This window comes from Bacteroides sp. AF29-11, from assembly GCF_003602895.1.
Classification (GTDB): domain Bacteria; phylum Bacteroidota; class Bacteroidia; order Bacteroidales; family Bacteroidaceae; genus Bacteroides; species Bacteroides uniformis.
Genome location: NZ_QTLY01000011.1, coordinates 115,343 through 173,013, shown reverse-complemented (window position 1 = coordinate 173,013; position 57,671 = coordinate 115,343). Strand labels below are relative to the sequence as shown.

At 46.2% G+C, this 57,671-nt stretch carries 42 protein-coding genes (1 of these 42 cut by a window edge); 25 read left to right on the top strand and 17 right to left on the bottom strand.

The window, feature by feature from the left end:
- The 7 genes from DWZ03_RS18430 to DWZ03_RS18400 all read left to right on the top strand — a co-directional run.
- A protein-coding gene (locus DWZ03_RS18430) for a triple tyrosine motif-containing protein (protein ID WP_120130517.1) crosses the window boundary here: on the top strand, positions 1-2,458 show its 3' portion. The gene continues 434 nt to the left of window position 1, outside the view; only the last 2,458 of its 2,892 coding nucleotides appear in the window; its start codon lies off the left edge, out of view; the stop codon is at positions 2,456-2,458.
- A gap of 290 nt (positions 2,459-2,748) precedes the next feature.
- The gene (locus DWZ03_RS18425) at positions 2,749-5,943 is read left to right on the top strand and encodes a SusC/RagA family TonB-linked outer membrane protein (RefSeq protein WP_016273345.1); all 3,195 of its coding nucleotides are present in this window, start codon (positions 2,749-2,751) and stop codon (positions 5,941-5,943) included.
- A gap of 20 nt (positions 5,944-5,963) precedes the next feature.
- Complete coding sequence (locus DWZ03_RS18420; protein ID WP_016273346.1) at positions 5,964-7,571, top strand: RagB/SusD family nutrient uptake outer membrane protein; 1,608 nt, start codon at positions 5,964-5,966, stop codon at positions 7,569-7,571.
- A 17-nt stretch (positions 7,572-7,588) separates the two neighbouring features.
- On the top strand, positions 7,589-9,040 hold the full coding sequence (locus DWZ03_RS18415) for a PKD domain-containing protein (RefSeq protein ID WP_057281779.1): 1,452 nt from the start codon (positions 7,589-7,591) through the stop codon (positions 9,038-9,040).
- 68 nt (positions 9,041-9,108) lie between these two features.
- The gene (locus DWZ03_RS18410) at positions 9,109-10,227 is read left to right on the top strand and encodes a family 16 glycosylhydrolase (RefSeq protein WP_016273349.1); all 1,119 of its coding nucleotides are present in this window, start codon (positions 9,109-9,111) and stop codon (positions 10,225-10,227) included.
- Between the two features lie 26 nt (positions 10,228-10,253).
- Positions 10,254-11,624, top strand: coding sequence for a M57 family metalloprotease (locus tag DWZ03_RS18405; protein ID WP_016273350.1), 1,371 nt, complete (start codon positions 10,254-10,256; stop codon positions 11,622-11,624).
- Between the two features lie 17 nt (positions 11,625-11,641).
- The gene (locus DWZ03_RS18400) at positions 11,642-13,888 is read left to right on the top strand and encodes a glycoside hydrolase family 3 N-terminal domain-containing protein (RefSeq protein WP_120130511.1); all 2,247 of its coding nucleotides are present in this window, start codon (positions 11,642-11,644) and stop codon (positions 13,886-13,888) included.
- Positions 13,889-13,991: 103 nt separating this feature from the next.
- Here DWZ03_RS18400 and eno read toward each other — a convergent pair whose 3' ends face one another.
- From eno to crcB, 3 genes are all read right to left on the bottom strand, one after another.
- Entirely contained in the window at positions 13,992-15,281 is a 1,290-nt protein-coding gene (gene eno / locus DWZ03_RS18395; protein WP_120130510.1) for a phosphopyruvate hydratase, read from the bottom strand.
- A 65-nt stretch (positions 15,282-15,346) separates the two neighbouring features.
- On the bottom strand, positions 15,347-16,015 hold the full coding sequence (locus DWZ03_RS18390; RefSeq protein ID WP_044467303.1) for a pentapeptide repeat-containing protein: 669 nt from the start codon (positions 16,013-16,015) through the stop codon (positions 15,347-15,349).
- Between the two features lie 13 nt (positions 16,016-16,028).
- Complete coding sequence (crcB, locus tag DWZ03_RS18385) at positions 16,029-16,406, bottom strand: fluoride efflux transporter CrcB (RefSeq protein WP_005826820.1); 378 nt, start codon at positions 16,404-16,406, stop codon at positions 16,029-16,031.
- Between the two features lie 725 nt (positions 16,407-17,131).
- Between crcB and DWZ03_RS18380 the strand changes: the two genes are divergently transcribed.
- The 3 genes from DWZ03_RS18380 to DWZ03_RS18370 all read left to right on the top strand — a co-directional run bounded on the left by DWZ03_RS18380 (position 17,132) and on the right by DWZ03_RS18370 (position 21,145).
- Entirely contained in the window at positions 17,132-17,617 is a 486-nt protein-coding gene (locus DWZ03_RS18380; protein ID WP_022402053.1) for a DsbA family protein, read from the top strand.
- A gap of 218 nt (positions 17,618-17,835) precedes the next feature.
- Positions 17,836-19,998, top strand: coding sequence for a glycoside hydrolase family 97 protein (locus tag DWZ03_RS18375; protein WP_057088054.1), 2,163 nt, complete (start codon positions 17,836-17,838; stop codon positions 19,996-19,998).
- A 205-nt stretch (positions 19,999-20,203) separates the two neighbouring features.
- Positions 20,204-21,145 (top strand): EFR1 family ferrodoxin, encoded by a 942-nt coding sequence (locus DWZ03_RS18370; protein ID WP_120130509.1) that lies wholly within the window; start codon positions 20,204-20,206, stop codon positions 21,143-21,145.
- 3 nt (positions 21,146-21,148) lie between these two features.
- Here the strand turns inward: DWZ03_RS18370 and DWZ03_RS18365 are convergent, their stop codons facing one another.
- Positions 21,149-21,955 carry a helix-turn-helix domain-containing protein gene (locus DWZ03_RS18365; RefSeq protein ID WP_005826809.1) on the bottom strand — a complete coding sequence of 269 codons (807 nt, stop codon included), beginning with the start codon at positions 21,953-21,955 and terminating at the stop codon, positions 21,149-21,151.
- A 171-nt stretch (positions 21,956-22,126) separates the two neighbouring features.
- Here DWZ03_RS18365 and DWZ03_RS18360 point away from each other — a divergent pair, with 171 nt between their 5' ends.
- From DWZ03_RS18360 to gcvT, 3 genes are all read left to right on the top strand, one after another.
- Entirely contained in the window at positions 22,127-23,539 is a 1,413-nt protein-coding gene (locus DWZ03_RS18360; RefSeq protein ID WP_044467727.1) for an amidophosphoribosyltransferase, read from the top strand.
- Positions 23,540-23,735: 196 nt separating this feature from the next.
- Positions 23,736-24,959, top strand: coding sequence for a peptidase T (pepT, locus tag DWZ03_RS18355; protein ID WP_005835942.1), 1,224 nt, complete (start codon positions 23,736-23,738; stop codon positions 24,957-24,959).
- A gap of 38 nt (positions 24,960-24,997) precedes the next feature.
- Positions 24,998-26,086, top strand: a complete 1,089-nt coding sequence (gene gcvT / locus DWZ03_RS18350) for a glycine cleavage system aminomethyltransferase GcvT (RefSeq protein WP_035449409.1) — start codon at positions 24,998-25,000, stop codon at positions 26,084-26,086.
- Between the two features lie 91 nt (positions 26,087-26,177).
- On the opposite strand, the gene DWZ03_RS18345 is transcribed toward gcvT, so the two are convergent.
- Complete coding sequence (locus DWZ03_RS18345; RefSeq protein ID WP_044467724.1) at positions 26,178-27,704, bottom strand: M48 family metallopeptidase; 1,527 nt, start codon at positions 27,702-27,704, stop codon at positions 26,178-26,180.
- 181 nt (positions 27,705-27,885) lie between these two features.
- Positions 27,886-28,137: a type B 50S ribosomal protein L31 gene (locus DWZ03_RS18340; protein ID WP_005835945.1), complete on the bottom strand. Its 252-nt coding sequence runs from the start codon at positions 28,135-28,137 to the stop codon at positions 27,886-27,888.
- 188 nt (positions 28,138-28,325) lie between these two features.
- Between DWZ03_RS18340 and DWZ03_RS18335 the strand changes: the two genes are divergently transcribed.
- On the top strand, positions 28,326-29,333 hold the full coding sequence (locus tag DWZ03_RS18335; protein WP_061411187.1) for an endonuclease: 1,008 nt from the start codon (positions 28,326-28,328) through the stop codon (positions 29,331-29,333).
- Positions 29,334-29,615: 282 nt separating this feature from the next.
- Positions 29,616-30,626: a class II fructose-bisphosphate aldolase gene (locus tag DWZ03_RS18330; RefSeq protein WP_005826798.1), complete on the top strand. Its 1,011-nt coding sequence runs from the start codon at positions 29,616-29,618 to the stop codon at positions 30,624-30,626.
- Between the two features lie 470 nt (positions 30,627-31,096).
- On the opposite strand, the gene DWZ03_RS18325 is transcribed toward DWZ03_RS18330, so the two are convergent.
- The 7 genes from DWZ03_RS18325 to mce all read right to left on the bottom strand — a co-directional run bounded on the left by DWZ03_RS18325 (position 31,097) and on the right by mce (position 39,194).
- Positions 31,097-32,947 carry a glycoside hydrolase family 13 protein gene (locus tag DWZ03_RS18325; protein ID WP_120130508.1) on the bottom strand — a complete coding sequence of 617 codons (1,851 nt, stop codon included), beginning with the start codon at positions 32,945-32,947 and terminating at the stop codon, positions 31,097-31,099.
- Positions 32,948-33,056: 109 nt separating this feature from the next.
- Complete coding sequence (locus tag DWZ03_RS18320; RefSeq protein WP_119958014.1) at positions 33,057-34,409, bottom strand: tetratricopeptide repeat protein; 1,353 nt, start codon at positions 34,407-34,409, stop codon at positions 33,057-33,059.
- A 172-nt stretch (positions 34,410-34,581) separates the two neighbouring features.
- Positions 34,582-35,742 carry a sodium ion-translocating decarboxylase subunit beta gene (locus DWZ03_RS18315; protein ID WP_005826789.1) on the bottom strand — a complete coding sequence of 387 codons (1,161 nt, stop codon included), beginning with the start codon at positions 35,740-35,742 and terminating at the stop codon, positions 34,582-34,584.
- A gap of 1 nt (position 35,743) precedes the next feature.
- Positions 35,744-36,178: a biotin/lipoyl-containing protein gene (locus DWZ03_RS18310; protein ID WP_005826788.1), complete on the bottom strand. Its 435-nt coding sequence runs from the start codon at positions 36,176-36,178 to the stop codon at positions 35,744-35,746.
- A 23-nt stretch (positions 36,179-36,201) separates the two neighbouring features.
- Positions 36,202-37,134 (bottom strand): OadG family transporter subunit, encoded by a 933-nt coding sequence (locus tag DWZ03_RS18305; protein WP_008663742.1) that lies wholly within the window; start codon positions 37,132-37,134, stop codon positions 36,202-36,204.
- A gap of 31 nt (positions 37,135-37,165) precedes the next feature.
- Complete coding sequence (locus DWZ03_RS18300) at positions 37,166-38,719, bottom strand: acyl-CoA carboxylase subunit beta (RefSeq protein WP_005826784.1); 1,554 nt, start codon at positions 38,717-38,719, stop codon at positions 37,166-37,168.
- 58 nt (positions 38,720-38,777) lie between these two features.
- Entirely contained in the window at positions 38,778-39,194 is a 417-nt protein-coding gene (gene mce, locus DWZ03_RS18295) for a methylmalonyl-CoA epimerase (RefSeq protein ID WP_009036790.1), read from the bottom strand.
- A 288-nt stretch (positions 39,195-39,482) separates the two neighbouring features.
- Here mce and DWZ03_RS18290 point away from each other — a divergent pair, with 288 nt between their 5' ends.
- The 3 genes from DWZ03_RS18290 to DWZ03_RS18280 all read left to right on the top strand — a co-directional run bounded on the left by DWZ03_RS18290 (position 39,483) and on the right by DWZ03_RS18280 (position 43,779).
- A complete protein-coding gene (locus tag DWZ03_RS18290; RefSeq protein WP_005826781.1) occupies positions 39,483-40,970 on the top strand; it encodes a TolC family protein in 1,488 nt (495 codons plus the stop codon).
- A 143-nt stretch (positions 40,971-41,113) separates the two neighbouring features.
- Positions 41,114-42,475 carry a sigma-54-dependent transcriptional regulator gene (locus DWZ03_RS18285; RefSeq protein ID WP_120130507.1) on the top strand — a complete coding sequence of 454 codons (1,362 nt, stop codon included), beginning with the start codon at positions 41,114-41,116 and terminating at the stop codon, positions 42,473-42,475.
- Positions 42,466-43,779 (top strand): sensor histidine kinase, encoded by a 1,314-nt coding sequence (locus tag DWZ03_RS18280; RefSeq protein ID WP_120130506.1) that lies wholly within the window; start codon positions 42,466-42,468, stop codon positions 43,777-43,779. The genes DWZ03_RS18285 and DWZ03_RS18280 overlap by 10 nt, the downstream gene beginning before the upstream one ends.
- 26 nt (positions 43,780-43,805) lie before the next feature.
- Here the strand turns inward: DWZ03_RS18280 and aspD are convergent, their stop codons facing one another.
- On the bottom strand, positions 43,806-45,440 hold the full coding sequence (gene aspD, locus DWZ03_RS18275) for an aspartate 4-decarboxylase (RefSeq protein ID WP_120046693.1): 1,635 nt from the start codon (positions 45,438-45,440) through the stop codon (positions 43,806-43,808).
- A 276-nt stretch (positions 45,441-45,716) separates the two neighbouring features.
- The gene (gene aspT, locus DWZ03_RS18270; protein WP_120130505.1) at positions 45,717-47,411 is read right to left on the bottom strand and encodes an aspartate-alanine antiporter; all 1,695 of its coding nucleotides are present in this window, start codon (positions 47,409-47,411) and stop codon (positions 45,717-45,719) included.
- Positions 47,412-47,599: 188 nt separating this feature from the next.
- Between aspT and DWZ03_RS18265 the strand changes: the two genes are divergently transcribed.
- From DWZ03_RS18265 to DWZ03_RS18235, 7 genes are all read left to right on the top strand, one after another.
- Positions 47,600-50,137: a DUF5686 and carboxypeptidase-like regulatory domain-containing protein gene (locus tag DWZ03_RS18265; protein ID WP_120130504.1), complete on the top strand. Its 2,538-nt coding sequence runs from the start codon at positions 47,600-47,602 to the stop codon at positions 50,135-50,137.
- Positions 50,138-50,244: 107 nt separating this feature from the next.
- Positions 50,245-51,534 carry an inositol-3-phosphate synthase gene (locus tag DWZ03_RS18260; RefSeq protein WP_005835961.1) on the top strand — a complete coding sequence of 430 codons (1,290 nt, stop codon included), beginning with the start codon at positions 50,245-50,247 and terminating at the stop codon, positions 51,532-51,534.
- A gap of 138 nt (positions 51,535-51,672) precedes the next feature.
- Positions 51,673-52,146 (top strand): phosphatidylglycerophosphatase A, encoded by a 474-nt coding sequence (locus DWZ03_RS18255; RefSeq protein WP_034523126.1) that lies wholly within the window; start codon positions 51,673-51,675, stop codon positions 52,144-52,146.
- Entirely contained in the window at positions 52,131-52,658 is a 528-nt protein-coding gene (locus tag DWZ03_RS18250; RefSeq protein WP_005826761.1) for a GtrA family protein, read from the top strand. The genes DWZ03_RS18255 and DWZ03_RS18250 overlap by 16 nt, the downstream gene beginning before the upstream one ends.
- The gene (locus tag DWZ03_RS18245; RefSeq protein WP_005826758.1) at positions 52,648-53,301 is read left to right on the top strand and encodes a CDP-alcohol phosphatidyltransferase family protein; all 654 of its coding nucleotides are present in this window, start codon (positions 52,648-52,650) and stop codon (positions 53,299-53,301) included. The genes DWZ03_RS18250 and DWZ03_RS18245 overlap by 11 nt, the downstream gene beginning before the upstream one ends.
- Complete coding sequence (locus DWZ03_RS18240) at positions 53,298-54,230, top strand: phosphatase PAP2 family protein (protein WP_120130503.1); 933 nt, start codon at positions 53,298-53,300, stop codon at positions 54,228-54,230. The genes DWZ03_RS18245 and DWZ03_RS18240 overlap by 4 nt, the downstream gene beginning before the upstream one ends.
- A gap of 8 nt (positions 54,231-54,238) precedes the next feature.
- Positions 54,239-55,411, top strand: a complete 1,173-nt coding sequence (locus tag DWZ03_RS18235; protein WP_117680499.1) for an iron-containing alcohol dehydrogenase — start codon at positions 54,239-54,241, stop codon at positions 55,409-55,411.
- An 80-nt stretch (positions 55,412-55,491) separates the two neighbouring features.
- On the opposite strand, the gene DWZ03_RS18230 is transcribed toward DWZ03_RS18235, so the two are convergent.
- Both DWZ03_RS18230 and DWZ03_RS18225 read right to left on the bottom strand, forming a co-directional pair.
- The gene (locus DWZ03_RS18230; RefSeq protein ID WP_005826752.1) at positions 55,492-57,066 is read right to left on the bottom strand and encodes a ribonuclease E/G; all 1,575 of its coding nucleotides are present in this window, start codon (positions 57,064-57,066) and stop codon (positions 55,492-55,494) included.
- A 235-nt stretch (positions 57,067-57,301) separates the two neighbouring features.
- On the bottom strand, positions 57,302-57,577 hold the full coding sequence (locus DWZ03_RS18225; RefSeq protein ID WP_005826750.1) for an HU family DNA-binding protein: 276 nt from the start codon (positions 57,575-57,577) through the stop codon (positions 57,302-57,304).
- Between the last annotated feature and the right edge of the window lie 94 nt (positions 57,578-57,671).

Here is a 57,671-nt window from a genome sequence, read left to right as displayed (position 1 = left end):
CCAAGGAGACGGGTGCGTGGTGAAGTACCTGAACGGAAAATATACCGCCATTGAAATGAATGCCAAGATAGACTGTTCCAATATGGTCAATGGTATTCTTTATATCGGTACGGACAGGGGCGTATGGCTTTTGGTTGGAAACACTTTTTTTCCTCTTCAGGGTGCTGATGCGTTGGCTTCCAAACGTATTCGTGGCATTATACCTTATAAGAAAGGTGTTCTGGTGGTGACTGCATACAACGGACTTTACTATTGTGACGGGCGTACGATGGAACCGTTTATCACCGGTGCCGAAGAGTTTATGCGTGAGAATGAAGTCTTTTGCGTGGCCAAAAAGGATGATAAGATTGCCTTGGGAACCATTCATAAAGGATTGGTACTGGTGGATTGCAGCACCATGCAACTAAAATATTTCAATGAGAACAACGGCTTGCGTAACAATACGGTGCTTTCTGTCTCCTTCGATACGACCGGAAACCTCTGGGCCGGTCTGGATAGCGGCATTGACTACGTCTGTCTGAGTTCTCCTTTTACGAATCTCTATTCCTATCCCTATTCCTACGGCACGGGATATACGGCGGCTGTAGAAGGCGGCTATCTTTATTTAGGTACCAATCGGGGTTTGTATTACACCTCTTATCCGGTACAGATGAACGGTGATTTGCCGGATATCCGTCCGATGCCCCAATCCAGCGGACAGGTCTGGAACCTTTGCCGTATAGGTGATGAACTCTTCTGTCTGCACGACCGTGGTATTTTCCTTATCAATGGCACTTCCGTAAAACGCGTGACGGATATTGCCGGCGCCTGGTGTTGCCAACTTGTGGCAGGACGTACGGACCTTATGTATGTCGGGGTATATAACGGTATTTATTTGGTTGGGAAAAAGAATGGAGAATGGCAGGTGGTTGGCAAGATTGAGGGTATGAACGATTCTTGCCGTCTTTTTGAGCAGGAAAGCGATAAGGTGATTTGGGTGTACAATACAGATCATGTTACCCGTGTGGATTTGGATAATGATTTGACAAAAGCTGTCCGTATAAAGGAATATAGCGCGAAGGATGGTTTTCCGGTAGGACGTGATATGTATATAGCGAAGATAGAAGACCGGGTGTATTTTGCCACTCCCCGGGGAATCTATAAGCATAATCCTCATAAAGATGTCATGGAGCCTTGTCCGGATATGAACAACCTTTTGAATGGCACCGCGGCCTATTCGCGTATCTTGGAGTATCACGATAAGTTGATTAGTTTGAGCCCTCACGAAATCTGTATTGCCAATCTGGGTACCTATAAGCGGGGGGCGAATACAAGCATTAACCCTATCCAGCAATCGTTGATAGAGCTGGTTCCCGGTTTTGAGACTATTATTCCTCTTTCGGATTCGCTGATGGTGGTTCCTAATGAAGGAGGGTTTGCCTTGTTCAGTATTCCGGCCATAAGAGAGCGTCAGGATCGTAGCCATTCCTTGTATATAAGGAATATGTATTTGTCTTACCCCAAAGATTCATTGGCGTATACTGCCAACTTTTTAGGAGAGAAGCCGGTTCCGGTGATAGCTTATTCCATGAATTCTGTTCGTTTTGACTATGCTCTTTCTTTCTTTGCGGTAGGAGACGATATCCGCTTTCAGTATCGCTTGAATAAGGGGAGTTGGTCCGACTTTACCACGGTACGTACCAAAGAGTATAGCAACCTGTCGGAAGGCGAATATACGTTTGAAGTCAAGGCGGTCTTTCCTGACGGTACAACATCATTGGATACAATTGCCTTTCGTATACTTCCACCGTGGTATCGCAGTGCTGCCGCATATGTTTGTTATATTGTCTTGGCTTTGTTCGCCTTGTGGTATGTTTATCGTTGGGATGATGTCCGTGTGAAGCGGAAAAAACAGCAGGCGGTGGTCGAAAAGGACAAAGAGTTGCACGATATGGAAAGGGAGTACGAAGAGGAGAAGGCTCGTCAGGAAAAGCAGATTATGCAGTTGGAGAAAGAAAAACTGGAATACGATTTGCAGCATAAGAGTCAGGAAATGGCCAATCTGATGATAAATTTTGTCCGCAAGAATGAAATGCTGACCGAAATCAAGTCGGAGATACTTAAAGTATCCGCACTGCTGAAAGGTGAGGGAGCCCGTGAAGGGAAACAACAACTTATACTTATCAATAATAAAATAGACGGTAATATACAGAGTGATGAAGTCTTGAAGCGTATTGAAGACCAGTTTGACTTGATACATAACAATTTCATGAAACGTCTTCATACCAAGCATCCGGAGCTTTCTCACAACGAACGTATGATGTGCGCTTATTTGAAGATGAACCTTTCCACCAAAGAAATAGCACCTCTGCTGAACATTTCAGTCCGTGGAGTTGAAACAATCCGTTACCGTCTCCGCAAAAAGTTCGCTTTAGAGAGAGAGGATAGTTTGACGGATTATCTAAGCAATAAACTGTAGCCTTTAGATATTAACTTCCTTTAGAAATAGGAAGCGTATGAGAGGGAGGAATGTTAAATTCCTCCCTCTTGTGCTATATAACATATTGTGACGTAATGGTTAAAAGTATATATTATTGATTGATTATTAATGATTTGTTTTCTTATGACGTATTAATAACGTATTCTGAAATTTGATTTGACGTATTAAAGAATGGTTGTTCCTTATTCGTTTTACCTACTTTTATCTATGTTTGCATTGTTCGATTGAGAACAAAAATGAGAAACGTTAATCTTAATTTAGTAAAACTTATGAAAAAGTTATTATCAGTTTTATTTCTGTTAAGCTTTACCTTGGCTTCTGTATATGCCCAAAATATACAGGTAAAAGGTACAGTGGTCAGTGGTACGGACAATGAACCGCTGCCCGGAGTAAATGTGGTAGTTAAAGGTACTACCAATGGTGGAATTACTGACCTGGATGGCAATTTCACATTGTCGGCTCCTGCCGATGCAACGCTTTCCTTTACTTATATAGGATTTAAGCCACAAGAAGTGGCTATAAATGGAAGAACTTCTCTTAAAGTAGCATTGATAGAGGATGCAGAGGCGTTGGACGAAGTGGTGGTTGTAGGTTACGGTGTTCAGAAAAAAAGTGTAGTGACAGCGGCTATCAGCAAAGTAAATGCGGATGAATTGAACCTGATGAAGCCTTCCCGTGTGGAAGATGCTTTGAAAGGTAAAGTTTCCGGCGTACAGATTACACAGTCTTCCGGTCAGCCTAATTCTGATTCTAAGGTTCGTATTCGTGGTATCGGTTCTGTAAATGGTTCCGACCCCTTGTACATTGTCGATGGTATGCCGGTGGGCGGTGGTATCAACTATTTGAACCCGACGGATATTGCTTCTATTGAAATCCTGAAAGATGCTGCTTCGGCTGCTATTTATGGTGCCCGTGCAGCCAACGGTGTGGTTTTGGTGACTACCAAGGCGGGCAGCAAGGGAAAAACGACTGTAAACTATGATTTCAGTTATGGTTGGCAGAATCCTTGGAAGAAGAAAGCTGTTTTGAATGCCAAGGAATATATGACAATCATGAATGAAATGCAGATTAATGATGGCAATGCTCCTCGTTATTCTGCAGAAGAAATTGCCAATAATACGATTGATACAGACTGGCAGGATGAAGTCTTTAATTATGATGCACCAGTTCAGCAACATCAGTTGAGCATTAATGGCGGTAATGATAAAATGACTTATTTCCTTTCTTTGGGCTATTTCAATCAGGAAGGTATCGTTGGTGGTAATTATGGACGTTCCAATTATGAACGTTTGTCTGTTCGTAGTAATTCTACTTATAAAGTGTTTGAAGTAGAGAATCGAAAGTTCTTGAATGCAGTCACGGTAGGAGTAAACTTGGGCTATACTCGTGATCATTCTACCGGTATTGAAACAAACTCTGAGTATGGTTCTATTCTTGGTAGTGCTATTGCGTTCTCACCGTTGGTTCCGGTGTATGCTTCTGAACAAGAAGGTGCCGCAATCCTGGCCGAGCATCCTAATGCTATCGTAAAGGATGGTAAAGTGCTTTCTTTGCCTCCTTCCGGTTTCCAGGAATTGACAAATCCGGTGGCACAGCTGAACAGACCGACATTGGGACGTAACAATTCCGATAAAATTGTAGGTACGTTCTATGCTGAATTGAATATCTTGCCTGGTTTGAAGTTCCGTTCCAGTTATGGTGTGGACTTGGCTTTCTGGGGATATGATGGCTATGGTTATGCTGATTATCTGGGTACAATGACACATACGGATGCCAGCTGGGTTCAAAGCGAGATGAATCGCGGTATGCGTTGGCAAACTGAAAATTATTTCTCTTATAACCAGACTTTTGCAGAAAGGCATAATCTTTCTGTAGTGTTGGGGCAATCGGCAGCTCGTTATCGTTCACGCAATATTGGCGGTAAGGACTTCGATTTGTTTGACTTGAATCCTATTCATGCCAATTTTGGCTCTGCTACAGCTGCCGAGACAGAATCTGTTTTGTGGGGTGGAATCGGTGATGCAACCCATACTTCCATTGCTTCCTATTTCGGTCGTCTCGACTATAACTTTGCAGAACGTTACATGGTGCAGTTCACGGTTCGCCGCGATGGCTCTTCACATTTTGGTGCCAATAATAAGTGGGGCGTATTCCCTTCGTTCTCTTTGGGTTGGAATGTCTGGAATGAACCTTATCTGGAAAAAATCAAACCGAGCTGGTTTGACGTATTAAAATTCCGTTTCTCATGGGGACAGAATGGTAACGAGTCTATCGGAGATTTCCGTTATCTTGCCTTGATGAATGGTGGTCAGAATTATTACTTTGGCGGCAGTTACAAGCCCAACCTGAATGATTATACAAAACCTGGTGAAAATGGTGGCTCCATGATTTACGGTACTTCTCCCGCAGCAGCCGCCAATCCTGATATTAAGTGGGAAACTTCCACTCAAACTGACCTTGGTGTGGATATGCGTTTCTTTAACCAACGTTTGAGTTTCACATTTGACTATTATTATAAGAAGACAACAGATATGCTGGCCGAAATGCCTGTGCCTACTTATATCGGACAAAGCAAACCTTGGGGTAATCTCGGTTCTATGGAAAACTGGGGACTTGAGTTTGAACTTGGCTGGAAAGATAGCATTGAAGATTTCTCTTATTGGTTCAACACCAACTGGTCTTATTCCCAAAACAAACTCTTGGACTTGGGCAACGCTTCCGGTGAACAGAATTATGAAAGCGCAGGTGCTTCCGGTGTAGGTGACTATGTACATGCCAAGAATGGCGAGGTCTGGCCTTATTTTTATGGACGTAAGACTAACGGCATCTTCCAGAATTGGGATGAAGTGAACAATTACGTAAATGAGAAGGGTGAACTTTTGCAACCCAATGCTCAACCGGGCGATGTTCGTTTTGTAGATGTTACTAGTGATGGTGTAATCAATGACCAAGACCGTACCAAAATTGGTAAGGGTATGCCCGACTGGACTTTCGGTTTCTCTCTTGGTGCCGAGTGGAAAGGCTTCGATTTGAGTTTGTCTTTCCAAGGTACATTGGGCAACGACGTGTTTGACTTTGCGCAACGCGGTGACATCCCGGCCATGAACCGTCCTTCTTGGATTTTGGATCGTTGGGTAGGTGAAGGTACTTCTAACCGTATTCCTCGTATGACTTCTGCCAACCCCAACGGTAACTGGACTTCTTCAGACCTTTACATTCACGATGGTTCTTACCTTCGCTTGAAGAATGCACAGCTTGGTTATACACTGCCGGCCACTCTTACTCGCAAGATTTCCATTCAACGTTTGCGTTTCTATGTAGGTGCAGAGAATCTGATAACCATTACTGGTTACGAAGGATTTGATCCGGAACTGGCGTCCGGTGGTTATACGACATTGGGTGTTGATAAGGGTATCTATCCGCAATCCCGTACCATTACTCTGGGTGCTAACATCACATTCTAAACTTTAAAATCAATCAGACAATGAATAAATTTAAATTTTATACAGTGGCAGCCGTTTTGGCATCAAGCATGGCTTTGTCCTCTTGCGGCGATAGTTTCTTGAATTCGGACCCTGCTTCAAAAGGTGCTGCTGGAGCAGCGGGCGACCCCATGAATATTAACTCCGGTTTGGCTGCAGCCTACCAGATTCTTTTACTTGATTCGTATGCAGGTGGTTCTTATGAGTCTTCTGTTTATATCGGTGACATCCAGAGTGATGACTTGTGGAAAGGTGGTGGTGATGCTCAAGATGGCATGGCTGGCATGAACTTGAATGTGGCAATGTTTTCCACGACAGGAAATAGTACGCTGAATGGGACTTGGAATATCTATACTTCCGGGATTACGCGCGTAAATAGTGCATTGGGGCTTTGTGCCACCGCTGTAACCGCCAATCCGGCAGAGCTGAAACTCATTGCACAGTATCGTGGTGAAGGGCATTTCTTGCGTGCTTATTTCCTTTATATGTTGTGGAGAAGTTTTGGATCAGTTCCATTTCAAGAAACATTGTATGAGCCTCCTTACGTTGGACCACAGTTGAGTCCGGATGAGATATATGCCCAGATTATCAAGGATGTCGATGCTTCTATAGCCAGCTTTAAGGATGCTAAGTCGAAGTATTCTACCAATGATGGTGTGAACAACGGACGCGCAAGCCTTGCTGCTGCTCTGATGCTGAAAGCACGTACAGTAATGTATCAGAAAGATAAGGCTAAATATACGGAAGCTGCTGAAGGGTTGGCTGAGATTATTGCCAGTGGAGAGTTTGTATTGACTCCTAAATTTGCTGATATTTGGGTGGATGAAGGTGAATTCAACAAGGAGTCCATTTTTGAGGCAAACCATATTGGTGAAGGAAAAACTTGGGGAAATTCATGGGCTACAGGTGGTACTAATCTTCCCGCATACGTTTCACCGAGTACCTTAAGCGATCCTACCAATACTTATGAAGACGGTTGGGGATTCGGCCCGGTACGTACGGAAGCTTATCAGATGTTTGCCGAAGGCGATACTCGTCGTGACGTTTCTATTCGCGATTATCGTGGCAACGGTACAGGTGGCAACATCGGCGACAAAGTGGAAATCGCATCCGGTGGTACTTATGTTATCCGTTTTCAGGATACGGGTTTCTGGTTAGGTAAATATGCAGCTCGCAAAGGCTACCACAAGCCAACGGGCGACATAGCCTTGAACTACTGCAACAACGTGCGTATTTTCCGTTATGCGGAAACTTTGCTGGCATACGCTGAACTGGTTGGTGTGGAAGGTGTTGCTGAACAGAAAGGTATTTCTGCGCAACAGTGCTTGGATATGGTTCGCGATCGTGCTTTTGGAGATGATAGCCATCGTGTTGCTCTCAGCAGACAGAGCATAATCGACGAAAACCATTATGAATTTGTGGGTGAAGGACATCGTTACTACGATGTGATTCGTTGGGGTATCACAGACGTGTTGACTGTAGCTAATGTGCCGGGGGTAAATGCACCGCGTACTTGGCAGGCTCACAATAAATATGTGGCTATTCCTCAGGGCGATATTGACGCAACTAAGGGTACTGAGTTTGAACTGAAACAAAATGATGGTTATTAATTAAGTAAGAAAATAGTATGAAAAAGAATTTATTATATGGCTTTTTTGCATTGAGCATGGCTATTGTCGGGTTGGCTTCTTGTGACCCCGTTGACAGTGATGACCATTCTTTGGGTGCAGAACCGCAAGAAAATCAGTTGGCATTTTCTGCTACTCCCACCGCTGGCAAAGCAAACATTGTAGAGTTTAAAAACGAATCAACAGTTGAAGGTGTCGTTTTGTGGGATTTAGGTAATGGAGGCACGGCAAAAGGGGAAAGTGTGAAAGCACAATATCCTTTCAAGGGTGAGTATACTGTGGCTATGACTCTGTATACAACCGGTGGCTCAGCTACTATCAGCAAGGTAATTTCTATTGCAGATGATGATATGGCTTTGCTCGACACCCCTATGTATAATGCTTTGACTGGTGGTGCTGCGAATCTTGGAGGAAAAACATGGGTGTTTGACCAATATCACGATGGACATTTTGGTGTGGGACCAGCGAAAGGTGGTGGAGATTATGACGGTACTCCCAAATGGTGGTCTTGTCCTGCCAATGGAAAACTGGAAAGTAGTCTTTACACACAAGAGTTTACATTTGTGCAAGTAGGTGTCAAGATGATATGGAAAAACAATGGCAAAATCTATACGAACGAAGCGGGTAAGAATGACTTGGGTGGGGCTGCCACCGTTCCGGGTGCCGGTGACTTTGATGTAGAATATACTCCTAAAGAAAGCTATACTTATACTTTGGACGAAATCAACAATACGTTGACATTGAGTGACGGTGCATTTATGGGACATTATACCGGTTCGTCTACTTATTTTATTCGTAGTCTGACGGAAGATGAACTTTATTTGGAAGTTGTGAGCAATGTCGAATCTGGTAATGGCTGGTGGTATCGTTTTGTTCCTAAAGAAAAAAATGTGAAGCCGGAAGTAGCTGTGAAGGCAGTGAAGTTGAGCGAAGACTTTGAAGCAGATAAACTGTCCGTTGATTTTGCCCGTGAAGATATGGGCGAATTGGATTTTATCTATTCGAATCCGGCACCTGTTCCGGTAAATACTTCAAAAAAGGTTTATCTGTATGAAAAGAGTATCGGTTTCTATTCCAATATCTCATATACGGCACCTGATTATAAGTTTGATTTGACAAAGGCAAACAAAGTTCGTATGAAAGTTTTTGTGCCTTCGTACAATGATTATACGACAGTTGCCGATGTAGCCGGTGATTGGATTGCTGTCAACCAGTTGCAGAAACAAGTTGCTGTCAAATTGCAGAACAGTGCTGCCGGTGGAAGTGCATGGGAGACTCAAACTGAAATAGTAAAAACAAATCTGACTACAGATCAATGGATTGAACTTGAATTTGATTTCAGTGAAGTGAAAGATCGTAAGGATTACGATAAGATTGTAATTCAGTTTGGTGCAGAAGGACATGCTGCTCCGGGTATCTTCTTTTTTGATGATTTCTATTTTGGAGAATAATACTGGTTTCTGAATGATAGTAGAGGCGGTTACCCTCTGGGCAACCGCCTTTTTAATCCTTTTTATCGATGAAAACAATGATTGGCCTTTGGATAGTGACCTTGATACCATTGATGGGATGTGGTAGTGATGGGCAGGCTGCAAATAATCCCCTCGTAGATAATATAATAGAAGTATCTCCTGCTGATTTGCAGTTTGCTGCTGCCGGAGAAGAAAAAACGATAAGAATAAAGGCTGCTGCTGCATGGGCGTTGAAAGATGATGGGCAGACATGGTATTCATTATCGGCAAATTCCGGATATGTCGGCGAATCCGTAGTGAAGATAACTGCTTTGAAAAATAGCGAAGAAAAGGAACGTTCGGCTATCCTTTCTTTTACTTCTGGAACAAATTATAAGCAAGAGTATCTGTTGAAACAAAGCAAAGGTGCAATAGAAAACTATGTTCCTGAAGGGTATTCATTGGTATGGCAGGATGAATTCAATGAAGGCACTACACTGGGTGACGACTGGACTCACGAAGTCCAGAAATCCGGTTGGGTGAACAATGAACTGCAGAACTACGTGAACGGAGAGGTATACGGAAAGCGTGTGACGGAACTTGCTGACGGTAAGCTGAACATCAACTGCTTCAAAGGCAGCGACGGTAAGATTTATTCCGGTCGTGTGTATGCCAAGGTGAATACCGGTTGGAAGTATGGTTATTTTGAGGCGCGTATTCTCTTGCCGAAAGGCAAAGGTACTTGGCCTGCTTTCTGGATGATGCCGGTAGGGAACGACTGGAATACCAACCCTTGGCCCATGTGTGGCGAGATAGACATCATGGAGGAAGTGGGCGTAGTACCCAACGAAGTCTCTTCGTCTATCCATACGCAAGACTATAATCATACTAAAGGTACGCAGAAGACACACGCCATGACCATAGACCGGGCAGAAGGAGAATATCATGTCTACGCCTTGGAGTGGACGGAAGATGCCATCACTACCTACGTGGATGGCAAGGTACAGTTGGCGGTCACCAAGCAACAACTGGGTTCCGGGCATAATCAGTGGCCGTTCCATTATGCTTTCTATCCCATTCTGAACCTGGCATGGGGAGGTGACTGGGGTGGAATGAACGGTGTGGACGAGTCTGCCCTGCCGGTGACGATGAAGGTGGACTATGTACGCGTGTTTCAGAAAAAATGAAATTATTTAATTAATAGAATTAGAATATGAAGAGTAAATACCTTTTTTTGATATTAATAGTTTTATCTTTTTTCTTTTCTTGTAGTCAAGAGGATGAGCTGGTAATACCAGAGAAACCTTTTGAAAATTCTGCGCTGGAATTGGAACAAGCTAAATTGGCTATTTATGCTATGGGGTTTGATTCTGCCTTTGTGACAGAATGGGATAATTATTATATCGTTGAGGAAGACATATTGATATGTAAAGATAGTCTCAATATTGTTTCAACGAGACAATATAGAACTAATAATTACGTAGACAATTTACAGTCGCTAACAATAGGCGTTGATAATACAATTGCTCAAAGCACAAATTGGAGGGAAGCTGTAAAGGAAGTTGTTAGGCTATATAATGATTATACTGGTCTTACTATCAGCTATAGTGAATATAATCCAGATGTGAAGATTACTAAAAAGAACATTTCAGGAACGGATGTATGTGCAATGGGCGTTTTTCCTTCATCTTCAAAAAAGCCTGGAAAAGAAATCTTTATTAATAGTAGTTTTTATACTAATATAGATACTTATTTGACTTTGAAGCAAAAGATATTCTTATTGATGCATGAATTAGGGCATAATCTTGGATTGCGGCACACAGATTGCTTTATGAAGGGTGAAGGAAATGGTTCTTATGGAATGGTTAAGATTCCTAATACTCCTGAGATAGATCAAGTCTCTTATATGAATTCAAATACTTGTGGCTTAAACTGGAATGGTATGCCCTTTTATGATGCGGTTGCCTTGAAGGAACTATGGCCTATTAGGTGTACTCTTTCATTCTATGGTAATAAAAATTCTGCATCTTTCTATAAAGGGGATAGCGTGCAATTGTCTTGGTATCATATACCTGATGTGATTCCAGATAGTAAACAATTTGGGGGCTGGTACTATGACTACGGATTGACGGATGAATGTAGGTATGGAACGTATATAAAGGATGATACAATGCTATATCCTAAATGGCGTAGCGGTAATGGCTATGTAAGTGTAACTGAATTTTCTTCAGATCATCCAAATGGTAATCAATACATGACAATAGAGCAGAATACGATTGTAACAGTGACTTGTACTGTTAAAAGAGCATTTAATGAGTGGATTGATATATACAGACATCCAAAGGAAACAGGAGGTGTTATTACATCCTATGGTCATTGGCCATTTGTTACTGTTCAATTTTGGATGGAAGAATATATGGTAGGGCCTTTGACTACTGATGTAGTTACTCATACTTGGAAAGTCTTTCTACCAGCAGGAACGTATATTTATGATGCTTATTTTTCCAAAAGTTTAGGAACTCAGAATGATGGACCGTATGAAAAGCATGGAACAACACGAGTTGATATATCATATTATAATTAAAAACATGTGAAGTAAGAATGCTGAAATTTATTATTGCTTATTTATTATTGCTTTCCTTTACATCTTGTACCCGAGTGCAGAACGGAAAAGGTGATGCCGCCATCGAGCAGAAAATAGAAGCTCTGTTGTCCCGTATGACACTGGAAGAAAAGATTGGGCAGATGAACCAGATTTCTTCTTATGGCAATATAGAGGACATGAGCGGACTGATAAAGAAAGGTGAGGTCGGGTCTATTCTGAATGAGGTGGACCCGGTGCGCGTCAATGCCTTGCAGCGCGTGGCTATGGAGGAGTCCCGCTTGGGCATTCCCTTGCTGATGGCGCGTGATGTCATTCATGGCTTCAAGACCATATTCCCTATCCCTCTGGGGCAGGCGGCCTCTTTTAATCCTCAGGTGGCCGAGGACGGTGCACGGGTGGCGGCTGTCGAAGCTTCTGCTGTGGGTATTCGCTGGACATTCGCACCGATGATAGATGTGGCGCGCGATCCCCGTTGGGGTCGTATGGCCGAGGGATGTGGAGAAGATACATACCTCACTTCGGTGATGGGGGCTGCCATGGTAAAAGGCTTTCAGGGGGATTCTTTGAATAATCCGACCTCTATTGCAGCATGTCCCAAACATTTTGTAGGGTATGGGGCGGCAGAAGGAGGACGCGACTATAACTCAACTTTTATTCCGGAGCGTCGCCTGCGCAATGTCTATCTTCCTCCATTCGAGGCTGCTGCCAAGGCTGGGGCGGCCACTTTCATGACTTCGTTCAATGACAATGACGGAGTGCCGTCTACCGGGAACACTTTTATTCTGAAAGACGTGCTTCGCGGTGAATGGGGATTTGATGGAGTGGTGGTTTCAGACTGGGCTTCGGTAGCCGAAATGATAGCGCATGGCTTTGCGCCCGATTCCAAAGAGGCAGCGATGAAAGCAGTGAATGCCGGTGTGGATATGGAGATGGTCAGCTATACGTTTGTCAAGGAACTGCCGGAGTTGATAAAAGAAGGAAAAGTCAAGGAATCTGCCATAGATGATGCAGTGCGGAATATTCTGCGCATCAAGTACCGCTTGGGGTTGTTTGATAACCCTTATGTAGATGAGAAACGTATAGAGGAACTTTATGCTCCTGCTCATCTGGAGGCTGCCAAGCAAGCTGCTGTGGAATCGGCCATCTTGCTGAAGAACGAAAAGGAGACATTGCCTCTGCAATCTTCGGTAAAGACAGTTGCCGTGGTAGGCCCGATGGCGAATGCGCCATACGACCAATTGGGTACCTGGGTATTTGATGGCGACAAGACAAAGACTGTGACACCGCTGACTGCCATCAAGGAATTGGTGGGAGACAAAGTACAAGTGATATACGAACCGGGCCTGACTTATAGCCGTGACAAGAATATGGCCGGCGTGGCCAAAGCTGCCGCCGCCGCAGTACGTGCTGATGTCATTCTGGCATTTGTGGGTGAGGAAGCCATTCTTTCCGGAGAGGCGCATTGCCTGGCCGACCTGAACTTGCAGGGTGCACAAAGCGAGCTGGTTGCAGCTTTGGCAAAAACGGGCAAACCGGTGGTTACCGTTGTAATGGCAGGACGTCCGCTGACTATAGGAAAAGAAGTCGAACTCTCGTCTGCCGTGCTTTATTCGTTCCATCCCGGAACGATGGGAGGACCGGCATTGGCCGACCTGCTGTGGGGCAAGGCAGTGCCAAGCGGCAAGACTCCGGTGACTTTCCCGAAGATGGTAGGACAAATACCGGTTTATTATGCTCATAACAATTCCGGACGTCCGGCTACGCGGAATGAGGTTTTGCTGAATGACATTCCGTTGGAAGCGGGGCAGACTTCGTTGGGATGTACTTCTTTCTATATGGATGCAGGTTTCGATCCGCTGTATCCGTTTGGCTACGGTCTGTCGTATACGACGTTCAAATATGATAATGTGAAACTCTCGTCTGCCAATCTGAAGAAGGAAGATGTGCTGACTGTGACTTTCGACCTTGAGAATACCGGAAAGTATGAAGGTACCGAGGTAGCCCAGCTTTACGTGCAGGACAAGTTTGCTTCGGTGACCCGTCCGGTGAAAGAGCTGAAACGCTTTGCTCGCGTCACATTGAAGCCGGGTGAGAAGAAAAATGTATCGTTTGAACTTCCGATAAGTGAACTTGCTTTCTGGAATATAGATATGGTGAAGACGGTGGAAGCCGGAGACTTTGCTCTTTGGGTGGCACCGGATAGCCAAAGTGGAGAAGAAGTTTTCTTTAAGGTAGTAGATTGATTGTTGATTTAAGGTTAAAAAGAGAAGGGGCGGACCGTGACGGTTCGCCCCTTCTGCTTTCTTCTTTATAAGCCCCGCCTTCCGGCAAATAACTCATCACTTATTACTTATAACTTATAACTTTCTTATATCCATACACCGCATTGCTTCCCAGTTCTTCTTCGATGCGAAGCAGTTGGTTGTACTTTGCCATACGGTCTGAGCGGCTCAGCGAACCGGTCTTGATTTGTCCGCTGTTGGTAGCTACGGCTATGTCTGCGATAGTCGCATCTTCCGTTTCACCGGAACGATGGGAAGTTACGGTAGTATATCCGTGGCGGTGTGCCATTTCGATGGCATTCAGTGTTTCGGTCAGCGAACCTATCTGGTTTACTTTAATCAATATGGAGTTGGCACAGCCTTTTTCGATGCCCATTGCAAGGAAGTCCACATTGGTGACGAACAAATCGTCTCCTACCAACTGGCAACGGTTGCCGATACGGTCGGTCAGTTTTTTCCAGCCGTCCCAGTCGTTCTCGCTCATGCCGTCTTCGATAGAGTCGATGGGATACTTGTTGATTAACTCTTCCAGATAGTCAATCTGTTCGTCGGCAGTACGTTTCTTGCCTTTTTCACCTTCGAATTTGGTATAATCGTAGATGCCATCATGGTAGAACTCGGAAGAAGCGCAGTCCATGGCAATCATTACATCTTTGCCCGGTTCGTATCCGGCAGCCTTGATGGCGGCAATGATGGAGTTCAAGGCATCTTCTGTACCCTCCAGATTAGGAGCAAAACCTCCTTCATCGCCTACTGCTGTGCTGAGGCCACGGTCTTTCAGGACTTTCTTCAGTGCGTGGAACACTTCGGCACCCATACGCAAACCTTCGCGGAAGGAAGTGGCACCTACGGGGCGTATCATGAATTCCTGGAAAGCAATGGGAGCGTCACTATGCGAACCGCCGTTGATGATGTTCATCATCGGTACAGGCATCACATAGGTATTTGTACCACCGATATATCGGTAGAGTGGGATGTCAAGGTAAGCGGCGGCAGCCTTGGCTACAGCAAGAGATACGCCGAGGATGGCATTGGCACCCAGATTGGCTTTCGTTTTGGTTCCGTCCAGTGCAAGCATGGCATGGTCGATACCCATCTGGTTGAGGGCGGACATACCGATGAGCTTGGGAGCAATGATATTATTGATATTGTCCACGGCTTTCAGGACACCTTTGCCTCCGTAACGTTTTTTGTCACCGTCACGCAGTTCCAATGCTTCGTGTTCTCCCGTGGATGCTCCTGACGGGACAGATGCACGGCCTATGAAGCCGGATTCCAAGGTTACGTCTACTTCTACAGTTGGGTTACCTCTTGAATCGAGGATTTCACGTCCGATAATCTTCTCTATTTTCATATTCAGTCAATTTTAATTATAAACTATCTTACTAACAAATGAAAACAAGGAATTGTTTTTCGTTTTTAATCCTTTATTGTAATGCCTAAAAGAGTAGTCAACTCCATGGCTTGGGAAGTATTGACGATGGCTCCCCGTATGTCGGGCAGGTTGAGGCGTATACCTCCTATGTGCGAGTCGCTCAAGTCGATTCCTCTTAGAGGGGTGTGTGAAAACTCGGATTCTACCAGCTCACAGTTTTCAAAGGCGATGGAGGCAAGTTTGCAGTCGTTGACGTCGCTGTTGCGCAAGTCACAAGAGGTGAAGCGGGCTTGATTGATTTTACTCATGGAAAGATTGAGGTATCTGGCATTGCAGTCCTTCATTGTCAGATGGTTCAATATTGTTTCCGGCAGATTGGTTCCCACCAGTTTGCAGGATATGAATTCCACTCTGAACAGAGAACTTTCGGCAAATGAGATGTTGGAAAGGTCGCAATGTTCAAAACGTACATCAGTGAAATGGCAGGATTTCAGTTTGCAGGCGCTGAATTGGATATGACTGAAAGTACAGTTGGTGATGCTTTTGTAGGAATACTCCATGTGTTCCTCTGTCCGTTTACCGAAGTGAAGGTCTCTGACAGTTTCTTCCGTATTCAGCCATTCTTCCAATGATTTGGAACTTTCACTTTGTCCCTCTAAGGTAGGAGGGATGATGCGTACGGGAGGCATGACAAAAGGCTTGCTGGGTTTCATAGGGGTGTTTGGGTTATATACAGCGTCCGAAGGCGCCGCCGGCGAAGGCTGCCAGGACTCCTAATGTGATACTTAATAAGGTATATAAGGCAAACATTCCGTAGAATTCTTGCTTTATCAGAATCAGTCCGTCATTGCTGAAAGTGGAGAAGGTGGTGAATCCTCCGCACAGACCGGTAGTCAGCAACAGCCGTACCTCAGTAGAAAGGTTGAAACGGGCGGATAAGGTATAGAATAGCCCGATGAGGAAACTTCCGAGGATATTGACTGTGAATGTAGCCCATGGGAAAGAGTAGGGGACTATGCGCTCGTGGAGCATCATCTGCACGCAGTAGCGCAGTACGCTGCCGGTACCGCCGCCAAGGAATATAGCTATCAGTAATCTAGTCATAGGTTTTCTGGGGTTGGTTTTGGCTGCAAAGGTAGTGAAGACAAAGGAATTTCAGTAAATCATAGCCCGAAATTTCATAAAGCGATTCTGTACTGGGGGAAGTAGTTATTGGTGGGATGTATATAATTTTGATATTTGATATGAGTGATTGCCAATCTTGGTTCCGGATAGTTCGTGATGGGGCAGAAGCGATTTACTAAATCTTGGAGGAAGATTTAGTAAATCGTTGCCGGAGATTTAGTAAAATGTCCGGGAGATTTTAGTAAACGAGTAGAAGGGGCTTTGGAAGGATGACTGGTTTGTCTGTATTTTTGGATACGGTAATAACTAGTGAAACTTGAGCCACTCTTGAAATTGAGGTCTTAACCGTTCAAATGCCATATTGTAGAGACCTCTCTAGAACCTTGTCTTGATAATCAGCGATTTATTTTCATTGGCTGTAGAGATTGTATCCATTCCTTCTCATTCTCTTCCTGCCTTTCTTTCTTCACTCGTAGAGAAGGGTTGTTCTTAATTTGTTGTTTTTTAGAGTTTTAACGAAATTGGTTGTAGATGTCATTTCCTTGTATTCCCGTCATTCACACCCTAACTTTGCAACATCGAATTCAAGAGAATGAAAGTTTATCGTTGAGGCCTCACGATGGATCTCCACTTCTTGAAAGAGAGGAAAAGGCTTCGGCCTATTTATTACATTATTATATTAACTTTCTAAAACATTAAAAATTATGGGACTTCAGTATGTAGTGGCAAAGAGAATCTTTGGTTTTGACAAGGACAAAAATGTAAAGTATGTAGCTAAATCCGTAGGAGCGGGTGAATTGGATTTTGATAAGTTGTGTGCCAAAGTGAGCCGTATTCTTGGTATTCACAGAAAGACGGTGGACTTAGTGGCTACAGGACTGGTGGACATCATGTCGGAAGAAATAGACGATGGAAAGACTGTTCGTTTAGGTGATTTCGGATTGTTCCGCCCTTCTTTTGTAGGGAAGAGTGCTGATACGGAGGCTGGCGTTTCGGCCAGTAACATTGTCCGTAAACGTATTCTGTTTTTTCCGGGGAAAGCTTTTAGTCAAATGTTGGGCAATATGAGCGTCACCAAGATGGTGGTTCCCGATACGGACTATACGGATGGAAGTAGCAATGGTGGAGGGGATAACTCCAATCCTTCGGGAGGCAATGACGGGGACCAAGGTGAAAATCCTTTGGGATAATTCCAGTGCACGATTAAAGTTGTAAAAATATGGAGGGCGAAGTTTTCGTAGCGATACTTCTCCTTCTATTTTGTTTGTAGGCAGGATATTGTTCAAGGGAAGTTGGTTTTCATGCAAACGTTTGCCGACAAATCATCTATCATTTTAGTTTAATTGCGTCAGAGTGTATTTCTTTCCTGCCTATATTTGCATCTGGAACATAATTTTATAAATATAGCATGAGAAACATGAAAGCAATCTGTACAAAATTAGCCTGCTTCCTGCTCGTTTTGTTGGTGAGCGGCGTAGCAATGGCAGAGAGTATTACCTCTCCCAACGGACAACTTCAATTGAATTTTTCGGTAAATGCGCAAGGCGAACCCGTTTACGAACTTTCTTACAAAGGAAAGCCGGTGATTAACCCTTCCAAATTAGGACTCGAACTGAAGAACGACCCCGGTCTGATGAATGGCTTCACGATGGAGGATGCAAAGACTTCCACTTTCGACGAGACTTGGGAACCGGTATGGGGTGAAGTAAAGCAAATCCGTAACCACTATAATGAGCTGGCTGTGACGCTCAACCAAAAGGCGCAGGATAGGAACATCATTATCCGCTTCCGTTTGTTCGACGATGGTATGGGCTTCCGCTATGAATTCCCTTTACAGAAGAACCTGAACTATTTCGTGATTAAAGAGGAGCGTACTCAGTTTGCCATGACTGGCGACCACACTGCCTTCTGGATTCCGGGCGACTACGATACGCAGGAATATGACTACACAGAATCCAAACTTTCTGAAATCCGCGGGCTGATGAAAGGGGCCATTACGCCTAACTCTTCGCAAACCCCGTTTTCGCCCACCGGTGTTCAGACTTCTTTGCAGATGAAGACTGCTGATGGTTTGTACATCAACTTGCACGAGGCTGCTTTGGTGGATTACTCTTGCATGCACTTGAATCTGGATGATAAGAATTTTGTTTTTGAATCTTGGCTTACTCCCGATGCAGTAGGCGATAAAGGTTATCTGCAAGCTCCCTGCACGTCACCGTGGCGTACGGTTATCGTAAGCGACGATGCTCGTGACATCCTTGCCTCTAAAATCACGCTGAACTTGAACGAACCTTGTGCTTACGAGGACGTTTCCTGGATTAAGCCCGTGAAATACGTAGGTGTATGGTGGGAAATGATTGCAGGTAAGAGCACCTGGGCATATACAGACGACCTTCCCTCCATCAAACTGGGTGAAGTGGACTACTCCAAAATGAAGCCCAACGGCCGTCACGGTGCCACTAACGAAAATGTAAAAAAGTACATCGACTTCGCAGCCGAGCACGGTCTGGACCAAGTATTGGTAGAAGGCTGGAATGAAGGCTGGGAAGACTGGTTTGGCAAATCCAAGGATTATGTATTCGATTTTGTGACCCCTTATCCCGATTTCGACGTGAAGATGCTGAATGAATATGCCAAGAGCAAAGGCGTGAAGCTGATGATGCATCATGAGACATCCGGTTCGGTGCGCAACTACGAACGTCACATGGACAAGGCCTATCAGTTTATGGTGGATAATGGCTACAATGCCGTGAAGAGCGGATATGTAGGTAATATGATTCCCCGTGGTGAACATCATTATGGGCAATGGCTGAACAACCACTACCTCTATGCCGTGAAGAAGGCAGCCGACTACAAAATTTGTGTAAATGCGCACGAAGCTGTACGCCCTACCGGTTTGTGCCGTACTTATCCTAACTTGATTGGCAACGAATCTGCACGAGGAACTGAATATGAGGCATTCGGCGGTAGCAAACCGTTCCATACCACATTGCTTCCATTCAACCGCTTGATTGGCGGTCCGATGGATTATACACCGGGTATCTTCGATACCAAACTTGACTTTATGGGCGATTTGCCCCACGGACAAGTGCAGACTACACTTGCCAAGCAACTCGCTCTGTATGTAACTTTATACAGCCCGTTGCAGATGGCTGCCGACTTGGTTGAGAACTACGAAAAGCACATGGATGCTTTCCAATTCATCAAGGATGTGGCAGTAGACTGGGACGACAGCAAGTACATTGAAGCAGAACCGGGTGATTACATTACCGTGGCCCGTAAGGCAAAAGGAACCGGCAACTGGTTTGTTGGAGGTATTACAGACGAGAATGCACGTACAGCCAACTTTACGCTCGACTTCCTTGAACCGGGCAAGCAATACGTAGCCACTCTCTATGCCGACGGTAAAGATGCTGATTACAAGGAGAACCCTACTTCTTATCAGATAAAGAAGGGTATCGTAACCAGCAAGACCAAAATGTCCGTGAAGGAAGCGCGTAGCGGTGGTTTTGCATTGAGCTTGATTGAAGCGACTCCGGCTGACAAGAAAGCTGTGAAGAAGTGGAGATAATTTAGGGTAGAAAGAGTTTTTATTAGGCATTAGTGAGGCCCCGCAGAAGTCCAATCTTTGCGGGGCTTTTTTTGTGTTAGGGTAAGCTCATTCTTATACCGTAAAAATAGCATCAAGACCCGAGTTTTTGGTAAGTCCGTTCTTTGGGGAAACCTTTATTTTTGCACTCAGATAACAGATTGCATAATCATTAAAAATCAGAGATATGAATACGGATAAGAAAATCAGTCGTCGGGAGGCTTTAAAGCGTATGGGATTTGCCGTGATGAGCGGTGCTATCGCATCTTCCGGCCTACTCTCGTTGGCATCCTGCGAAACAAAAAGGAGTAAGCGTATCATCTTTTATTTTACCGGAACGGGTAACAGTCTTTACATCGCCCGTCAGTTGGCTGGAGAGAACGCAGAATTGTTGAGTATCCCTCAGATGGTGAAACGGGGGAAGTATGAATTTGAGGCAGATGAAATCGGCATCGTTTATCCCATCTACGGTCATATGCCTCCCTATATGGTACGGCAGTTCATTCAGAAAGCAAAACTGAAGGCAGAATACAAGTTTGCTGTCCTCACCTATGGTGCAAGGAAGTGCGATGCGGTAGAGATTTGGGACCGTATATCCCGTAAAGCCGACAATGCGTTCGACTATATCAGCACTATCATCATGGTGGATAACTGGCTACCCAACTTCGACATGAACGAGCAACTCAAGATAGACAAGCACATCCCCGAGAACTTGCAGAAGATAACGGCAGATATCAACAGTCGGCAGCATTGGCACGAACCGGTGACGGAGGAGGAACGGCAACAGCACCAAGGTTTTATGCAGCGGAGTGGACTCAACCCCGAGGTGGGCTTCCTGATAAAAAGCGAGAAGTTCTTTACCGTGACCGATGTTTGTATTGACTGTGGCATCTGTACCTACGTTTGTCCGCGCGGCAACTATGAGTTGACGTCGAGAGGAGTGAAGACGTCCGGTGACTGCGAGTTCTGTTTTGCCTGCATACAGAATTGTCCGCAGAAGGCTATTCAGTTCATAAAGCAGGAAGATGGCTCTTTTCCTGACGGAACGGAGAAGAACCCCAATGCCCGCTATCGTAATGAGCATATTTCGCTAATAGATCTGAAACGGGCAAACAATCAAAAACTATAATCATTAACCTCTGTATTTTGTCGGATTTACACCCAGATGTTGTTGTACGTAACGGCTAAAATAAGCAGGAGAGGAAAAACCGAACATATCGGAAATACGGACGAACGTTAGTGATTTGTCGCGCAGCAAACGCGAGATGTCGAGTGTGGTATAACGGTTTATCCAGTAGTTTGCTGTATAACCGCTTACTTTCTTGGAAACTTCCGAAAGATATTTGGAGGTGACACATAGGCAGTCGGCATAATAGGTCACTTCACGATGCTCGCGGAAAGTTCCGTTCTCCAGCATGTTGAGGAAACGGCTCATGATGGAAGCATTTTGTACAGAGATATTGTCCTCGCCATATAGATGGGAGTGGAAATCGAAGAAGTCGAGTATCAACATCTGTGTGGAGGCGATAAGCATATCGCGATGGAAATGATGGTCTGTATTCCGGAGTCTGTATTCCACTTGTTCAAAATCCCGGAGACATAGCTCTTGCTGTTCGGTAGTCAGGGACATGATAGGATTGAGAAATAGGGAAAGTTGCCCTTTCATGCCGTAGTTGTTCTGTGGTGTACTCAGCACCACAAAGCCCGATGCGATATAGATGACCTTTACGCGAAAATCTTCTGAAGGTTGAATTTTCTCTACCAGTTTTCCTTTGCGGACAATCATCAGGTCGCCGGCACGTAGCTCGCGTTCCTCTCCATTGTACTTCAATCGGCAGATTCCTGACAGACAGAGGGCGTGTGCAAGATAGCCACTGTATGCGTCCGTCCCCAGACCTTGAAGAGTATCGGCTATTATAATATTTGCGGTTTCTCCCATTATACAGTTGTTTGGTTTCGATCACAAAAGTATATGTTTCCAATAATATAACTTCTATTGTGGGCAAGAAATATATTGCCTTTTTTATTCATTTCAAATCTGCCCGAATTTCGCAAATTCTTCATACCTTTGCATCCGTTAATTTTAGAAACCAATAACAAAACAGAACTTATGGGAGGTTTTTTCGGAACAGTCGCCAAGGCAACAAGCTGTGTGGCGGATTTGTTTTACGGCACAGATTATAATTCACATTTAGGGACAAAACGTGGTGGGTTGGCTACATACGATGCAGAAACGGAGCAGTTTACCCGTTCCATTCACAATCTGGAAAGCACTTATTTCCGCACGAAGTTTGAGGATGAACTGGACAAGTTCAAAGGAAATTCCGGAATAGGAATCATCAGCGATACAGACCCTCAACCCCTTATCCTCAACTCCCACCTTGGTCGCTTTGCCATTGTAACGGTAGCCAAAATAGTAAATCTGCAAGAACTGGAAACAAAACTGTTGGCCCAAAACATGCACTTCGCCGAACTCAGTTCGGGCAAAACCAATCAGACGGAACTTATCGCCCTCCTTATTATACAAGGAAAGACATTTGTCGAAGGAATTGAAAATGTGTATAAGCATATCAAAGGTTCCTGCTCCATGCTGTTATTGACGGAAGACGGCATCATTGCCGCTCGCGACCGCTGGGGACGTACTCCGATTGTGATTGGCAAGAAAGACGGAGCGTATGCCGCCACAAGTGAGTCGAGCAGCTTTCCGAATCTTGGTTATGAGATAGACCGTTATTTGGGACCCGGAGAGATTGTTCGCCTGCGTGCCAATGGTGTGGAACAGATGCGCAAGCCTGATGAGGGAATGCAGATTTGTTCCTTCCTATGGGTATATTACGGTTTTCCCACTTCCTGCTACGAAGGTAAGAATGTGGAGGAAGTGCGTTTTGCCTCCGGTTTCAAGATGGCACAGACAGATAAGTCAGAGGTGGATTGTGCCTGCGGCATTCCTGATTCGGGTGTAGGTATGGCGCTTGGGTATGCCGAAGGTAAAGGAGTTCCTTATCATCGTGCCATTTCCAAATATACTCCGACTTGGCCTCGTAGTTTTACTCCCAGCAAGCAAGAATTGCGTTCGCTGGTGGCAAAGATGAAGCTGATTCCCAATCGTGCCATGCTCGAGGGTAAGCGTCTGCTGTTCTGTGATGACTCTATTGTCCGGGGGACTCAGTTGCACGACAATGTGAAGGTGCTGTATGAGTATGGTGCCAAGGAGGTGCATATCCGGATTGCTTGTCCTCCATTGATATATAGCTGCCCGTTTGTAGGATTCACGGCTTCCAAAAGCGACATGGAGCTGATTACCCGTCGTGTCATCAAGGAGCTGGAGGGTGACGAGAATAAGAATCTCGATAAGTATGCCACTACCGGCTCACCCGAATACGAAAAGATGGTGGACGTTATCCGCGAGCGTTTCGGACTTTCATCCTTGAAGTTCAATACGTTGGAAACTCTGGTTGAAGCTATCGGATTGCCTAAGTGTAAGATATGTACGCATTGTTTTGATGGTAGCAGCCATTTTTGATTGACATTTTGTCCTTAAGGAATAAAAAAGGGGCGTGAATTGCTTGGCAGTTCACGCCCCTTTTTTTATCTTTACAGCACAAAATAGTGGTTAATGATTAGTGATTAATGATTAATGCCATTCGGATAATGCTTTTCGCCAATTACTAATCACTGACCATTAATCACTAACCATTAATCACTAATCATTATTCATCATGACTTTAGTAGAACGTTTTTTAAAGTACGTAAGCTTCGATACTCAGTCCAGTGAAGAGACTGAGATTACTCCGAGTACTCCGGGGCAAATGGTGTTTGCCCGGTATCTGAAAGAAGAATTGGAATCTTTGGGTCTGGAAGAAATCACGTTGGACGAAAATGGTTATCTGTTCGCCACTCTTCCTGCCAATACAGACAAGCCGTTGCCCGTCATCGGCTTTATTGCCCACATGGATACAAGCCCCGATATGAGTGGCAAGAATGTTTCTCCGCGTATCGTGCAGAATTATGACGGTAAGGACATTGTTCTTTGCGCCGAAGAGAATGTGGTTCTTTCTCCTGCCCAGTTCCCCGAACTGCTCGACCATCAAGGGGAAGATTTGATTGTGACCGACGGCAAGACCTTGCTTGGTGCCGATGATAAAGCCGGTATTGCCGAAATTGTATCGGCGGTGGTATATCTGAAGGAGCACCCCGAAATCAAGCACGGTAAAATTCGTATCGGCTTTAATCCGGATGAGGAAATCGGTTTGGGCGCCCATAAGTTCAATGTAGCGCAGTTCGGTTGCGAATGGGCCTATACCATGGATGGCGGAGAAGTGGGTGAACTTGAATTCGAGAACTTCAATGCGGCCTCTGCCAAGATAAGCTTCAAGGGACGGAATGTGCATCCGGGCTATGCCAAGAATAAGATGATTAACTCTATCCGCGTTGCCAACCGTTTCATGTCCATGCTTCCGGCTGACGAGGCTCCGGAGCATACCGAAGGTTACGAAGGTTTCTATCATCTGATAGGCATTACCGGCGAGGTGGAGCAGACAACAGTCTCTTACATTATCCGTGACCACGACCGCACCCGCTTCGAAGAGCGCAAGAAGGAGATGGAACGTCTTGTGGCAAAAATCAATGAAGAATACGGTCCGGGTACCGCTACTCTGGAACTTCGCGACCAATACTATAATATGCGCGAGCAGATTGAACCGGTGATGCATATCATCGACACCGCTTTTGCCGCCATGAAGGCGGTAGGTGTAGAGCCTCGTGTAAAAGCCATTCGCGGAGGTACGGACGGTGCCCAGCTCTCTTTCAAGGGCCTGCCTTGTCCCAATATCTTTGCCGGTGGCTTGAACTTCCACGGCCGCTATGAGTTCGTGCCTATCCAGAACATGGAGAAAGCCATGAACGTCATCGTCAAGATTGCCGAGCTCGTAGCCAGCAAATAGATAATTCATAACTCATAACTCATAACTCTAATAGTTCCATGAAAACCACTCCGTTTACCGAAAAACACATCTCGCTGGGTGCCAAGATGCACGAGTTTGCGGGATATAATATGCCTATCGAGTATTCCGGCATCATTGACGAACATCTTACAGTATGTCAGGGTGTCGGTGTATTCGACGTCTCACACATGGGAGAATTCTGGGTGAAAGGTCCCCATGCTTTGGACTTTCTGCAGAAAGTGACTTCCAATAACGTAGCTGCCCTCACACCGGGGAAAGTACAGTATACCTGCTTCCCAAATGAAAATGGAGGTATTGTGGACGACCTTCTGGTCTATCATTATGAGCCGGAGAAATACCTGCTTGTCGTGAATGCGTCGAACATTGAGAAAGACTGGAACTGGTGTGTGTCTCATAACACGGAAGGCGCAGAATTGGAAAATGCTTCCGAGCACATGGCACAGCTTGCTGTGCAAGGACCGAAGGCTATTCAGGCTTTGCAGAAGCTGACTTCCATTAATCTTTCCGACCTTCCTTACTATACTTTTACCCACGGTGAGTTTGCCGGAGAAAAGGATGTCATTATCTCCAATACCGGATATACCGGTGCGGGTGGTTTTGAACTTTACTTCTATCCGGAGGCTGCCATGAAGATTTGGGATGCCGTGTTTGAGGCAGGCGCGGAGTTCGGCATTAAGCCAGTTGGTCTGGGTGCGCGCGATACGCTTCGTCTGGAAATGGGATTCTGTTTGTATGGCAATGATTTGGATGACACCACTTCGCCCATTGAAGCGGGTTTAGGATGGATTACCAAGTTTGTGGAGGGAAAGAACTTCACCAATCGCCCGATGCTGGAAAAACAGAAAGCGGAAGGCACTACCCGTAAGTTGGTGGGATTTGAAATGATAGACCGCGGTATCCCCCGTCATGGTTACGAGCTGTATAGTACAGACGGTACTGCCATCGGTGTGGTTACCTCCGGAACTATGTCGCCTACCCGCAAGATTGGTATCGGAATGGGGTATATCAGACCCGAGTACAGCAAAGTCGGTACGGAAATCTGCATTGACATGCGGGGACGTAAGCTGAAAGCTGTGGTTGTGAAGCCGCCGTTCCGCAAACAGTAATTTGAATGAATAACTAAAATAAGAAGAATGAAGAATTTGTCATGCGGCATCATCGCGCAGTCAAATTCTTCATTCTTAGTTATTCCTTTCTCTATATTCTGCTTATCCTGTCCAGCATTTGGTTTGCCCAACCTATCTCTTTATTGGTCCATTCCTTTTCGGTTCCTTCTATGCCCTGGCCTTCGTAGGCCGAAAGCAAGGTGATATATTCTTTCAGTATATCGGCGGCTTGGGCTTGTTTGTTCATGCGCATCAATAATAGTATTTTTTGTTTATATATGTCCAGATTGGGGCTTGTTCCTGCCATCTCCTGGGCTTTATCAAGCATGGCGAGGCAGCGGTTGTTCACTTCTTCCGTATTAGACAGTGCCATTTCCGCTTTTACCAGGATGATGTAGTCATTGTCTGTGGCTAGTCTGTTGTCAATGTTCTTGCGTATCAGCCGGGCAGTTTCCTTATAGCGCTTGTTGGCGTAGTTCATACTTGCGTTGAAAGAAACGACATCGCTGGTGGTCCGTAGGTAGGGGCGGGCACTCAGGCTATGGGATTCACCGGCCTTTTCTATACGCTTTTGCAGGTTGCCGATGCTGCCGTAGCGAGGAATGTCCTTGTTGCGTTGGTGCAGGTTGTAATACCCTATAATTTTACCGAGGGCCGATGCGATTCCGTCGGGATTATATCCCTTGAATGCCAGAAGTTGGCGCGCAAGGCGGTCTGAAGAGATTTCCTGGGAAGTTTTGTATTTCATCCCCAACCGGTCCGTTGCCGGAATGCTCAAAAGGGAAGCGATGGCTCCGATATCTGCCACCAGACTGACGGCATAAGCATCTTCATTATCGTCCCAGTAGGCCACATCGAGGGCTGCACTGGCGGTAGTGGCAAAGACATCTGCCCAAAAAGCTGCACGCTTGGCACGCCGCTCGGCACGGTAAATGTTGTTTACCTGATGGTCGAGGACGAAATGTCCCAGCTCACATGCGATGACGGCGGCCAGTTCGTCTTCGGAATCAAGAGTGCAGAGGAGGCCCGTACTGATAACCATGGAGCCGTTGGGAAGCATGAAGGCATCTGGTTCGGGCGACTGGATGATACGTATGTTCAGACTCTCCCCGCGATTGCTGTCAATGGTGGTGGCGTTCAACTTGGAGAACACTCCCTGCACGTACGAAACGATGTAATCTTCCTGATAGGCTATCTCATTCAGTTTGTCGAGATACTCCAGGCACTCTTCGTCGATTTCCTGGCGCAGTTTGTGCTTGTAGCCGCGGTCGCTGAAATATTCGTAAAGATGGTTTTTCAAGTATATCTGCTGCCAGAATTCCCGGTCGGTTTGCGGAGCGGATATGGCAATGTGCCCCATCTCATTCAAAGGAATGGTCTCTTGTATGCCGTTCATTTCGACAGCATAGCAAATGTTGTTGCTGCTTTCACCGGGATTCTTCATTTTGACAACCCGGCGGATAATGACCGGTGTACCGGCGGGAGATTGCCGGTACTCTTTTGTCAATTCTCCTTTGACAGCGATGTTTCCGCTTAAATCTTTGTACTTTTTGGGCTTGGCAAATCCTGCCGTTGCGACAAGGATTGTCAGGATGAATAGGGTGGCGAGTCGTTTCATGATTAGTATATGTTTTCGGTTTTGATGATACAAAAATAGGGAAGTGTTTTTCTCCTTTCTCGTTTTTTTCCCTATTCTGTGATAGGAGATTCCCTATTTATCGGTCCTGCAGTGGGAGGCGGAAACAAAAAAGGGAACCTTTCAGTGAAAGACTCCCTTTTTTCAGTTTGCTTGAAACTGATTATTTCTTACGGTTACCGTAACGGCTCATGAACTTATCAACACGACCGGCAGTGTCAACCAGCTTAGACTTACCTGTGTAGAACGGGTGAGAAGTGCTGGAGATTTCCAGCTTTACCAGCGGATAAGTTTCACCTTCGAATTCGATAGTCTCTTTCGTGTTGCAAGTGGAACGAGACAAGAATACATCACCATTTGACATATCTTTAAATACTACCGGACGGTAATTTTCAGGATGAATACCTTTTTTCATTTTGATATTTTCTTTTAAAAATTTATATTCTGTTACTATTTTGGTAATAAATAGTGTAATGGTCTTCTTTTCAGAGCGCAAAGATAGTGCAAGTTGGAGACTCTACAAAATAAATTCAGATTTATTTTTATTTAGTAGGTTTATCGCATTTTATTTCTGATTTTTGCAGGACTTAATCTTGTGAATTTATGAGGAAACTACTTGTCTTATGCTCTTTCTGGCTGTGCGTGGCAACGTTGGGGGCACAAAATGCGGAACGGAAACTGTATAGTGTTGCGTTCTACAATCTTGAGAACTTGTTTGATACGATTCATGATGCAGGTAAGAATGACTATGAGTTCCTGCCCGACGGCAGTTACCAATGGACGGCAAAGAAGTATGAGTCCAAGCTGCAGAACCTTTCCAAAGTGTTGGGTTCCCTTTCGCGTGATTTAGTGCCGGAAGGTCCGGCATTCATCGGTGTGGCAGAGGCGGAGAACAGCCGGGTGCTGGAAGACCTCGTGAAGCAGCCGGCCATTTCCAATTATGAGTTCGTGCATTATGAAGGACCGGACAGACGGGGTATAGACTGTGCCTTGCTGTACGACCCGAAGCAGTTTAGCGTTACCCACTCAAAGTTGGTGCTTTCTACTCCTTTTGAGGGGGATACGCTGCACTTGACGCGCGGCTTCCTGATTGTGGACGGGCAACTGGCGGGAGAGCGTGTCTGCGTGATAGTGAACCACTGGCCCTCCCGTGGGGCAAAGTCACCGGTGCGTGTGCATGCAGCCAGGCAGGTAAAGGCCTTGAAGGACTCTCTGATGCGTAGCGACAAGAAGCTGAAACTCATCGTGATGGGGGATATGAATGACGACCCGATGGATGAAAGCATGAAGGTGCTGGGTGCACGCAAATATCCGAAGCAGGTGAAGAAAGGCGAATTCTACAATCCCTGGTGGGAGACACTGGAAGACAAGGGAGTGGGGACATTGCTCTATCGGGGCAAGTGGAACTTGTTTGACCAGATTGTCATTTCGAAACCGTTGCTGAAGGCTAAGAAAGGGTTGCGCTATGATCACAATGAAGTTTTCATCCGCGATTATCTGATTCAGCAGGATGGCAAATACAAAGGTTCCCCCTTGCGTACGCATGGAGGCAGGACTTGGCTGAACGGTTACAGTGACCATTTGCCGACCATCATCTATCTGAAAAATTAGTATTACATAATAATGTGTAAACAGATGCCGGAGAGCAAACATGTTCTCCGGCTTTTTTGTTGATAGAAGTATAGATGGCAAAAGTATGGCTGGCAGAGATAAATGCAAAGAGTTTGTAATATAGAGATTACAATAATCTGTTAAATGAAGCCAATAGCTTTAAAATAGAATGGATTTGGTAGGATGAGCCGGATATTTTATTCCTCTCAAGTTCTTTACTTTAAAGGATAATGATTACTTTTGCGTAGAATTTTAATTCACTAACAATAAAATTTAAACAAAATGGTTAATTACAAAGATTTAGGACTGGTAAACACAAGAGAGATGTTTGCTAAGGCTATCAAAGGTGGATATGCTATTCCGGCATTCAACTTCAACAATATGGAACAGATGCAGGCTATCATCAAGGCTGCAGTTGAAACAAAGTCTCCGGTTATTCTTCAGGTATCTAAGGGTGCCCGTCAGTATGCCAACGCTACGCTGTTGCGTTACATGGCTCAGGGTGCTGTTGAGTACGCTAAGGAATTGGGTTGCAAACATCCTGAAATTGTTCTTCACCTTGACCACGGAGATACATTCGAAACTTGCAAGAGCTGTATCGACTCCGGTTTCTCTTCAGTAATGATTGACGGTTCACACCTTCCGTACGAAGAAAACGTTGCACTGACTAAGAAGGTAGTTGACTATGCCCATCAGTTCGACGTAACTGTAGAAGGCGAACTCGGTGTATTGGCCGGTGTAGAAGATGAAGTTTCTGCAGAACACCATACATATACTAATCCTGAAGAAGTTATTGACTTCGCTACCCGTACAGGTTGCGATTCACTGGCTATCTCAATCGGTACTTCTCATGGTGCATACAAGTTCAAACCCGAACAATGCCACGTTGACCCTGCTACCGGTCGTCTGGTTCCTCCTCCTTTGGAATTTGCCGTTCTGGATGCTGTAATGGAGAAACTTCCGGGATTCCCCATCGTTCTTCACGGTTCTTCTTCAGTTCCTCAGGAAGAAGTTGATACTATCAACAAGTATGGTGGTAAGCTGGAAGCTGCTATCGGTATCCCCGAAGAGCAGTTGCGTAAGGCTGCCAAGTCTGCTGTTTGCAAAATCAACATCGACTCTGACTCACGTCTGGCTATGACAGCTGCTATCCGCAAGACATTTGCTGAAAAACCGGCAGAATTCGACCCGCGTAAGTATCTGGGTCCGGCTCGTGACAATATGGAAAAACTGTACAAGCATAAAATCATCAACGTGCTTGGTTCAGAGAACAAATTGGCTCAACTGGACTAATCGAAAGATAATCCGAATATAGCGTCAGCCCTTGCAATATTGATGTTGCAAGGGCTGACTTGTTGTATATAGGCCGGTGTTGTGGGATGGTTAAGTTCGCCGCTTATTTCAGAAGCGGATGTTTCAACGTGTACAACAGTCTGTTTCCTTTAACAAAACAGTCTGTTTCCCTTAACTGAACAGTTTGTTTCAATAAAGAGAACACTTTGTTCCAATATGCAAAAACACTTCGTTCCAATACGTAAGAACACTTTGTTTCTACATATCTGAACACTTTGTTTCTCTATACTGGAACAAAGTGTTCACCGTTATGAACTAACAGATTAGCTATATTTGAGACCGGTGAAAAGCATATCCCCGTGACACCTATTCCATACTAAAAATCCCTTGCAGATGGCTGGCAGGAGAAGTGTCTGCCAGCTATCTGCAAGGGAGATTTGCAAGAATGAGCTCTCTGTGTGGAGTACGCGTTATAATTCTATCACTAATGATTCTCTGGGGCCCATCTTCAGCTCTTCACCGAAGGTGATGGCCTTGCCGCTAAGAATATCTTTTCCCTGCTTGCTGTTTTTCAGGATTTCCTTGTAGAATTTCAAAGGAACGGTGGTCTCTGCATCTGTACCGTTCAGCATCACGAATATCGTCTTGCCTTCGTACTGGCGTGCGTAGGCATAAACACCATTCTGTACCATGAACTGCACCATGCTGCCTTTGGCAATCACATCGTTTCCTTTGCGCCAGTTCAGGATGGTCTTGTAGAAGTCGTAGCACTCGTTCTGTATTTTGGTACGTCCGGCTGGGGTCAGTGCGTTTGTTGCGTCACCGGTCCATCCACCGGGGAAGTCCTTGCGGACATAGCCGTCGCTCTTGCTCTTCACGCCATTCATCATAACTTCCGTTCCGTAGTAGAGTTGCGGAATGCGGCGGGTGGTAAGCAGCAGGGTAGAGGCTTGCTTCAGCATCGGAAGGTTGTCGCCTTCGCCCAGGAAGCGGTCGGTGTCGTGGTTTTCGATGAATGCCAGTACGGAAGCGGGGTTGGGGTAGAGGAAGTCGTATACGAAGTTATTGTATATGCGGTCTAGTCCCTTGAACCAAGTTTCGGTCTGTTCATTCTTGGCGGTATTTATCTTGTCGAAGAAGCTGAAGTCCATAACGGTCTTGAGGTTACTGTTCTTGGGGGCTGATAGCTTGGAATCCTTCTGCCACCAGGCGGTGTAGGCGGGTTCGGTAACCCAGGTCTCGCCCACGGTGTTGTAGTTGGGATATTCTTCGTTGAGCTCTTTCATCCAGTTGCTCATGGCATCATAGTCGGCATACGGGTAAGTGTCCATGCGGATGCCGTCGATGTTGGCGAATTCAATCCACCAGAAACTGTTCTGTACCAGGTAGCGGTAAACGTGAGGATTCTTCTGGTTGAGGTCGGGCATGGAAGGTACAAACCAGCCGTCGTTCATCTGGTCGGCATCGTACTGGGAAGTATAAGGGTCTACGTGCGGGGTCAGTTTGAAGGAGGTCTGCACGAAGTTGTTTTCGTGGTCGGGGTTGTTGAACCAATCTTTGGAGGGCATGTCCTTAATCCATACATGCTCTACGCCGCAGTGGTTGAAAATCATGTCCATTACGATTTTGATGCCGCGTGCATGGGCTTTTTCAATCAGTTGCTTGTATTCTTCGTTGGTACCGAAGCGCGGGTCCACCTTGTAGTAGTCTGTGGTGGCATAGCCGTGATAGGAACCGCCGGTCATGTTGTTTTCCAGTACCGGAGTAAACCAGAGGGCTGTGACGCCGAGGTCGGAGAAGTAGTCCAGGTGTTGTTCTATGCCGGCAAGGTCACCGCCGTGGCGTGCATTGGGGTCATTGCGGTCTACCTTGTACTCGGCCATGCTCGCAATCTGGTCATTGTCTGGGTTGCCATTGGCAAAGCGGTCGGGCATCAGCAGGTACAGTGCGTCGGAGGCGTCGAAACCTTTATGTTCGCAACCTTTCTTGTTGCGTGCCTTCAGTTCATATTCCTTTACGAGTTTCTTTTTTCCTTCAGTGAAGGTGAGGTTGAATTTGCCGGGTTTTACATCCTTGTCCAGTTTCAGATAGACCAGGAGGTAGTTGTTGCTTTCCAGCTTGACGGTGCTGCTCAATGAGACGCCAGGATAATTGACGGATACTGCCGCGTTGCCGATGCCTTCGCCATAGACCATCAGCTGGAGTTCCGGGTTCTGCATGCCGGTGTACCAAAACGGAGGGTCGATTTTGTTCACATTCATAGCTGCATACGTACTGAGGGAGAGTAAGAGTGTTCCCAAGATTAAGAATACTTTTTTCATGATAGTAACTTTACGGTTAATTTTTGCGCTAATTTAAAACAAATAACGGAGAAAGTTAATCTTTCTCCGTTACTGTACCTTATTATATTATGCAAACGTTTTCATTGGGCTATTTGATGGGGGTTACGCTGGCGGTATCGACCTTTCCCTTGAAGAAGTCCTCTTTCTTGCGCTTTTCTCTGATGTCCTTCAGCCAGTTTTCGGCGGCATTGTATCGGTTGTCTTCTCCGATGATGGGAACTCCGTCCGCATCTACTTCCTGCACTTTGTCCTTGCTGTTTTTCGGACGGGTTTTCAGGTAGGCCGTTAGGTATCTCTCTGCTTTGGACGCATCTTTCAGATAGTAATAATAGATAAAGGCTGCGTCGTAGAGCAGTTTGTGTTTCTGCCGGTCGTATTTTTCGTATTGCGTCAGAAGGGTATTCGCCTGGTCGGTGTATTGAAATGCCATCTTGTAGCAGTCCGCAAGCCCCACATATAGGCGGGACATGACACTGTCGCTGGGCATGGCGAGGCTTACGGCAGTTTCTAGATAAGTCACTCCATCCTCTTTCCATGATGTCTTGGAGCAGGCGCGTCCCAGATAATAGAGAACGTTGATGTTGGTATTGTCATCTTTAAGAGCCCTTTCCAGCAGGTCGTGTGCTGGGTAGAAGTCTTCGAGGGCATAATAACTGATTCCGGCGTAGAAGCAGGTTTGGAAAGAACTGTCTTTTTCCTGTAACAGTTGTTCATATCTTTCTATTGCTTTGGGGTAATCTTTGTTCAGGCAATAGGCTTGGGCATTGATGCGGTTCACAAGGACGTTGGTGGAGTCTATGGAACGGTATTTCTCCGTTATGCTTATGGCGTCTTCATACTGGTGGCCTGCTACATAGATGTTGCCGAGTTTGGCAGCAGACAGGTAATCATTGGGATATCTTTTCTGTATGTCCAGATAGGCATCTATCACATGCATGATTTCTGTGTTGTCATAGACTTGCCCCATACTTTCGGCTCTAAGGTGTAGTACATAGGCGGAACTGTCCCTTTCTGCCAGCAGGTTACTTTCCTTTAGAGACTCACGGTATCTCTTCATGTTCATCAGCAGACTGATATACTGGATGCGTGCGTATTTATTGTCCGGATTTATGTGGAGCGCATTCTGGTAGTAATCCAGTGCCTCGCTATATTTGGCTAGTGATTTGCAGCATTCGGCAGCTTCAATGTATGCCCGGGGATTGAGAGAATCCTGAGCTACGACTTCTTGAAATACGCTCAGAGCTTCAAGGTTATTGCCCAGTCCTTTCAGCGCTTTCCCTTTTTGGTAGAGCAGGGGGACGGTCGGGGTTTCTTGATCGATCAACATCAAGGCTGTTTCATAATCGTAGTTGGCCATCGCCTCTTGAATGGGGTTTGTGGTCTGTGCCGCCAGAAGTGAACAGCATGCACTGAAACATAAGGAGATAAAAAGCTTTCGCATACAGTATATCATTTATATGAGGTTAAACTGACTGCAAGTTACTAAAAAGAATGTATTTACGAAATAATCGTAATCTGTTTTAGATAGATTAACGAAAAAGCCCCTCCAAAAATGATGGAGGGGCTTTAAAATAGTTCGGAATTCAATCCGGATAACGGAATGAATAAATGTATTACATTAAGAATCCCAGCAGGATACCTGCTGCTACAGCGGAACCGATTACACCGGCAACGTTCGGGCCCATGGCATGCATCAGCAGATAGTTGGTAGGATCGTATTCCAGACCTACTACTTGGGAGATACGTGCAGAGTCGGGTACGGCAGATACACCGGCATTACCGATCAACGGATTAATCTTGTTGCCCTTCTTCAGGAAGAGGTTGAAAATCTTCACGAAGATGACGCCGGATGCTGTGGCAATGACAAATGATAAGGCGCCCAGACCGAATATCTTGATTGAATCAAGGGTTAAGAACTCGGATGCTTGCGTAGAAGCACCTACTGTCAAACCAAGCAGAATAGTAATGGTATCAATCAGTGGACCACTGGCTGTGTTTGCCAGACGACGTGTAACTCCACTTTCTTTCAGTAAATTACCGAAGAACAGCATACCCAGCAAAGGCAGACCGGATGGTACAAGGAATGTGGTTAGTAACAAACCGATAATCGGGAACATTACTTTTTCCGTATGTGAAACCACACGGGGAGGTTTCATACGGATAAGACGTTCATTTTTACTGGTCAGCCAACGCATAATAGGCGGCTGTATCACCGGTACTAATGCCATATATGAATAGGCTGATACCGCAATGGCACCCATTAAGTTAGGAGCCAGTTTGGAAGAGAGGAAGATGGCAGTCGGACCATCGGCACCACCAATGATACCGATTGCACCAGCCTGCATCGGGTCAAATCCTATGGCAAGGGCAATCATATAAGCACCGAATATACCGAATTGGGCTGCTGCACCAACCAACATTAATTTGGGGTTCGATATCAAAGCAGAGAAATCCGTCATGGCACCGATACCCAGGAATATGAGTGGCGGGTACCAACCGGAGGTTACTCCCTGGTACAGAATATTAAGTACGGAACCTTCTTCATAGATACCGACTTTTAATCCGGCTTCCATATTGAAAGGTATATTACCAATCAGCATACCGAAACCGATAGGAATTAATAGCATCGGCTCAAATTCCTTGGCTACAGCCAAGTATATGAAAAACAAACCTACCAGAAGCATTACCACATGTCCTACCGTTGCATTGGCAAAACCTGTATAAGTCCAGAAGTCGGCAAGGTTGTTTCCTAAAAATGTGATAAATTCTCCCATATTATTCAATAATTACGAGGTCAGTACCTTCGAGAACAGAGTCCCCTTTGTTTACATTGATGGCTGTAATCTTACCGTCTTTATCAGCATTGATATTGTTTTCCATCTTCATGGCTTCCAGAATGATGATAACTTGTCCCTTCTTTACTGTATCGCCGACATTTACTTTGATATCGAGGATTACACCGGGAAGCGGAGATTTTACACCTGACTTGCCGGTAGAAGCAGCGGCCGGTTTTACTACCGGAGTAGCAGGAGCAGCAGGAGCGGATGTGGCTGCCGGACGTGCTACCGGTTTAACGACTACCTTCGGTGCTTTTTCCATTTCAACTTTGTAGGGAGTACCGTTCACTTCTACATGAGCGATGTTGTCTTCAATATCTCCAATGGCAACTTTATATACGTTACCGTTAATTTTATATTTATATTCTTTCATCGTTTTATTTTATTATGGGTGACTTACTTTTTGTGAGGAGTCTCACGCAACGTATAAATCTTTGAACTCCACGGTGAGTAACTGCGTTTTACACGGGTAATGGTAAGTATCGTGTCTTCCACATCGTGTACATCGCTTTGGAATTCGTGCATGGCCATTGAAATGGCAGCAAAAACTTCTCCCGGAGCCTGCCCCAGTTGTTTCTCTTTTGCTTCTTGTTTATCAGTAATACCTTTAGCTTTCATGGCATTGCGTTTGCTGAGGTTAACTGATATTTTACCTATAATCTTGAAGGAGATGTAGAGTAATATCAGCCCGCAGAATACAACGCTCATGGCAGAAATAGCCATACCGATACCTACGCTGTCATGCTCTTCGAATTTTTCCATTTTGGCATTGCTGTCGATAGTCTTGTTGTTGGTACTCGGAGTGACATATTTATCTTCGCTTCCACCCTTTACTTCCCATTGGTCGGCTGCATCACTGACACGGGCATAGGATTGGTTGGCTTTTAAAGTACCGGCAGGCACTATGACTTGATCAAGCAATTTCTTGCCGGAATCATACAACCCAATCCAGTTGGCATTTGTGGCATCCAGTTTGAAGTTCGTATGAAATGTACCGCGTCTTGGTTCTCCATCAGCCCAGAAAAGTGCATGCTGACGTGGTTTTATGAGTGTCAGAACGTCACCTTTGGGAATGAAATAACTGGCAGTATCACCCGGCTGGCTGCTGAATTTCAGATAGCAACCTGCAAGGTCGGCGCTGCCGTATGATCTGTTGAATATTTCAATCCATGCGCTGTGCACACCGTAGTCATCCTGATAGTTGCTCTCGTTGTTGACCAGCACTTCATTCAGCAGCAGTTTGTTGTTCGATTTCTGTTCTTTGCAAGAAGAGCAAAAGCCCAACACCAGCATCAATGAAAGGAATATTCCGATTTTTGTTTTATTCATAATCGTTCTTGTTTTAGTGTGAAAAGCTTGATTACAAGGGAATATTACCATGCTTCTTAGCCGGGTTAGTCAATTTCTTGGTTTGCAACTGTTGCAGGGCACGAATGATGCGGAAACGTGTGTTACGCGGTTCGATAACATCATCAATGTAGCCATATTTAGCTGCATTATAAGGATTGGCAAACAACTTGGTGTATTCAGCCTCTTTTTCAGCCAGGAATTGAGCCGGATTTTCCTGCTCTTTGGCTTCGCGGGCATATAATACTTCTACAGCACCTGCACCACCCATTACAGCGATTTCAGCAGTAGGCCAAGCATAATTCATGTCGCCACGCAGCTGCTTACAGCTCATCACGATGTGCGAACCACCGTAGGACTTACGCAGTGTAATGGTAACCTTGGGTACAGTAGCTTCACCGTATGCATACAGCAGTTTGGCACCGTGCAGGATGACGCCGTTGTACTCCTGGCCGGTTCCCGGAAGGAATCCCGGTACGTCTACCAATGATACGATAGGAATATTGAAGGCGTCGCAGAAACGGACGAAGCGTGCGCCCTTGCGGGATGCGTTGCTGTCGAGCACACCTGCCAGATACTTCGGCTGGTTGGCAACGATACCTACGGACTGTCCGTTGAAACGTGCGAAACCGATAATGATATTCTTTGAATAATCTTTTTGGATTTCGAGGAACTCACCATTATCTATGATAGCGCCAATTACCTCGTACATATCGTACGGTTTGTTCGGGTTATCAGGAATGATGTCGTTCAGGGAATCTTCCAGACGGTCGATAGGGTCTGTGCAGTCTACATAAGGAGCTTCTTCCAGGTTGTTCTGGGGAATGTAGCTCAACAGTTTGCGGATAAGGGCCAAACCTTCTTCTTCTGTCTGTGCAGTAAAATGAGTAACACCAGATTTGGTGGAGTGAACGCTCGCGCCACCCAGGTTTTCCTGGCTTACGTCTTCTCCGGTTACAGTCTTTACTACCTTCGGACCGGTAAGGAACATGTAGGATGTACCTTCCATCATCAAAGTAAAGTCTGTCAATGCAGGAGAGTAAACGGCACCACCGGCACAAGGACCGAAAATACCGGAAATCTGCGGGATGACACCGGAAGCAAGGATGTTACGTTGGAAGATTTCAGCGTAGCCAGCCAAGGCATTGATACCTTCCTGAATACGTGCACCGCCCGAGTCGTTGATACCGATACACGGAGCACCCATTTTCATGGCTTGGTCCATAATCTTACAGATTTTCAGAGACATGGTTTCGGACAGTGAACCGGCAGAAACTGTGAAGTCCTGTGCGAAGATATAAACCAGACGGCCTTCGATTGTACCGCAACCGGTTACTACACCGTCACCGGGGTAGTGTTTCTTTTCCATGCCGAAGTTGGTGCATCTATGTTCTACGAACATGTCCATTTCTTCGAAACTGCCTTCGTCAAGAAGCATGGCTATACGCTCACGAGCTGTATATTTACCCTTCTCGTGTTGCTTTGCAATCGCTTTTTCACCACCACCGAGACGTGCTGCAGCGCGGCGGTCTATAAGCTCTTTAATCTTTTCAAGTTGATTACTCATGAATTTATATTCTTTAAGTGTTTATACAATTTATGATTTGATGATTTTACAGTCTTGCTTATTCCGGTTTCTCGCAAAGCTCGGTCAGGACACCGAGAGTTGACTTCGGATGCAGGAATGCAATGTTCAGACCTTCTGCACCTTTGCGGGGAGCTTTGTCTATAAGGCGGATACCTTTTTCTTCGACTTCGGCAAGCGCACCGGCCACTCCGTCTTCAACGGCGAATGCGAGATGATGCATGCCACCGTTACCGTTGTTCTTTTCGATGAACTTGGCAATTGTGCTTTCGGGAGAAGTAGGTTCCAACAATTCGATCTTTACATCGCCCACTTTCAGGAAAGCGGTTCTAACTTTCTGATCTTCCACGGTTTCGATGTTGTAGCATTTCAAACCTAAAACGTTTTCGTAGTACGGAAGGGCTTCTTCAATGCTCTTAACGGCAATGCCCAGATGCTCAATGTGTGAAATCTTCATAACTATATAAATTAATGTTAGTATTGTATCCTTTTAATAAAGGTATAAAGCAGCACAAAGAAAGAGAATTCTTCCTTAATAAAGAAATTTTTCATCAATTAATTAATGGTTAATTGAACTTTAGAAGGATTTTTTCAGACTTTAGATAGAGACCGGTTGTTTTCTTGATATCGTCCGCTAACGGACATCCCCACTGTCCGAAAATGAACACTTACCCCTCTATGAAACCTTTCCGGCCACTTGGCACACTCTTTGCTTTTCTGTTTGCGACAATTTTAAAGATTGAACATGAAAAAGAATATTTTACTTGCAGTTTGTTTTTTGATGCCGTTGGCAACCATGGCGCAGAATGATACTTTGGGACATGAACGCAATATTACGCTGTCGGAGGCCATTGTACTGGCCCGTACGCAGTCTGTGGATGCTGCTGTGGCATTGAATGAATTGAAAACCGCGTATTGGGAATACCGTACATTCCGTGCGGACTTGTTGCCGGAAGTGAATTTCACCGGTACACTACCCAACTATAACAAGTCCTACAGTACCTACCAGAATTCCGACGGCTCCTATAGCTTTGTTCGCAACAATACACTGGGGCTGTCCGGACAGCTTTCGGTAGACCAGAACATTTGGTTTACGGGGGGTAAGCTGTCACTGACTTCTTCGCTGGATTATCTCAAACAACTGGGTTCCGGAGGAGCGAAGCAGTTCATGTCAGTCCCCGTGAGTCTGGAGTTGACGCAACCGGTCTTCGGAGTGAATACCTTGAAGTGGAACCGCCGTATAGAGCCCGTACGCTATGCCGAGGCAAAGGCCGAGTTCATTTCAGCTACGGAAGAGGTGACGATGAAAACCATCACTTATTTCTTTGAGTTGCTGCTGGCCAAAGAATCGCTCGCTACCGCCATGCAGAACAAGACGAATGCCGACCGCCTTTATGAAGTGGCCATAGCCAAACGTAAAATGGGACAGATATCCGAGAATGATTTGTTGCAGCTTAAACTGAATTCATTGCAGGGCAAGGCCGACGTGACTGAGGCAGAGAGCAACCTGAATGCAAAAATGTTCCAGCTCCGTTCTTTCCTCGGGGTGTCCGAGCAGGAAAGCCTGAATCCGGTGTTGCCCGCCACTGTTCCCGATATAAAGATGGAGTATGACCGTGTGCTGAACAAGGCACTAGAACGCAACTCCTTTGCACAGAACATTCGCCGCCGCCAGCTCGAAGCTGATTATGAAGTGGCAACGGCACGCGGAAACTTGCGCAGCATCGACCTCTTTGCCAGTGTGGGCTATACGGGGCAGAACCATGAATTCTCTTCAGCCTACCGGGACTTGCTTGATAATCAGATTGTGCAGGTAGGCGTCAAGATTCCTATCCTTGACTGGGGCAAGCGCCGCGGCAAGGTAAGGGTGGCAAAGAGCAACCGTGAAGTGGTCTTGTCCAGAATCCGTCAGGAACAGATGGACTTTAATCAGGACATCTTTTTGCTGGTGGCTAACTTCAACAACCAGGCGCAACAGCTGGACATAGCCGAAGAGGCGGATGTCATTGCTGAGAAGCGTTACAAGACCAGTGTAGAGACCTTTATGATAGGTAAAATCAGCACCCTGGACCTGAACGATGCACAGAACTCTAAAGACGAAGCCCGTCAAAAGCATATTTCAGAGCTGTACTACTATTGGTATTACTTCTATCAGCTCCGCAGCTTGACCCTTTGGGATTTTGAACGCGATACGGAATTGGAAGCTGATTTTGAAGAGGTGGTAAGAGGATAAGTCGACGGGTTGCAAGTGATAAGTTATGAGTTATTTGCCGGTAAAAGTACCGTATATGCGATATTATAGGTAAATAACTTATAACTTATCATTCATAACTCTGCTTTTTTACTTATTTTTGCGGGAAACAAACTACAATTTTTATGATACTGATAATAGACGACGATAGTGCTGTGCGCTCTTCCCTCAGCTTTATGCTGAAGCGTGCCGGATATGAGGTGAAAACGGCTCCAAGTCCTCGCGAAGCTATGGACATAGTGAGGGCCGAAGCTCCCGCCTTGATTTTGATGGATATGAACTTCACTCTTTCCACTACCGGAGAAGAGGGACTTACCTTATTGAAGCAGGTAAAGGTGTTCCGTCCCGATGTGCCCGTTATTTTGATGACGGCATGGGGAAGTATCCAGCTTGCCGTGCAGGGTATGCAGGCCGGCGCATTCGATTTCATAACCAAGCCTTGGAACAATGCTGCTCTTTTGCAGCGCATCGAGACGGCCCTTGAGCTTACGGCCGCCCCGAAAGAGGTGCCGGAAGAACAGACTACCGCATTGAATCGCAGCCATATTATAGGTAAGTCCAAAGGGTTGATGGAAGTGTTGAACACAGTGGCCCGCATAGCCCGTACCAATGCTTCGGTGCTGATTACGGGCGAAAGCGGAACGGGCAAGGAGCTGATTGCCGAAGCCATCCATATCAACAGCCAACGTGTGAAGCAGCCTTTTGTCAAGGTGAACCTTGGTGGCATCTCGCAGAGCTTGTTCGAGAGCGAGATGTTCGGCCATAAGAAAGGGGCGTTTACCGATGCCAGCGCCGACCGTATAGGGCGTTTTGAAATGGCAAATAAAGGTACTATCTTCCTCGACGAGATTGGTGACCTCGACCCTTCCTGCCAGGTGAAACTGCTGCGCGTGCTTCAAGACCAGACATTCGAAGTGCTGGGCGATAGCCGTCCCCGCAAAGTCGATGTACGCGTTGTGTCCGCCACTAATGCAGACCTCCGCAAGATGGTGTCCGAACGTACTTTCCGTGAAGACCTTTTTTACCGTATCAACCTGATTACCGTAAAACTGCCCTCCTTGCGGGAGCGCCGTGAAGATATTCCTTTGCTGGCACGTCACTTTGCCGACCGTCAGGCAGAGGTGAACGGCTTGCCGCGTACGGATTTCTCGGCCGACGCTCTGAATTTCCTTTCCCGCCTGCCTTATCCGGGCAACATTCGTGAGTTGAAGAATCTGGTGGAGCGTACCATTCTGGTCAGCGGCAAGCCGGTGCTGGATGCCGCGGATTTCGATGCCCAATATCTGCGTCACGACGAACCGGCCAAAGCTGCCGAAGGTACTTCTTTTGCAGGTATGACCTTGGATGAAATAGAGCGGCAGACTATCTTGCAGGCGTTGGAACAGCATAAAGGGAATCTCAGTCAGGTGGCAGTGTCATTAGGCATCAGCCGCGCTGCGCTTTACAGACGTTTAGAAAAATATAATATTCAAGTCCCGTGCGCATAAAATTCTTTTTCTTCATACTTGTCCTTTTTCTGCTCGGTCTGGGTGGAATGCTGGTATATTTGCTGAGTGGGAAGCCGCTTTTGTATCTGTACGTATTGGAGGGGCTCATCGGGTTTATCCTTATCTATCTGATAGTATTCTATAATAAGATAGTGAAGCCGATGAACACCATAGGCAGCGGTATGGAGTTGCTGCGCGAGCAGGATTTCAGTAGTCGTCTCAGCCGGGTAGGGCAGTACGAAGCAGACCGCATTGTGAATATCTTTAACCGAATGATGGAGCAGCTCAAGAATGAACGGTTGCGCATGCGCGAGCAGAATCACTTCTTGGATTTGTTGATTCAGGCATCTCCAATGGGGGTTGTTATCCTGACAATGGACGATGAAGTGTCGCAACTGAATCCGATGGCGGTAAAGATGCTCGGTGTCCGTATGGAGGAGGCGATGGCAAAGCGGCTGGACCAGATGGATTCTCCGTTGGCTGCCGAACTTTCGTCCATTCCCAAAGACGAGACGGCAGTGGTCCGTCTCAATGATGCGAATATTTATAAATGCACCCATTCTTCTTTTATTGACAGAGGGTTCAAACATCCTTTTTTCTTGATAGAGCGTATGACAGAAGAAGTGATGCGTGCCGAGAAGCGTGCCTATGAAAAGGTAATCCGCATGATAGCTCATGAAGTGAACAATACCACTGCGGGCATCACTTCCACACTCGATACAGTGGAGCAGGCACTTTCTACAGAAGATGATATGGAGGACATCTGCGACGTGATGCGCGTCTGTACGGAGCGTTGTTTCTCGATGAGCCGTTTCATTACCCGTTTTGCAGATGTGGTAAAGATACCTGAACCTACCCTGGTGCCCGTCCAACTGAATGAGTTGGTGTCCATGTGCAAGCGTTTCATGGAAGGAATGTGCAATGACCGCAATATAGGGCTACGTCTGGAATGCGACCCGGAGGTGGGAATGGTGCGTATGGATGCTTCTCTTTTTGAGCAGGTGCTTGTGAATATCATCAAGAATGCTGCCGAAAGTATAGAGGGGGACGCCGGAGAAAACGGACAGCAAGGTGAGATAATAGTAAGGACCACTGCCCCCGCTTCTGTGGAAGTCGTTGACAATGGTCCGGGGATAAGTAAAGAGACCGAAGCTAAACTCTTCAGTCCCTTCTTTTCCACCAAGCCGAACGGGCAGGGAATTGGCCTGGTGTTTATCCGGGAAGTTTTGAGCCGTCATGGTTGCACGTTCTCCCTACGTACCTACAACGATGGATTGACCCGCTTCCGTATACTATTTAATTGAAATTTGAAAGTTTTACCTTTCACCTTTCAATTTTTATCTTTCGCCTTTCCATTTTTAAAGAATTCTTTTGCATACTCCTCCAGTATCTTTTTAATGCCTTGGCCGATGGTTGCATAGTCTTTCTCGTCCAGATTGGCGAGTGAGGCGCGTACGCTCCATTCGGGGCCGTCAAAACCACCGCCGTTCAGCAGCACCAGAGAGGTTTCTTTGGCAAGGCGGAAGACTACGTTCAGCGGGCTGTAGGTACGTTTCAGATATTCTACAAAGTCGTCCCCATAGAACTTCTTTGCCCAAACCAGCATGTCGATTTCTGTATAATAACCTACGCGCAACGGGTCTTCCGTCAGCGTGAAACCGGTATTTTCCCAAAGGGCATGCAATCGGCGGCGGATAATCTCCTGCATCTTTTGCTTGTATTTGTTTTCCTTGTCCAGCAGGGCAAAGGCGGCGAAAAGGCCCATCTGCATCTGTTGTGGCAATGACAGTCCGGCGGTATGGTTCAGTGCCACCTGACGGCTGTCGGCAACCATACGGTCGATAAACTTCAGTTTTTCAGGTTCCAGAGTGAGGGTGGAGTAGCGGTGGTGCAGAATCTCCCGTTTCTCTTTCGGCAGTTTGGCTATCAGCTTGTCGAACAGGTTGAATTCGTGCAGGGCAATGACCGCATTGCGCCATCCGGTGGCACCGAAGTATTTGGAGAATGAATAGACGCAAAGCGTATTGTAGGGAATTTCTGCCATGAACGAACGGAAGTGCGGACTGAATGTACCGTATACGTCGTCTGTAATAATCATCAGATTAGGGTTGTCATTCCTGACGATGCTCACGATGCGCGCCATTGTATCCGGACTGAGTGTGTAGCTGGGCGGATTACTGGGATTGGTGACAAAGAGGGCCTTGATTTTAGGGCTTTTCAAGCGGTCTATGTCTTCGTCGCTGTACTGCCAGAGGTGCATCCCTTCGCTATTCATGCGGTTGGCATGTATTTTGGTCACTCGAAACTGGTAGCGGCTGAGTTGTGGGATTTCAATATAGGGGGTAAAGGCAGGAACCATGAGGACGATACCGTCCCCTTTGTTCAGCAGGAAGTTTTCCTGCAGGGAGTCGAAGATGTAGCACATGGCGGCTGTTCCACCTTCGGTGGCAAACAGGTCATAGGCACCCCGGGGAGGACGGTTGTCGCACATCTCTTGCGAAAGGTAATCTTGCACAAGGATTTCCGTAAAATGAAGGATGCGGTCGGGCACGGGATACTGATCGCCTACAATGCTTTCGGCCCATTCGTGTACAAGGCTGTCGGGGTCGGCGGCATGCTGCATCAGCAGGTAGTTGTAGGTTTGTTCCAGCAATTTGGCGCCCGGTACGTTATTGTTCTTTTTCAGGAAGGCTTCGAAGCGAGAGGCAATGCCTTTTTTTTCGGGGATGCCTGCAATTCCCTCGGGCAAATCCATGATGCGGCGGCACTCTTCCAGGCCGAAGCTTCCCAACAGGAAGAAGGCTTCGCGTGGAGCGGTTGCAATCCAGTTGGGGTTGCCGCGCCCTGCGTTCAGCATGGTACGGGCGGTTTTCTTCAGACTCTCGTCTGCCATGTCTATCAGGCGGTTCTTCAGTTCGAAAGGACTGATAGATTCCATTTTCTTTTCTAAAAGTTTTGTATCCATAAGCTCAAGTTTAGGTTCGTTATTTATTGTTTTCAGTCATTCGGTGAATAATCTCTGTTCATGTGGCGGACTATTTCTTTCCTTGCTTGAAATTAATCGTCCGATATATGTTTCCTTTTCGTCCGACAGTTGTTGAATCATCGTCCGACAACTGTTGAATTATCGTCCGACAGCTGTCGGACGAATAGCTATTAGTGAATGGGTATATAGTCGCTTGCATTTCCGGCAATAATTCTTTGAATGCTCCGGATTAGTAAGCATTGGTACAGAATCGTCTTATATTAGCAAAACGATGACTACACCCCATATTATTAATAAGGTATTGCCCACGGCATAGGTCACGGTGTATCCCAGAGCAGGTGTCTCACTCTCAACGGCATCCTGCACTGCGCCTAAAGCGGCCGTAGTGGTACGTGCCCCTGCGCAGACGCCCAAAGCCAGTGCCGGATGGAACTTGAAAACATACCTTGCCAGCAGCAAGCCGATAATCAGCGGCAGGGTGGTGGCTGCTGCTCCCACCAGAAACAGGCTGATACCTACGTCGTGGAAGCCCTGCACGAAACTGGGACCTGCCGAAATGCCCACTACCGCGATGAACATGTTCAGACCGACATTGTTCAACACCCATTGTGAAGGTTCGGGAATGCGCCCGAAGGTGGGGTGCTTACTGCGGAGCCAGCCGAAGAACAAGCCCGCAATCAATGCGCCGCCGCTTGTGCTCAAGCTGATGGGGATACCGCCGATATGGACGGAAAGTGCTCCGAACAAACCTCCGACAAGGATACCCAGGCCTACGAATATCATATCCGTCTGGTTGGTAGGACGGTCTATATACCCCAGACGTTTGGCTGCTGCTTCCACTTCCTGCCTGGTACCTACCACTTCGATGACGTCGCCGGCATCTACTACCGTTTGTGCCAGCACGGGAATGGATATTCCGGCGCGCTTGATACTCCGGATACTGACACCGTGCATGAACTTTTCCCTTCGGATAACTGCAACCGTCTTGCCGGCAACCGTCTTGCGTGTGATTGTAACCGGTAACTTTTCGGCAGGAAAATCCAGGAGCTGGGCATCTTGTACTTCCGGCCCTATCCAGCTTTCTTCGCCTATGATGTATTCGCGGCGTCCGCTTAGCACTACTTCGTCTCCCGGCTCTATCTGTATGTTCATGCTGACTTCCACCACAACTCCGGATTTGCGGAGGCGTTCCACAAATAGACGTTTGTCGTGCTGCCGGAAGTAGACTTCCAGGTCAATCACCCGCTTTCCATTCTTGAACCACTCGTTTTCGACCCGGTAGGCACGGAAAGTGACGGGGCGTGCCGCCGGCATGAATCCCGGTTCGTCAGCCAGAGAGCTGCCCATCTTCGCCTCCAGCTCCTTGCAGGCGGCTTTCACCTTTTCCAGCCCGCCCAGCATCTTGGGACCGATGGATGATAGGACCCATGCCGAGCCTGCCGTACCGAAAATGTAGGTGACGGCGTAGGATACGGGAATGATGTTGACGTAACTTTGTCGTTGGGCCTCGTCCAGTCCCATATTGGCCATGGTGTCTTCTGCCACTCCGATGACGGCGGAGATGGTTTGCGAACCGGCCAGCAGTCCGGCAGCTTCACCGGCATTGTAGCCCATCATCAGGGCCAGCAGCCAGGTCACTAACAGTACGGATATACACATCAGTACGGCAAAGCCCACTTGGGGTAATCCGTCCTTTTTCAGTCCGCGGAAGAACTGGGGACCCACTTTATAGCCCACGGCAAAAAGGAAAAGCAGAAAAAATACCGACTTTATCGGACCCGGTACGGCTATATTCAGTTGCCCTACCAGTACGCCTACAAGCAGTACACTGGTCACTGTGCCCAGCGTAAACTTACCGATACGCAGTTTCCCCAGCCAGAATCCCAGGAATATAGTGAGGAAAATGGCAAGTTCGGGGCGTTCCCTGAGCTGGTTGAAAATCCATTCCATAATCAAGTTGTTTAGGTTATATATTGGTTGTTCCGATGCTTTCTGGAGCGTCGTTTCGCTATACAACGGCTTTTAACGGGAAGTGTTTTATACAAAAGGAGTTTTTTAGAACATTTATTCCGTAAAACCGAACTTTAAGAAAAAGTTTTCTTCCGTACCTTTGCCATCCAAATTAGGTAAAACAAGGTATGAAGTTGTTTTTTAGGGTATTTCTGCTTATCCAGCTGGTTACTCTTCCATTGAGAGCACAATATATGGTGCAAGGCGTTGTCACCGATTCGTTGACGAAGGAGCCGTTGCCTTATACGTCAGTTTATCTGAAAGGAACTACGGAGGGAGGGATGACGGACAATAACGGCCGTTTTTCCTTCAAGACCTATCGCCCGGAGGCCACGCTGGTCATTTCGGCCGTGGGATATAATGAATATGTCCGGCTGATTCATCCTGCAAAGTCTTCTAAGTTCAATATAGCCCTTTCGCCAGCCACTTATGCACTGGATGAGGTGGTGGTGAAGCCGAAACGTGAACGGTATAAGAAAAAGGATAATCCCGCAGTGGAGTTTGTACGCAAGATGATAGAGCATCGGGATGACTACTCGCCCGACGAACGCGACTTCTGGAAACGTGACCGCTATGAAAAGATGACTTTTGCCATCAATAACTTCGACAGCTTGAAGCAACAGAAGTGGCTTTACCGTAAGTTCAAGTTCCTGACGGATTATGTCGATACCTCTGCCGTTACCGGCAGGCCGGTACTGGCCATCTCCAACCGTGAGTTGCTTGCCACAGACTATTACCGCAAATCTCCGCATAGCCGGAAACAGTGGGTCACCGCCCGCAGGCAGGCAGGAGTGGACGAAATGCTTTCGCAGCAGGGTATGGAACAGGCTATCAGTGTCACCATGACCGATGTAGACCTTTATGAGAACAACATCACCTTGTTCACCAATAAGTTTGTCAGTCCGCTATCCTCCCTTGGGCCGTCTTTCTACAAATATTATCTGATGGATACGCTTACCGTTGCCGGAAAGCCTTGTGTTGACTTGACATTTGTCCCTTTCAACTCCGAGTCGTTCGGTTTTACGGGACATTTATACGTCATGCTGGACAGTACCTATTTTGTAAAGCGTGCCGTCATGAACTTTCCTCAGAAAATAAATCTGAACTTTGTGGACTACATGAAGATTGAACAGAATTTTGACCGCGCGGAGGACGGTACGAGGCAGTTGCTCAATGAGAGTATCACTACGGAGTTCAAGTTGGTGGACAATAGTGACGGTATTTATGCCAAGCGGGATGTGTATTACAGAAATTATCAGTATGAACCGGATGACAAGGCTCTGCAGGCTTTCCGAAAAGCGGAAAAGGTGATTGAAGAGACATCGGCTTCCGGCTATTCGGAAGCATATTGGGATGCCAACCGCCAGGTGGAGGTCAGCAAGAAAGAGACTTCGGTGGACAAGATGATGGCCCAGTTGCGCAGCTATCCCGTTTATTTCTGGACGGAGAAAGTGTTGAAGGTGCTGTTCACGGGGTATATTCCCGCTCCGAAGGAAAAAGAACCTTTGTTCTATATCGGTATGATGAATACCACTATCAGCGGAAATACACTGGAAGGGGTGCGCTTGCGTGCCGGCGGTATGACGACGGCATGGCTCAATCCGCATTTGTTCGGCAGGGGCTATATGGCATACGGTTTTCGCGACCATCGTGTAAAGGGACTCGCCGAACTGGAATATTCTTTTCATAGGAAGAAGGAATATGCCAATGAATTTCCTATACATTCGTTGAAGCTCCGTTACTTGTCAGACGTCAATCAATATGGACAACACTATCTTTATACCAGTCAGGATAATGTTTTTCTTGCCTTGAAACGTCAGAAGGATGACCGTATCGGTTATCAGCGGAAGGCGGAACTGACCTATACCAATGAGTTCCATTCCGGCTTTTCCGTGCAGATGACGACGCGTCTGCGTAAAGATGAATCATCCCATCTGATTCCTTTCGTCAAGCAGGACGACCATAATACGTATGTAAAAAGTATTTCGACCAGTGAACTGGAATTGAAGCTGCGCTATGCTCCCAACGAGAAATTCTTCCAGACCCAATGGAACCGCTTCCCCGTTTCGCTGGATGCTCCGGTCTTTTCGCTTACACATACCATGGCTGCCAAAGGGGTACTGGGAGGAGACTATACCTATCACTATACGGAAGCGGGTTTTCAAAAGCGTTTCTGGTTCTCGGCATTCGGTTATACGGACGTTATCCTGAAAGCCGGAAAAGTCTGGAATAAGGTTCCTTTTCCTTTGCTCGTCATTCCCAACGCGAACTTGTCCTATACCATACAGCCCGAGTCCTATTCACTGATGAATGCCATGGAATTCATGAACGATGAATACGCTTCCTGGGATGTGACCTATTACTTGAACGGCTGGCTCTTCAACCGTATTCCTTTGTTGAAAAAGTTGAAATGGCGTGAAGTACTTTCCTGCCGCGGCTTGTATGGGAATTTGAGTGATAAGAATAATCCGGCTTTTCAGCAGGATTTGTTCCGTTTTCCTGCTGGAAGTACCACCATGGGACATACGCCATACGTAGAGGCAGGTGTAGGCATTGAAAATATTTTCAAGGTGTTGCGTGTCGATTATGTATGGCGTCTGACTTACCGAAATTTACCGGATGTAGACAAATCCGGGCTCAGAATCAGTCTACACATGACATTTTAACTTAAATCTTACTAATAGGACATTAAATCGGATAAAATGACTAATCCCAATTGAGTAAAATACCCTAAATTTGAGCAATTTTTTAAACTCTAAATAATACAATGGCAATGAAAGAAAACATTAAGCCGGCAACCGGACGCTTGGGCGTGCTGGTAGTCGGAGTAGGTGGTGCGGTTGCAACCACCATGATTACCGGTACATTAGCTGCTCGCAAGGGCTTGGCAAAAGCTATAGGCTCAATCACACAAATGGCTGCTATGCGCATGCAGGATGGCAAAGAAAAACTTATCAAAGACATAGTGCCTTTGGCTGATTTGAATGATATCGTTTTCGGCGGTTGGGACATTTTCCCGGACAACGCCTACGAAGCTGCTATGTATGCCGAGGTTTTGAAAGAGAAAGACTTGAATTTGGTAAAAGACGAACTGCAAGCCATCAAGCCGATGCCTGCTGCATTCGACCACAATTTTGCAAAACGTTTGAACGGTACGCATATTAAGAAGGCTGCTACTCGCTGGGAAATGACAGAGCAGTTGCGTGAGGATATCCGTAACTTCAAGGCAGCCAATAACTGCGAGCGTATTGCTGTGCTGTGGGCTGCAAGTACCGAAATATATATTCCGCTGTCCAAAGAGCACGAATCTCTCGCTGCTTTGGAACAGGCAATGAAGGAAAACAATACTGAAGTCATCTCTCCGAGTATGTGCTATGCATACGCTGCCATTGCAGAAGGCGCTCCGTTTATTATGGGTGCTCCTAATCTATGTGTGGATACTCCAGCCATGTGGGAATTCTCCAAGAAAATGAATGTGCCCATTTCCGGTAAGGACTTCAAGAGTGGCCAGACTTTGATGAAGACGGTGCTTGCTCCGATGTTCAAGACCCGTATGTTGGGTGTAAGCGGCTGGTTCTCTACGAATATTCTGGGTAACCGTGACGGCGAGGTACTCGACCAACCGGAGAACTTCAAGACAAAAGAGGTCAGCAAGCTGTCTGTTATCGACAATATCTTCGAACCGGAGAAATATCCTGACTTGTACGGTGATGTTTATCATAAGGTACGCATTAACTACTATCCTCCTCGTAAGGATAACAAGGAAGCATGGGACAACATCGATATTTTCGGCTGGATGGGCTATCCGATGGAAATCAAGGTTAACTTCCTGTGCCGTGACTCCATTCTTGCTGCTCCCATCGCGCTCGACTTGGTTATTTTCAGTGATTTGGCATTGCGTGCAGGTATGTGCGGCATCCAGACGTGGCTGTCCTTCTTCTGCAAGAGCCCGATGCACGATTTCGAGCATGAGCCGGTACACGATTTGTTCCAGCAATGGCGTATGGTGAAAGAGACTCTCCGCAATATGGTGGGTGAGACAGCACCGAGTTATCTGGATTAAAAAAACAGTGATAAGGTGATAAAAATAAGGTGGTAAGGTGATAGAGTGATAGCACTTTACCACTTTATCACTTTTATTACTTTATTGCATTTATCACTTTACCGTTTTTATCGCATTTATCACCTCATTACTTTTTTGATGAAGAAACCCTCCCTCCTCCCAGTCATTATCGGTACGGGCTTTGGCTCGGGCTTTTCTCCTTTTGCACCCGGCACTGCGGGAGCTTTGCTGGCTACGCTTATCTGGTTCGGGTTGTCTTATCTGGTTTCAAGTGTCTGCCTTTTGTGGCTGACAGTAGCATTGATTTTGGTATTTACACTTGCCGGTATCTGGGCTGCCAACCGCCTGGAGGTATCTTGGGGCGAAGACCCTTCGCGCGTGGTGGTCGATGAAATGGTCGGTGTGTGGATTGCTTTGCTTGCGGCGCCCGCCGGACATGTATGGTATGCATTGGGAGCATTTGTCTTGTTCCGCTTGTTTGATATATTCAAGCCCTTGGGCATTCGCCGTATGGAAAGTCTGCCGGGTGGAATCGGGGTAATGATGGACGATATTCTGTCTGGAGTCTACGGATTTATAATTTTGATTGTGGCAAGATGGATAATCAGTTGAAATCAAATGGCAAAGGTGTGTCGTGGCGCCATTCTGTCTGGATCTTCTTCAAGGCCCAGATTTCTGCGCAATTCGCAAGCTTTGTCGATTTTCTGGTGACTATCCTTCTGGTAAAGGCTTTTGCTGTTTTTTATCTTTATGCCACATTCACGGGTTCCGTGGTAGGAGGCATTGTAAACTGTGCCATTAATTACGGATGGGTGTTCCATGCCGAAGACTGTAAGAAAACGCATGTTGCCGTGAAATATCTCTTTGTCTGGGGAGGCAGCATTATACTGAATACCTGGGGCACTTTTGCACTGACCGAGTGGCTTACGGGCATGACATGGGTCAATGGATTGTTGGGATATTATATCGACAATGTATTTATTCTGTCAAAGATAATTGTAGCAGTGCTGGTAGCTTTTTTTTGGAACTACCATCTGCAACGTTTTTTCGTTTATCGTAATCACAATATAAAAGGCTTTTTGAAACATTATTTAGAGAACAAAAAAGACGAATATGAATTATAGAGATTGGTTGCAGCAGGTGATATACAAGATTATCAATCCTGTGGTGCATGGTATGATTAGAATTGGCATTACGCCTAACTTTATTACGACTACGGGGCTGGTGCTGAATATCGTGGCGGCTGCCTTGTTTGTGTATGCCGGGGTGTACAAGAGTGGTGAACTGGCCTATGTAGGCTGGGGAGGCGGTATTGTGCTCTTTGCCGGGTTGTTTGACATGATGGACGGACGTGTGGCACGCGTGGGTAAAATGAGTTCTACTTTCGGTGCGCTCTACGACTCCGTACTCGACCGTTACAGCGAGCTCGTGACATTGTTCGGCATCTTCTATTACCTGATGCTGCAAGGCTATTTGTGGGGCTCCATCATTACATTCATTGCGCTGATAGGTTCGCTGATGGTGAGTTACGTGCGTGCCCGTGCCGAAGGTTTGGGGCTGGAGTGTAAAGTCGGTTTCATGCAGCGTCCCGAACGCGTTGTGCTGACTGCCCTCGGTGCCATGTTCTGCGGTATCTTTGGTGATTGTACTTTATTCGACCCGATGCTGATACTAATTGTGCCTATGGCAGTGATTGCAATATTGGCGAATTTGACGGCATTTGCCCGCTTGGCGCATTGCTATAAACTACTGAAAGACAAGGAATGAAAAATAGTTTGTTTCCCTCTGTGAGAGAGGCAGTGCTGGTGATTGTCATCACAGCGTTTTTCCTGATTCTGACAGCGGTCTGTATCGGGCTTCGTCCGGAACATTTCCTGATGGCGGGGGTATTTCTGTTATTGTTCTTTGCCGGACAGACAACCCGTAAGTTGGCAGTGGCGCTGTTGCCGTTTTTCATATTCGGCATTTCGTATGACTGGATGCGCGTATATCCCAATTACCAGGTGAATCCCATTGATGTAAAAGGACTTTATGAGGCAGAAAAATCCCTTTTTGGCTTGTCTGTAGACGGTGCTGTCCTTATCCCTTGTGAGTATTTTGCTTTGAACCATTGTCCTGTTGCCGATTTCTTTGCCGGGATATTCTATCTCTGTTGGGTACCGGTTCCCATTGCATTCGGGGTGTGGCTCTATCTGAAGGGTGACCGTAAGATATATCTTCGTTTTGCGATGGTGTTCCTGCTGGTTAATCTCATCGGTTTTGCCGGCTATTACATCCATCCCGCTGCTCCGCCCTGGTATGCCATGAATTATGGTTTCGAGCCGATACTCGACACTCCGGGCAATCTGGCCGGCTTAGGACGTTTTGACGAATTGCTGGGATGCTCCATCTTCAACTCCATTTACGGAAGGAATGCCAATGTATTTGCAGCAGTGCCCTCGCTCCATGCCGCCTATATGGTGGTGGCTTTGGCCTACGCGGTTATGGACCGCAGCAAAAAGTGGTTGATAGCGTTGTTTGCGGTGATTATGGTCGGTATTTGGTGGACGGCTGTCTATTCGGGACACCATTATCTGATTGATGTGATGCTGGGCATCTCTTGTGCATTGCTGGGTATTTTTGTTTTTGAGAAAGGACTGATGAAGTGGGGAGCGTTCGGACGCTTCTTTGAAAGATACAGTCGATACATTAAATAAGGTATACAATGAATAATTTTGTTTTTTATAGTCCTACAGAGTTTGTCTTTGGCAAGAATACTGAAGTGCAAGTCGGTGCATTGGCGCGTAAGTATGGTGCACAAAAAGTGATGATAGTATATGGAGGCGGTTCTGTTGTACGGAGTGGTCTGCTGGATAGAGTGAAGCAATCCTTGCAGGAAGCCGGTGTGGCTTATTGCGAAATGGGAGGTGTCCAGCCCAATCCCATTGACGGGAAGGTATACGAAGGTATTCAGCTTTGCCGTCGTGAGCAGGTGGATATGATGCTTCCTGTGGGAGGTGGTTCGGTCATAGATACGGCAAAGGCCATTGCTGCCGGAGCCCTTTATGATGGTGACTTTTGGGATTTCTTTATCGGTCGTGCCAAGGTGGAGAAAGCGTTGAAAGTAGCCGTGGTGCTGACTATCCCGGCTGCCGGAAGCGAAGGTTCGGGCAATACGGTAATTACCAAGACAGAGACACTCCAAAAACTGGGGCTCTGTGCCCCCGAGCATTTGCGTCCCGTATTTTCCATCATGAATCCTGAACTGACCTACACCCTTCCGGCTTATCAGACGGCTTGTGGTATTGCCGACATGATGGCTCACATCATGGAGCGTTACTTCACGAATACACCGGATGTGGAAATCAGCGACCGGCTTTGTGAAGGTACCTTGACAGCTATCATTAAAGAAGCTTACCGGGTGAAACAGCAACCGGACAACTATGCCGCACGTGCCAACATTATGTGGTGTGGCACTGTGGCGCATAACGGAATTTGTGGGGTAGGGCGTGAGGAAGACTGGGCATCCCATGCACTGGAACATGAAATCAGTGCTATCTATGATGTAGCCCACGGTGCCGGCTTGGCTGTAATCTTTCCTGCCTGGATGGCTTTTATGGCGGAACATAATCCGGCAAAGATTGCCCAGTTTGCCCACCGCATTTTTGATATACCCAAGTCCGAAGATTTGGAAGAGATGGCTTTGGCAGGTACTGCCCGACTGAAACACTTTTTCCGTTACATGGGCTTGCCGGTTAGCTTTAAGGAGTTGGGCATCGAGCATCCCGATATAGACCGTATGCTCGTCAGTCTGCAGCGCAATAAAGGCGAACTGCTTGGCAACTACGTGAAGCTGACCATGACTGATTGCAGGGAAATCTATCGTTTGGCTTTATAACGAAAGGCATGTTTGGGGAGAGCTCCCCCAAAGCAAGAGATAAAAAAGACGGCGAAGATAAATACCCTTCGCCGTCTTTTTTATTTGATTTCGATTTCTTCCTTCATGTCTATCTCTTCCCCTTGCAGGTCGTAGAATACATATTCCAGGAATGCTAATTTCTGGTTTGGAATAATCTTGATACCGAATCCGTACTTCATCTGCCACTTCCGTTTCAAGGAGACGAGTCCCTGATTGACGTAGGCTGCGATGTACGGGTGGATGTGTAACGAGAATTTCTTTATCTTCAATTTGTTGACCAGGTAGTCAATCTTACTCTCTAAGGTGTCCGTAAAGAGGATGGACGATTTGATGGTGCCTTTACCGAAGCAGGTGGGACAGGTTTCCGTCGTATTTACATCCATAGCCGGGCGTACACGCTGGCGTGTAATCTGCATCAGTCCGAATTTACTGAGCGGCAGGATGTTGTGACGTGCCCTGTCTTTCTGCATGTTGGCACACATACGTTCGTAAAGCTTCTGTCGGTTTTCGGCTTCATTCATGTCGATGAAGTCCACCACGATGATACCACCCATATCCCTTAGTCTGAGCTGGCGTGCCAGTTCGTCGGCTGCACCCAGATTCACTTCCAGTGCGTTGGCCTCCTGCCCGTTGGCATTCTTGGTGCGGTTACCGCTGTTCACGTCTACTACGTGAAGCGCCTCAGTATGCTCAATAATCAGGTAGGCACCACTTTTGTATGAAATGGTCTTGCCGAATGATGACTTGATTTGTTTGGTGATACCAAAATTGTCGTAAATGGGGAGTTGACCTTTGTACAGCTTCACGATTCCTGCCCGTTCAGGGGCGATGAGGGTTACGTAATCCTTGATTTCGTGGTACACAGCCTCGTTGTTCACGTGGATGTTTTCGAAGGAAGGATTGAACAAGTCGCGCAACAGTCCTACGGCACGGCTGGTTTCTTCGTAAATCAGTGTCGGAAATTTGGTGGCCTTCTGTACTTTTGTAATGGCATCTTCCCAATGTTTCAGTAATACTTTAAGCTCTCCGTCGAGTTCGGCAACACGTTTTCCTTCGGCCACGGTGCGGACGATGACGCCGAAGTTTTTCGGCTTGATACTCATCAGCAGTTGCTTGAGGCGTGCGCGCTCTTCGCTCGATTTAATTTTTTGTGATACGGAAACCTTGTCATTGAAGGGAATCAGCACGAGGTATCTTCCGGCAAAGGAAAGCTCGGAAGTCAGTCGCGGCCCTTTGGTAGAGATAGGTTCCTTGACAATTTGCACCACTACTTCTTGTCCCACCTTGAGTGTGTTGGAAACCGTTCCGTCCTTTTCAAGGTCGGGAAGTATGGTTGCTTTGGTAATGGGATTCAGCTTCTTCTTGTCGCTTAAAGTTTGCTTTACGTACTTCTCTAACGAGTTAAATTGAGGACCTAGGTCCAGATAATGAAGAAAAGCGTCTTTCTCGTAACCCACGTCCACGAAGCAGGCATTCAGGCCGGGCATCAATTTTTTGACGCGTCCCAAATACATGTTGCCCACCGAGAAGGAGATGTTTCTTCCTTCGCTCTGGAGTTCCACCAGCTGCTTGTCTTCAAGCAGTGCAATGGATACCTCTTTGGGCTGTACGTCTACAACGAGTTCGCTTGTCACAATAATTGGCTTTTAAATGATTCTATTTACTACTTAAACAAAGAACAAACCCGCGAGACATTTTGCTTCACAAGTTTGTTCTTTATTTTGTCCTTCAGACTAAAAATTACTTTTTGCTTTTATGTCTGTTCTTTCTTAGTCTTTTTTTACGCTTGTGCGTAGACATTTTATGTCTTTTTTTCTTCTTTCCGCTTGGCATAGCTTCAAAATTTTTATGGGTTAATACTATTGTTTATTATTTCTTCACTGAGAGGGTGAACGTTTTTGCAGGCTTAAATGCCGGAATGTTATGTTCCGGAATGATTATTGTAGTGTTCTTGGAGATGTTGCGAGCAGTTTTCTGAGCTCTTTTCTTCACTACAAAACTACCAAACCCGCGGAGGTAAACATTTTCATCTTTGGATAAAGATGCCTTTACTGCGTCCATGAATGCTTCAACGGTTGTAAGTACGGTTGTCTTATCAATTCCGGTGTTCTTTGTAATTTCGTTTACAATATCAGCTTTAGTCATTTTTCTTTAAAAAAAATATTATTACTATAGTTTTCCTAATTTTTTGGACTGCAAATATATAGCTTTTCCGTGGCTCTAAAAAATATATTTCGGA

Bases quoted from the DNA above. Each gene is read 5' to 3' on its own strand.
- DWZ03_RS18425 (WP_016273345.1), top strand. From the start codon at position 2,749: ATGAAAAAGTTATTATCAGTTTTATTTCTGTTAAGCTTTACCTTGGCT.
- DWZ03_RS18420 (WP_016273346.1), top strand. From the start codon at position 5,964: ATGAATAAATTTAAATTTTATACAGTGGCAGCCGTTTTGGCATCAAGC.
- DWZ03_RS18415 (WP_057281779.1), top strand. From the start codon at position 7,589: ATGAAAAAGAATTTATTATATGGCTTTTTTGCATTGAGCATGGCTATT.
- DWZ03_RS18410 (WP_016273349.1), top strand. From the start codon at position 9,109: ATGAAAACAATGATTGGCCTTTGGATAGTGACCTTGATACCATTGATG.
- DWZ03_RS18405 (WP_016273350.1), top strand. From the start codon at position 10,254: ATGAAGAGTAAATACCTTTTTTTGATATTAATAGTTTTATCTTTTTTC.
- DWZ03_RS18400 (WP_120130511.1), top strand. From the start codon at position 11,642: ATGCTGAAATTTATTATTGCTTATTTATTATTGCTTTCCTTTACATCT.
- eno (WP_120130510.1), bottom strand. From the start codon at position 15,281: ATGAAAATAGAGAAGATTATCGGACGTGAAATCCTCGATTCAAGAGGT.
- DWZ03_RS18390 (WP_044467303.1), bottom strand. From the start codon at position 16,015: ATGAAACCCAGCAAGCCTTTTGTCATGCCTCCCGTACGCATCATCCCT.
- crcB (WP_005826820.1), bottom strand. From the start codon at position 16,406: ATGACTAGATTACTGATAGCTATATTCCTTGGCGGCGGTACCGGCAGC.
- DWZ03_RS18380 (WP_022402053.1), top strand. From the start codon at position 17,132: ATGGGACTTCAGTATGTAGTGGCAAAGAGAATCTTTGGTTTTGACAAG.
- DWZ03_RS18375 (WP_057088054.1), top strand. From the start codon at position 17,836: ATGAGAAACATGAAAGCAATCTGTACAAAATTAGCCTGCTTCCTGCTC.
- DWZ03_RS18370 (WP_120130509.1), top strand. From the start codon at position 20,204: ATGAATACGGATAAGAAAATCAGTCGTCGGGAGGCTTTAAAGCGTATG.
- DWZ03_RS18365 (WP_005826809.1), bottom strand. From the start codon at position 21,955: ATGGGAGAAACCGCAAATATTATAATAGCCGATACTCTTCAAGGTCTG.
- DWZ03_RS18360 (WP_044467727.1), top strand. From the start codon at position 22,127: ATGGGAGGTTTTTTCGGAACAGTCGCCAAGGCAACAAGCTGTGTGGCG.
- pepT (WP_005835942.1), top strand. From the start codon at position 23,736: ATGACTTTAGTAGAACGTTTTTTAAAGTACGTAAGCTTCGATACTCAG.
- gcvT (WP_035449409.1), top strand. From the start codon at position 24,998: ATGAAAACCACTCCGTTTACCGAAAAACACATCTCGCTGGGTGCCAAG.
- DWZ03_RS18345 (WP_044467724.1), bottom strand. From the start codon at position 27,704: ATGAAACGACTCGCCACCCTATTCATCCTGACAATCCTTGTCGCAACG.
- DWZ03_RS18340 (WP_005835945.1), bottom strand. From the start codon at position 28,137: ATGAAAAAAGGTATTCATCCTGAAAATTACCGTCCGGTAGTATTTAAA.
- DWZ03_RS18335 (WP_061411187.1), top strand. From the start codon at position 28,326: ATGAGGAAACTACTTGTCTTATGCTCTTTCTGGCTGTGCGTGGCAACG.
- DWZ03_RS18330 (WP_005826798.1), top strand. From the start codon at position 29,616: ATGGTTAATTACAAAGATTTAGGACTGGTAAACACAAGAGAGATGTTT.
- DWZ03_RS18325 (WP_120130508.1), bottom strand. From the start codon at position 32,947: ATGAAAAAAGTATTCTTAATCTTGGGAACACTCTTACTCTCCCTCAGT.
- DWZ03_RS18320 (WP_119958014.1), bottom strand. From the start codon at position 34,409: ATGCGAAAGCTTTTTATCTCCTTATGTTTCAGTGCATGCTGTTCACTT.
- DWZ03_RS18315 (WP_005826789.1), bottom strand. From the start codon at position 35,742: ATGGGAGAATTTATCACATTTTTAGGAAACAACCTTGCCGACTTCTGG.
- DWZ03_RS18310 (WP_005826788.1), bottom strand. From the start codon at position 36,178: ATGAAAGAATATAAATATAAAATTAACGGTAACGTATATAAAGTTGCC.
- DWZ03_RS18305 (WP_008663742.1), bottom strand. From the start codon at position 37,134: ATGAATAAAACAAAAATCGGAATATTCCTTTCATTGATGCTGGTGTTG.
- DWZ03_RS18300 (WP_005826784.1), bottom strand. From the start codon at position 38,719: ATGAGTAATCAACTTGAAAAGATTAAAGAGCTTATAGACCGCCGCGCT.
- mce (WP_009036790.1), bottom strand. From the start codon at position 39,194: ATGAAGATTTCACACATTGAGCATCTGGGCATTGCCGTTAAGAGCATT.
- DWZ03_RS18290 (WP_005826781.1), top strand. From the start codon at position 39,483: ATGAAAAAGAATATTTTACTTGCAGTTTGTTTTTTGATGCCGTTGGCA.
- DWZ03_RS18285 (WP_120130507.1), top strand. From the start codon at position 41,114: ATGATACTGATAATAGACGACGATAGTGCTGTGCGCTCTTCCCTCAGC.
- aspD (WP_120046693.1), bottom strand. From the start codon at position 45,440: ATGGATACAAAACTTTTAGAAAAGAAAATGGAATCTATCAGTCCTTTC.
- aspT (WP_120130505.1), bottom strand. From the start codon at position 47,411: ATGGAATGGATTTTCAACCAGCTCAGGGAACGCCCCGAACTTGCCATT.
- DWZ03_RS18265 (WP_120130504.1), top strand. From the start codon at position 47,600: ATGAAGTTGTTTTTTAGGGTATTTCTGCTTATCCAGCTGGTTACTCTT.
- DWZ03_RS18260 (WP_005835961.1), top strand. From the start codon at position 50,245: ATGAAAGAAAACATTAAGCCGGCAACCGGACGCTTGGGCGTGCTGGTA.
- DWZ03_RS18255 (WP_034523126.1), top strand. From the start codon at position 51,673: ATGAAGAAACCCTCCCTCCTCCCAGTCATTATCGGTACGGGCTTTGGC.
- DWZ03_RS18250 (WP_005826761.1), top strand. From the start codon at position 52,131: ATGGATAATCAGTTGAAATCAAATGGCAAAGGTGTGTCGTGGCGCCAT.
- DWZ03_RS18245 (WP_005826758.1), top strand. From the start codon at position 52,648: ATGAATTATAGAGATTGGTTGCAGCAGGTGATATACAAGATTATCAAT.
- DWZ03_RS18240 (WP_120130503.1), top strand. From the start codon at position 53,298: ATGAAAAATAGTTTGTTTCCCTCTGTGAGAGAGGCAGTGCTGGTGATT.
- DWZ03_RS18235 (WP_117680499.1), top strand. From the start codon at position 54,239: ATGAATAATTTTGTTTTTTATAGTCCTACAGAGTTTGTCTTTGGCAAG.
- DWZ03_RS18225 (WP_005826750.1), bottom strand. From the start codon at position 57,577: ATGACTAAAGCTGATATTGTAAACGAAATTACAAAGAACACCGGAATT.